Annotated in this window: 45 protein-coding genes (1 of these 45 running past the window's edge); 24 read left to right on the forward strand and 21 right to left on the reverse strand. The window is 75.0% G+C overall.

Going from position 1 to position 57,671, the window contains the following annotated elements; genetic code table 11:
* Positions 1-323: 323 nt before the first annotated feature.
* Positions 324-1,184, reverse strand: coding sequence for a helix-turn-helix domain-containing protein (locus ABD345_RS17935; RefSeq protein ID WP_344553236.1), 861 nt, complete (start codon positions 1,182-1,184; stop codon positions 324-326).
* Between the two features lie 354 nt (positions 1,185-1,538).
* Here ABD345_RS17935 and ABD345_RS17940 point away from each other — a divergent pair, with 354 nt between their 5' ends.
* Both ABD345_RS17940 and ABD345_RS17945 read left to right on the forward strand, forming a co-directional pair.
* A complete protein-coding gene (locus ABD345_RS17940) occupies positions 1,539-2,837 on the forward strand; it encodes a hypothetical protein (RefSeq protein ID WP_344553237.1) in 1,299 nt (432 codons plus the stop codon).
* A 117-nt stretch (positions 2,838-2,954) separates the two neighbouring features.
* Positions 2,955-4,088, forward strand: a complete 1,134-nt coding sequence (locus ABD345_RS17945) for a glycosyltransferase family 4 protein (protein WP_344553238.1) — start codon at positions 2,955-2,957, stop codon at positions 4,086-4,088.
* A 7-nt stretch (positions 4,089-4,095) separates the two neighbouring features.
* Here the strand turns inward: ABD345_RS17945 and ABD345_RS17950 are convergent, their stop codons facing one another.
* Together ABD345_RS17950 and ABD345_RS17955 are read right to left on the reverse strand one after the other, a co-directional pair.
* Positions 4,096-4,767, reverse strand: a complete 672-nt coding sequence (locus ABD345_RS17950; protein WP_344553239.1) for a response regulator — start codon at positions 4,765-4,767, stop codon at positions 4,096-4,098.
* Positions 4,761-6,020, reverse strand: a complete 1,260-nt coding sequence (locus ABD345_RS17955; protein WP_344553240.1) for a sensor histidine kinase — start codon at positions 6,018-6,020, stop codon at positions 4,761-4,763. The genes ABD345_RS17950 and ABD345_RS17955 overlap by 7 nt, the downstream gene beginning before the upstream one ends.
* Before the next feature lie 110 nt (positions 6,021-6,130).
* Between ABD345_RS17955 and ABD345_RS17960 the strand changes: the two genes are divergently transcribed.
* Positions 6,131-7,294: a hypothetical protein gene (locus ABD345_RS17960; protein ID WP_344553242.1), complete on the forward strand. Its 1,164-nt coding sequence runs from the start codon at positions 6,131-6,133 to the stop codon at positions 7,292-7,294.
* Positions 7,295-7,319: 25 nt separating this feature from the next.
* Here ABD345_RS17960 and ABD345_RS17965 read toward each other — a convergent pair whose 3' ends face one another.
* Positions 7,320-8,102, reverse strand: coding sequence for a DeoR/GlpR family DNA-binding transcription regulator (locus ABD345_RS17965; protein WP_344553243.1), 783 nt, complete (start codon positions 8,100-8,102; stop codon positions 7,320-7,322).
* 145 nt (positions 8,103-8,247) lie between these two features.
* On the opposite strand from ABD345_RS17965, the gene galK reads away from it, so the two are divergent.
* Positions 8,248-9,405, forward strand: a complete 1,158-nt coding sequence (galK, locus tag ABD345_RS17970) for a galactokinase (RefSeq protein WP_344553244.1) — start codon at positions 8,248-8,250, stop codon at positions 9,403-9,405.
* A 244-nt stretch (positions 9,406-9,649) separates the two neighbouring features.
* Here galK and galT read toward each other — a convergent pair whose 3' ends face one another.
* The 3 genes from galT to ABD345_RS17985 form a co-directional block, all read right to left on the reverse strand.
* On the reverse strand, positions 9,650-10,732 hold the full coding sequence (galT, locus tag ABD345_RS17975) for a galactose-1-phosphate uridylyltransferase (RefSeq protein ID WP_344553245.1): 1,083 nt from the start codon (positions 10,730-10,732) through the stop codon (positions 9,650-9,652).
* A 138-nt stretch (positions 10,733-10,870) separates the two neighbouring features.
* On the reverse strand, positions 10,871-12,514 hold the full coding sequence (pgm, locus tag ABD345_RS17980) for a phosphoglucomutase (alpha-D-glucose-1,6-bisphosphate-dependent) (RefSeq protein WP_344553246.1): 1,644 nt from the start codon (positions 12,512-12,514) through the stop codon (positions 10,871-10,873).
* Between the two features lie 131 nt (positions 12,515-12,645).
* Positions 12,646-13,440 carry a LysR family substrate-binding domain-containing protein gene (locus ABD345_RS17985; RefSeq protein WP_344553247.1) on the reverse strand — a complete coding sequence of 265 codons (795 nt, stop codon included), beginning with the start codon at positions 13,438-13,440 and terminating at the stop codon, positions 12,646-12,648.
* A gap of 76 nt (positions 13,441-13,516) precedes the next feature.
* Between ABD345_RS17985 and ABD345_RS17990 the strand changes: the two genes are divergently transcribed.
* Together ABD345_RS17990 and ABD345_RS17995 are read left to right on the forward strand one after the other, a co-directional pair.
* A complete protein-coding gene (locus ABD345_RS17990; RefSeq protein ID WP_344553248.1) occupies positions 13,517-13,945 on the forward strand; it encodes a DUF5997 family protein in 429 nt (142 codons plus the stop codon).
* A gap of 125 nt (positions 13,946-14,070) precedes the next feature.
* Positions 14,071-15,636, forward strand: coding sequence for an adenosine deaminase family protein (locus ABD345_RS17995; RefSeq protein WP_344553249.1), 1,566 nt, complete (start codon positions 14,071-14,073; stop codon positions 15,634-15,636).
* 73 nt (positions 15,637-15,709) lie between these two features.
* Here ABD345_RS17995 and ABD345_RS18000 read toward each other — a convergent pair whose 3' ends face one another.
* From ABD345_RS18000 to ABD345_RS18010, 3 genes are all read right to left on the reverse strand, one after another.
* The gene (locus ABD345_RS18000) at positions 15,710-18,658 is read right to left on the reverse strand and encodes a tetratricopeptide repeat protein (RefSeq protein WP_344553250.1); all 2,949 of its coding nucleotides are present in this window, start codon (positions 18,656-18,658) and stop codon (positions 15,710-15,712) included.
* Positions 18,658-20,535, reverse strand: coding sequence for an HSP90 family protein (locus ABD345_RS18005; RefSeq protein ID WP_344553251.1), 1,878 nt, complete (start codon positions 20,533-20,535; stop codon positions 18,658-18,660). The genes ABD345_RS18000 and ABD345_RS18005 overlap by 1 nt, the downstream gene beginning before the upstream one ends.
* A 100-nt stretch (positions 20,536-20,635) precedes the next feature.
* Positions 20,636-21,655, reverse strand: a complete 1,020-nt coding sequence (locus ABD345_RS18010; RefSeq protein WP_344553252.1) for a tetratricopeptide repeat protein — start codon at positions 21,653-21,655, stop codon at positions 20,636-20,638.
* Between the two features lie 188 nt (positions 21,656-21,843).
* Between ABD345_RS18010 and ABD345_RS18015 the strand changes: the two genes are divergently transcribed.
* On the forward strand, positions 21,844-22,785 hold the full coding sequence (locus tag ABD345_RS18015) for a carbohydrate kinase family protein (RefSeq protein WP_344553253.1): 942 nt from the start codon (positions 21,844-21,846) through the stop codon (positions 22,783-22,785).
* Between the two features lie 141 nt (positions 22,786-22,926).
* Complete coding sequence (locus ABD345_RS18020) at positions 22,927-25,101, forward strand: trehalose-6-phosphate synthase (RefSeq protein WP_344553254.1); 2,175 nt, start codon at positions 22,927-22,929, stop codon at positions 25,099-25,101.
* Between the two features lie 112 nt (positions 25,102-25,213).
* On the opposite strand, the gene ABD345_RS18025 is transcribed toward ABD345_RS18020, so the two are convergent.
* Positions 25,214-26,854, reverse strand: a complete 1,641-nt coding sequence (locus ABD345_RS18025) for an amidohydrolase (RefSeq protein ID WP_344553256.1) — start codon at positions 26,852-26,854, stop codon at positions 25,214-25,216.
* 46 nt (positions 26,855-26,900) lie between these two features.
* Positions 26,901-28,442: an APC family permease gene (locus tag ABD345_RS18030; RefSeq protein ID WP_380275189.1), complete on the reverse strand. Its 1,542-nt coding sequence runs from the start codon at positions 28,440-28,442 to the stop codon at positions 26,901-26,903.
* A 141-nt stretch (positions 28,443-28,583) separates the two neighbouring features.
* On the opposite strand from ABD345_RS18030, the gene ABD345_RS18035 reads away from it, so the two are divergent.
* Positions 28,584-29,336 carry a TetR/AcrR family transcriptional regulator gene (locus ABD345_RS18035; RefSeq protein WP_344553257.1) on the forward strand — a complete coding sequence of 251 codons (753 nt, stop codon included), beginning with the start codon at positions 28,584-28,586 and terminating at the stop codon, positions 29,334-29,336.
* 44 nt (positions 29,337-29,380) lie between these two features.
* On the forward strand, positions 29,381-29,827 hold the full coding sequence (locus ABD345_RS18040; protein ID WP_344553258.1) for a hypothetical protein: 447 nt from the start codon (positions 29,381-29,383) through the stop codon (positions 29,825-29,827).
* Positions 29,828-29,834: 7 nt separating this feature from the next.
* Here ABD345_RS18040 and ABD345_RS18045 read toward each other — a convergent pair whose 3' ends face one another.
* A complete protein-coding gene (locus ABD345_RS18045) occupies positions 29,835-30,245 on the reverse strand; it encodes a DUF5958 family protein (protein ID WP_344553259.1) in 411 nt (136 codons plus the stop codon).
* A gap of 177 nt (positions 30,246-30,422) precedes the next feature.
* Between ABD345_RS18045 and ABD345_RS18050 the strand changes: the two genes are divergently transcribed.
* Both ABD345_RS18050 and ABD345_RS18055 read left to right on the forward strand, forming a co-directional pair.
* Positions 30,423-31,103, forward strand: a complete 681-nt coding sequence (locus tag ABD345_RS18050) for a hypothetical protein (protein ID WP_344553260.1) — start codon at positions 30,423-30,425, stop codon at positions 31,101-31,103.
* 222 nt (positions 31,104-31,325) lie between these two features.
* Positions 31,326-31,856: an NUDIX hydrolase gene (locus tag ABD345_RS18055; RefSeq protein WP_344553261.1), complete on the forward strand. Its 531-nt coding sequence runs from the start codon at positions 31,326-31,328 to the stop codon at positions 31,854-31,856.
* A 220-nt stretch (positions 31,857-32,076) separates the two neighbouring features.
* On the opposite strand, the gene ABD345_RS18060 is transcribed toward ABD345_RS18055, so the two are convergent.
* Positions 32,077-35,454, reverse strand: a complete 3,378-nt coding sequence (locus ABD345_RS18060) for an NACHT domain-containing protein (protein WP_344553263.1) — start codon at positions 35,452-35,454, stop codon at positions 32,077-32,079.
* Between the two features lie 205 nt (positions 35,455-35,659).
* Here ABD345_RS18060 and ABD345_RS18065 point away from each other — a divergent pair, with 205 nt between their 5' ends.
* The gene (locus ABD345_RS18065; RefSeq protein ID WP_344553264.1) at positions 35,660-35,815 is read left to right on the forward strand and encodes a hypothetical protein; all 156 of its coding nucleotides are present in this window, start codon (positions 35,660-35,662) and stop codon (positions 35,813-35,815) included.
* 52 nt (positions 35,816-35,867) lie between these two features.
* Here the strand turns inward: ABD345_RS18065 and ABD345_RS18070 are convergent, their stop codons facing one another.
* The 3 genes from ABD345_RS18070 to ABD345_RS18080 all read right to left on the reverse strand — a co-directional run bounded on the left by ABD345_RS18070 (position 35,868) and on the right by ABD345_RS18080 (position 38,288).
* Positions 35,868-36,614, reverse strand: coding sequence for a helix-hairpin-helix domain-containing protein (locus tag ABD345_RS18070; RefSeq protein WP_344553265.1), 747 nt, complete (start codon positions 36,612-36,614; stop codon positions 35,868-35,870).
* Positions 36,615-36,735: 121 nt separating this feature from the next.
* Positions 36,736-38,013, reverse strand: coding sequence for a hypothetical protein (locus ABD345_RS18075; RefSeq protein ID WP_344553266.1), 1,278 nt, complete (start codon positions 38,011-38,013; stop codon positions 36,736-36,738).
* A gap of 59 nt (positions 38,014-38,072) precedes the next feature.
* Positions 38,073-38,288: a hypothetical protein gene (locus ABD345_RS18080; RefSeq protein WP_344553267.1), complete on the reverse strand. Its 216-nt coding sequence runs from the start codon at positions 38,286-38,288 to the stop codon at positions 38,073-38,075.
* A gap of 520 nt (positions 38,289-38,808) precedes the next feature.
* Between ABD345_RS18080 and ABD345_RS18085 the strand changes: the two genes are divergently transcribed.
* From ABD345_RS18085 to ABD345_RS18135, 11 genes are all read left to right on the forward strand, one after another.
* Entirely contained in the window at positions 38,809-40,344 is a 1,536-nt protein-coding gene (locus ABD345_RS18085; protein ID WP_344553268.1) for an amino acid adenylation domain-containing protein, read from the forward strand.
* Positions 40,345-40,501: 157 nt separating this feature from the next.
* Positions 40,502-40,804 (forward strand): acyl carrier protein, encoded by a 303-nt coding sequence (locus ABD345_RS18090; protein ID WP_344553270.1) that lies wholly within the window; start codon positions 40,502-40,504, stop codon positions 40,802-40,804.
* Complete coding sequence (locus ABD345_RS18095; protein ID WP_344553271.1) at positions 40,801-42,186, forward strand: flavin monoamine oxidase family protein; 1,386 nt, start codon at positions 40,801-40,803, stop codon at positions 42,184-42,186. The genes ABD345_RS18090 and ABD345_RS18095 overlap by 4 nt, the downstream gene beginning before the upstream one ends.
* A 105-nt stretch (positions 42,187-42,291) precedes the next feature.
* Positions 42,292-44,001 (forward strand): class I adenylate-forming enzyme family protein, encoded by a 1,710-nt coding sequence (locus ABD345_RS18100; RefSeq protein ID WP_344553272.1) that lies wholly within the window; start codon positions 42,292-42,294, stop codon positions 43,999-44,001.
* Positions 44,001-45,428 (forward strand): KamA family radical SAM protein, encoded by a 1,428-nt coding sequence (locus tag ABD345_RS18105; protein ID WP_344553273.1) that lies wholly within the window; start codon positions 44,001-44,003, stop codon positions 45,426-45,428. Before ABD345_RS18100 ends, ABD345_RS18105 begins: the two co-directional genes overlap by 1 nt.
* Positions 45,425-46,423 (forward strand): ATP-grasp domain-containing protein, encoded by a 999-nt coding sequence (locus ABD345_RS18110; RefSeq protein ID WP_344553274.1) that lies wholly within the window; start codon positions 45,425-45,427, stop codon positions 46,421-46,423. The genes ABD345_RS18105 and ABD345_RS18110 overlap by 4 nt, the downstream gene beginning before the upstream one ends.
* The gene (locus tag ABD345_RS18115) at positions 46,420-47,643 is read left to right on the forward strand and encodes a phenylacetate--CoA ligase family protein (RefSeq protein WP_344553275.1); all 1,224 of its coding nucleotides are present in this window, start codon (positions 46,420-46,422) and stop codon (positions 47,641-47,643) included. The genes ABD345_RS18110 and ABD345_RS18115 overlap by 4 nt, the downstream gene beginning before the upstream one ends.
* Before the next feature lie 11 nt (positions 47,644-47,654).
* Positions 47,655-48,968: an MFS transporter gene (locus tag ABD345_RS18120; RefSeq protein WP_344553276.1), complete on the forward strand. Its 1,314-nt coding sequence runs from the start codon at positions 47,655-47,657 to the stop codon at positions 48,966-48,968.
* Positions 48,965-49,804: an SDR family NAD(P)-dependent oxidoreductase gene (locus ABD345_RS18125; RefSeq protein ID WP_344553277.1), complete on the forward strand. Its 840-nt coding sequence runs from the start codon at positions 48,965-48,967 to the stop codon at positions 49,802-49,804. Before ABD345_RS18120 ends, ABD345_RS18125 begins: the two co-directional genes overlap by 4 nt.
* 12 nt (positions 49,805-49,816) lie before the next feature.
* Positions 49,817-51,079, forward strand: a complete 1,263-nt coding sequence (locus ABD345_RS18130; protein ID WP_344553278.1) for a phenylacetate--CoA ligase family protein — start codon at positions 49,817-49,819, stop codon at positions 51,077-51,079.
* Positions 51,080-51,113: 34 nt separating this feature from the next.
* The gene (locus tag ABD345_RS18135) at positions 51,114-51,605 is read left to right on the forward strand and encodes a DinB family protein (RefSeq protein WP_344553279.1); all 492 of its coding nucleotides are present in this window, start codon (positions 51,114-51,116) and stop codon (positions 51,603-51,605) included.
* A gap of 5 nt (positions 51,606-51,610) precedes the next feature.
* Here ABD345_RS18135 and ABD345_RS18140 read toward each other — a convergent pair whose 3' ends face one another.
* The 4 genes from ABD345_RS18140 to ABD345_RS18155 form a co-directional block, all read right to left on the reverse strand.
* On the reverse strand, positions 51,611-52,348 hold the full coding sequence (locus tag ABD345_RS18140) for a ferritin-like domain-containing protein (protein ID WP_344553280.1): 738 nt from the start codon (positions 52,346-52,348) through the stop codon (positions 51,611-51,613).
* A 148-nt stretch (positions 52,349-52,496) separates the two neighbouring features.
* Entirely contained in the window at positions 52,497-56,588 is a 4,092-nt protein-coding gene (locus tag ABD345_RS18145; RefSeq protein ID WP_344553281.1) for a bifunctional nitrate reductase/sulfite reductase flavoprotein subunit alpha, read from the reverse strand.
* Positions 56,589-56,739: 151 nt separating this feature from the next.
* Positions 56,740-57,126, reverse strand: a complete 387-nt coding sequence (paaI, locus tag ABD345_RS18150; RefSeq protein WP_344553282.1) for a hydroxyphenylacetyl-CoA thioesterase PaaI — start codon at positions 57,124-57,126, stop codon at positions 56,740-56,742.
* Between the two features lie 151 nt (positions 57,127-57,277).
* Positions 57,278-57,671, reverse strand: partial view of an AfsR/SARP family transcriptional regulator gene (locus ABD345_RS18155; protein ID WP_344553283.1) — the 3' portion only. 2,504 nt of this gene lie beyond the right edge of the window; 394 of the gene's 2,898 nt are visible here — the last part of the coding sequence; the start codon falls outside the window, past its right edge; its stop codon occupies positions 57,278-57,280.

A 57,671-nucleotide genomic window follows, 5' to 3' on the forward strand; every position in this document is an offset into this window, starting at 1 on the left:
GGAAAGTTGCACTCGCGTCACGGAACACGGTCTACCGGATCAGGCCGCGCCGCGAGGGCAACTTCCCAGAATGATCACAACAGAATACGAGCCCTAGGGCGGGCCTGATCCCGGCTTGGGACGGGCCTGATCCCGGCTTGGGGCGAGCCCCGGAGCGGACCGCCGATGAACTGCGGCGGAGCCGCCGGACGGGTCGCGGGCGGGGAGCGGGCAGCCTCAAGGCGGCCTATCGGTTTTCGGCGGTCCGGCGGGCGGCCCGGTGAGCCGGTGGGCCGGTGAGCCGGTGAGCCGAACTCGGCCTTCGGAAAACCGCGTTGGGCGGGTCAGCCCGCCTTCTCGCGGAACTCGCCCGGTGTGCGGCCGACTTCGCGACGGAAGAAGCGGCAGAAGTAGGCCGGGTCGGAGAAGCCCGCCGCGGCCGACACCTGACGGATCGTCATGTCGGTGGTGGTGAGCAGGCGTTTGGCCTCCAGGGTCTGCTGCTCGCGGACCAGCCGGGCCGGGGTGCGACCGGTGGCCTCTTTCACCACCTCGTGCAAGTAGCCTGCCGAGACGCCGAGTTCGCGGGCCAGGGTGAGCACCGAGCGGTCGGTGCGGTCGGCGTCGGCGATCAGCCGGGCGAACCGGGTGGCGAGCGGGTGCCCGGCCGTCCGGGGCGCGGTGGAGGCGCCGCAGCCCCGGGCCGCCCGGCGGGCGCGCACCAGCAGGACGTGCAGCAGGGCCTGCAGCACGCCCAGGCCGCCCTCCAGGCCGGCCTCGTGTTCCACCGTCAACTCCCGGATCACGCCGACCATTTCGCGGTGCTCGCGACGGTCCGGGCGGATCGCCGGGCCGGCCGCCAGGGCCCGGACCAGGGCCAGGTCCTCGGGGTGCCGGTGCAGGAAGTCCTCGTTGAACAGCAGTACCCAGCCGTCGAGTTGGCGGGCCCCGCTCCAGCGGTGGACCTGGCCCGGCAGCACCGCGTACAGCGTGGGCGGCTGGATCCGGTGCTCGGCCAGGTCGATGACGTGGGTACCGCTGCCCGCCGCGACGTAGACCAGCTCGTAGAACGAGTGCCGGTGCGGGAAGTCCGCCCTGGAGAGCGGCCCGATGGCGTCGAAGCTGCCCGCCGCGAACGGCAGCAGCCCCGGGTCGGGCACGTCCAGGTCGTGCAGTTCCAGGCCGGTGGCCGGTCGGAGCTTCATCGCGCCAGTGTGCGCAAACGGTTCGCCGGACGTCCAGTGGTCCAGACCAAGTGGCACGTACCGGCAAGTGGGCCGCGGACCGGGAGAGTTGCGGCGCCCACCCGCTTCGGCCGGCCCGGACCGCCCTCAGCCGGCACCCGTCACCCAGCCGGCTCCTCCCCGCTGAGCGCCGCCGGTATCACGCCGACCGCGGGGGCGGACGCCTCGAAGAGGTTCCCCTCGACCTCCAGGTGGCCTTCCGCGCGTCCGGCGGGCAGGGGGGTGGAAGCGGAGAGCGGGGGTAGGGAAAAGTCGACCATCGGGTGTCCACCTGGACGTCATGACCGGGCCCGGCCGCCGTACTGGAATGGACGGGTGACCGACACCCTGCTGCACCCCCCGCTCCGACTCGACCGCCGGGCCCGGCAACGGCGCCCGTGGTGGTGGTGCGCGGGCTGGGCGGGCTGCGCGGGCTGGGCGGGTCTGTTCCCGCTGCTCTCGCCGCTCGGACCGCACCGCGCCTGGGGCGCCCTGGCCGCCGCCGGGTACCTGCTGGCCGCCGCCGTGGCGCTGCTGCCCCGCGGTGGCAGGTGGGCGGGCGGGCCGGGCCGGGCGGCCCGGGTCGCGCTCGGCGGGGCCGTGCTGCTCCCGCTGGCCGTGCTGGTCGTCGCCGGGGCCGGGCAGAGCGAGGTGGCCGTGCTGGTCCGGGCCGGGGACCTGCTGCTGACCCACGGTTCGCCCTACCTGGACGCCCCCGCGGGCCCCGGCGAAGTCACCCCCTACCTGCCCGGGATGGCCCTGTTCGGACTGCCGCACGCCCTGCTGCGCCGGACCCTGCCGGGCGCCGAGCGGGCGCTGGGCGACCCCCGGCTGTGGTGCGCCGCCGCGTTCCTGGCCGCCCTGTGGGGCACCTGGCGCACCCGGTCCGCCCGGCCCCGGGGCCAGGCCCGGGGCCGAGCTCTGCGGACGGGGCGCGGCTGGGGGCGGTGGACGCTACCGGGCCGGCTGTCGGAGCGGACGGGGGCGGAGACGAACGCGGGGACGGGTGCGGTCGCCCTGCTGGCCTCGCCGCCGGTCGCGCTGGCGCTGGCCGCCAGCGGGGTCGACCTGCCGCTGACCGGGCTGCTCTGCCTGGCCCTGGCGCTGGGCGCGGCCCGGCGGCCGACCGGGGCGGGTCTGGCGCTGGCCGCCGCGGGTGCGCTCAAGTGGACGGCCTGGCCCGCCGTCGCGGTGGTGGTGGCGCTGCTCGCGGTGACCGCGGGGCGGCGGGCGGCGCTGCGCTGCGCCGGGTTCGCGGTGGGCGGGACGGCGCTGCTGGTGGGGCCGTGGCTGCTGCGGGCGCCGGGGGTGCCGGCGGGGCAGGTGTTCGCGTTCCCGCTGGGCCGGGGGGCGTGGCCCACTCCGGCGGCGAGTCCGCTGCCGGGGCGGCTGCTGGCGGACCTCGGCCCGGCCGGGTGGGGCGCGGCGGTCGGACTGCTGCTGCTCGGCGGGGCGGCGGTGGCGCTCTCGCTGCTGCTGCGTCCGCCCCGGTGCGCGGTCGCGGCGGCCGACCGGTTGGCGGCCGGCCTGGCGCTGGCCTTCCTGCTCGCTCCCGCCGGACGCTTCGGCTACCTGGCGCTGCCGCTGTTCCTGTCGGTCTTCGTCCGGCTGGCGGCCCGCCACCGCGCGGACTGAACCTCCCCGCGCCTCCGCTCCCCCGCTCCCCTCTCGGCACGCCGCGCCGCCATGCCGCCGTGCCCGCCAACTGCCCCTCCAGCAGCTCCAGTCGACCGATGCGAAGGAAACCGGACCATGGGCTCCACCCTGATCGTCACCAATGACTTCCCGCCCCGGCAGGGCGGCATCGAGACCTTCGTGCACGCGATGGCCGTCCGGCTGGCCGAGGAGGGGGTGGTGGTGCTGACCTCGGCCGAGCCGGGGGCGGCGGAGTTCGACGCGGGGCTGCCGTTCCCGGTGGTGCGCGAACCGGTGCGGACGCTGCTGCCGACGGCGCGGACGGCCCGGCGCGCGGTGGGGTTGCTGGCGGAGCACGGCTGCGACCGGGTGTGGTTCGGGGCGGCCGCGCCGCTCGCGGCGCTGGCTCCGGTGCTGCGCCGGGCGGGGGCGGGGCGGCTGGTGGCGACCACGCACGGGCACGAAGTGTGGTGGGCCCGGGCGCCGTTGGCGCGCCGGCTGCTGCGCCGGGTCGGGGCGCACTGCGACGCCGTCACCCATCTCGGCGAGTTCACCCGGCGCCGGATCGCCCCGGCGCTGGGGCCGGGGGCGGTGACGGCGCGGCTGGTGCCGGGGGTGGATCCGGCGGTGTTCCGGCCGTCGGCGGTGGACCGGCGGGCGGTGCGCGAACGGTACGGGCTGGGGTCGCGTCCGGTGGTGCTGTGCGTGGCCCGGCTGGTGCCGCGCAAGGGGCAGGACGCGCTGCTGCGGGCGGTGCCGCTGATCCGGCGCCGGGTTCCGGACGCGGTGCTGCTGCTGGTGGGTTCGGGGCCGGACGAGCGGCGGCTGCGGCGGCTGGCCCGGCGCTGCCCGCCGGGGTCGGTGGTGTTCGCGGGCGGGCACGGGCACGCGGACACGGCGCGGTTCTACGCGGCGGCGGACGTGTTCGCGATGCCCTGCCGGACCCGGCGGGCGGGGCTGGAGGCGGAAGGGCTGGGCATCGTCTTCCTGGAGGCGGCGGCGAGCGGCCTGCCGGTGGTGGCGGGGCGTTCGGGCGGGGCGCCGGACGCGGTGCTGCCGGGCCGGACCGGGACGGTGGTGGACGGGCGGGAGGTGGTCGAGGTCGCCGAGGCGGTGCTGGAGTTCCTCCGGGAACCGCACCGGGCCCGGGAGTTCGGGCGGGCCGGGCGGGAGTGGGTGGAGCGGGAGTGGTCCTGGGACGCCTCGGCCCGCCGGCTGGCCGGGCTGCTGGCGGGCGGGCCGGTGGATTGACGGTTCGTCAGTTCTCTTGCTGTGCCTGGTTGTTGTGGTAAGCGAGCACGGCCAGCACCCGGCGGTTGCCCTCGACCGGGTCAAGGTCGAGCTTCATGAAGATGTTCCCGGCGTGCTTGACCACGGACGCCTCGGTGACGGTCAGCCGCTGGGCGATGGCCTGGTTGTTCCAGCCCTCGGCCATCAGCCCGAGCACCTCCCGTTCGCGCGGGGTGAGCCGGCCCAGCGGGTCGTCGGCGGTGTGCCGGGAGAGCAGGATGCGCACCACCTCGGGGTCGATGACGGTCCGTCCGGCGGCGACCCGTTCCAGCGCGTCGAGGAAGTCGCCGACCTCCAGCACCCGGTCCTTGAGCAGGTAGCCGAGCCCGCCGCGGTCGGCGGAGCCCGCGCCGAGCAGCCGGGTGGCGTACGCGGTGGCCACGTACTGGGAGAGCACCAGGACCGGCAGGCCGGGGTGGCGGTCGCGCAACTCCAGTGCGGCGAGCAGCCCTTCGTCGCGGTGGGTGGGCGGCATCCGGACGTCGGTGACGACCGCGTCGGGCCGTTCGGCGTCGACGGCGCGGACCAGGGCGGTGGCGTCGCCGACGGCGGCCAGCACCCGGTGGCCGACCCGTTCGAGGAGTTCGACCAGTCCGGCCCGGAGCAGGACGGCGTCCTCGGCGATCACGATCCTCAGCACGGGACCTCCAGGTCGAGGCGGGTGGGGCCGCCGGGCGGGCTGGTCACGGTCAGCCGCCCGCTCAGCACGGCGATCCGGTCGGCGAGGCCCTGCAGGCCGGCGCCGGGGGCGGCGCCGCCGCGGCCGTTGTCGGTGACGGACAGCCGCAGCGTGCCCGCGTCGAGGGTGCCGCGGACGGTGACCTCGTCGGCGCCGCTGTGCTTGGCTGCGTTGGCGAGGGCCTCGGTGACGGTGAAGTACGCGGCGCTCTCCACCGCCCCGGGCAGCCGCGGCAGGGGGAGTTCGACCAGCACCGGGACGGGGTGGCGGGCGGCCAACTCGGATACGGCGGCCGGGAGTCCGTGGTCGGTGAGGACCTGCGGGTGGATGCCGCGGACCAGGGTGCGCAGCTGTTCCAGGGCGAGTTTCGCCTCGCCGCGGGCCCGGGCGACGAGTGCGGCGGCCGGGGCGGTGGCGGGGGTGTCGTGGCCGCGCAGTTCGAGTTCGGCCAGGCCCAGGGTCATGCCGAGGGCGACGAGTTGCTGCTGCGCGCCGTCGTGCAGGTCGCGTTCGATCCGGCGGCGCTCGGCCTCGAAGGCGTCCGCCAACCGGGCCCGGGAACGGGTGAGTTCGAGCACCCGGCCCCCGAGGTCGGCGTCCCGCAGGCCCAACAGCTGCTGGGCGAGCCGCACTTGGGCACCGGCCAGCAGGGCGCCGCTGTACGCGAGGACGACCAGGCCGAGCAGGCCGGTGGCGCTCGCCGCGAAGCCGTCCAGCGGCCCGGCGACCGGCCGTCCGGGCCACAGCATCACGGTGTCCGGGCTGACCGCGAGGATGAACACCGGGGCGGAGAGCAGCAGCAGGCACAGCGCCAGCGCGGCGGCGAACAGCAGCCCGGCGGCGGTGAACACGGTGGACTGGACGGCCGCGTAGGCGAGTTCGCGCCGGCTCGCCGGCTCCCGCAGCCGGCCGCGCAGGCCGCGCGCCGCGCTGCGGTGCGGGTCGGGCAGCCGCTCCGGTTCGACCAGCCGCAGCCGCCACCGCTCCAGCGCGCCGACCGGCACCCCGAGCAGCGCCGTCCAGCCGAGCACCAGCACCCCGACGCCGAGCACCGACAGCCCGACTCCCACCAGCAGCCCGACCACCAGCACGACCAGCACCAGCACCCCCTGCACCGCCCCCGTCACCAGCAGCGCCCAGGCCCGCCACGGCCACCACGACACCAGGAACCGCCCCGGCCGCCGCCGCACCGCCGCCCACACCGCGACACCCATCCGCCCGCTCCCCTCCGCGTCCCCGACCCTATAACCGGTGGAAGGGATGGGCTTCATCCCCTACGGTGCGTCCGCGATCGAATCACGAACGGCCTGGAGGTCGGATGCGGGTGGCGGACTTCGCTTCCTGGGAGCGGGAGTTCCCGCTGCGGTACGTGCTGGTGCGGGACGTCGGCGACGAACAGGACTGGGAGGCCGTCGAGTTGCTGGCGCGCTGCGCCGACGCCGAGGGCTTGTACCTGCCGCGCGAGCACCTGGACCGGACGGTGCTGGTGCTGGAGGGCTGCCCGGCCGACAGCCCGCTGGCGGTCATGGCCGCCGGGCCGGGCGGGCGGCGGCTGGGCGATCTGATGCTGGAGGTGCTGGGCCGGAACAACGACTGGCCGCCGCACGTGTTCGAGCTGCTCGACGTCTCGGCGGTCGCCGTGCGACCGACGGCGGGCGCGCCCGGCCTGGTCGATCTGGTCCTGGGCACCGGTCTGCGCGACGACCGGGAGTACGGCCGCCCCCGTCCGCCCGCGCAGCCGCACTTCGAGGTCCGGGCGGCGGACCAGCGGATCACCGCCCCGCTCACCCACTGCGCGAGCGTCGGCGGCCTGTACGGCCGGTACCCCCGCCCCCGGCCCGTGCGGCTGATCGGCTGCGAGCCGTCCCCCGCGCTGCTCGACGGCCTGGCGCCGTCCGGCGGGCGGAGCGACGGCTGGGGGCAACTGGTCGGCCTCGACCGCTTCGGCGGCGTCCTGCGGACCGAGAACTTCCCGCTGCTGGTCACCGAGGCCCGCCCCTCCGTCCTCGGCGGTGCGCTGCTGGACCTCACCTTCGCGGACGGCGGCCCCGACCGCCCCGCCCCGGACTGCCGGAGGGTGCGCGACCTCTGGTTCGAGGGGCCGCCGAGCGAGCCCGGCGGGTGGACCGGGTTCGACACCTCGGGCCGCGACGAGTGGCAGACGCTGTGCCGCCGCACCCTCCTGTCCGATTCCCCGCGCGGCGGCGGCGAGCACCACCTCGACGGCCGGCACGTCACCGATGCTCCCGGCCTGCACCTGGCCCTCGGCGAGGCGCTGCTCGGTCCGGGGCTGCTCCTGGGCCACGACCTGTACTGGCTGCGCGAACGCCTCGACGGGGGCGCCCGCCGCCCCCTGGTCTGGCACGACGCGGAGACCGCCCGGCGCTCGCTCGCCTGGCGGGTGGTCGGGACCGACCCGGTGCGCAGCTACTTCGACGCGGTGCTGGAGATCCTGGCGGAGCGCGGCGTGACGGTCGTCCTGGACTGAGCCGTCCACCGAGGGGCCCGCCCGCTCAGACGAGCAGCAGTTCGCCGCAGGACTCGGCGAGGACGGCGCGGGCCTCGGCGGGCAGGGCGCGGTCGGTGACGAAGCAGTCGAGGTCGGTGAGGGCGGCGAAGCTGCTGAGGCCGACGACGCCCCACTTGGTGTGGTCGGCGACGGCGACGGTGCGGTGGGCGGAGGCGATCAGGGCGCGGTTGGTCTGGGCCTCGGCGAGGTTGGGGGTGGTGAGGCCGGCGCGTTCGCTGACGCCGTGGGCGCCGATCAGCAGCAGGTCGACGTGCAGGGAGCGGATCGCCTGGTCGGCGAGCGGGCCGACCAGCGCGGCGGAGCGGGTGGGGGCACCGCCGGTGAGCAGCAGGGCGGGGGCGTTCTCGCCGCGGGAGCGGAGGAGTTCGGCGACCGGCAGCGAGTTGGTGACCACGGTGAGGCCGGGGACGTCGAGCAGCCGGGTGGCGACGGCGTACGCGGTGGTGCCGGCGGAGAGGGCGACCACGCTGCCGGGCTGGACCTGGGCGGCGGCGGCTTCGGCGAGGGCGGCCTTGGTCTCGGCCGCCAGGGTGGACTTGGCCTCGAAGGCGGGTTCCTCCGCGCTGGTGGTGCGGGCGACCGCGCCGCCGTAGACCTTGCGGACGGCGCCGGTGCGGGCGAGCGCGTCCAGGTCGCGGCGGACGGTCATGTCGGACACCCCGAGCTGGTCGACCAGTTCGGCGACCTTGACGGCTCCGTCGCGGCGGACCAGGTCGAGGATCAGGGCCCGGCGCTGGTCGGCGAGCAGTCCGCCGTCGGTCGTCACGGTGTCCTCCGGAGGAATCGGGGTGCGGAGGCGATCAGCATAGTCCGCGGGGCGGCGCCGCCACCCTGTTCGAGTCTGGTGCAGTGTGTTTGAATGTGTTGGATATACCGTCTGATCGTCCGTGAACGTCCGCTGGAGCGCCCCGATGACCACCGATGCCGCCACCGATGCCGCAGCCTCCTTCGCCTCCGCCTTCGGCGGCTCCCCCGAGGGTGTCTGGGCCGCTCCCGGCCGGATCAACCTGATCGGCGAGCACACCGACTACAACGAGGGCTACGTGCTGCCCGCCGCGCTCCCGCACACCACCCGGGTCGCGGCCCGCCGCCGGGACGACGGCCGGGTGCGGCTGTTCAGCGCGCAGGGCGACGGCTCGGTGGCCGAGTTCGCGCTCGCCGACCTGGCCCCGGGCTCGGTGCCGGGCTGGGCCGCGTACCCGGCGGGCGTGTTCTGGGCGCTGGCCGAGGCCGGGCACCCGGTGGGCGGCGCCGACCTGGCGTTCGCCTCGGACGTGCCGACCGGGGCGGGCCTGTCCTCGTCCGCCGCGCTGGAGTGCGCCACCGCGATCGCCCTGGACGAGCTGTACGGCCTCGGCCTGGACGCCCCCGGCCGGGCGCTGCTCGCCCAGCGCGCCGAGAACGCCTACGTCGGGGTGCCGTGCGGCGCGCTCGACCAGATGGCGTCCAGCTGCTGCGTCGCGGGCCACGCCTACTTCCTCGACACCCGCACCCTCGCCGGCCGGCAGGTCCCGCTGGACCTGCCCGCGGTCGGCCTCTCCCTGCTGGTGATCGACACCCGGGTCAAGCACGACCTGGGCGACGGCGCGTACGCGGGCCTGCGGGCGGGCTGCGAGCGGGCCGCCGAACTGCTCGGGGTGCGGGCGCTGCGCGACATCGGCCCCGCCGAACTGGCCATGGCGGAAGGGAAGTTGCCCGCCGAGCTGCGCCCGCTGCTGCGGCACGTGGTGACCGAGGACCAGCGCGTGCTGGACGTGATCGCCCTGCTCGACGCGGGCGACCCGCGGGCGCTGGGCCCGGTGCTGACCGCCGGGCACGCCTCGCTGCGCGACGACTACCGGGTCTCCTGCCCGGAGACCGACCTGGCGGTGGCCGCCGCGAACGCGGCGGGCGCGCTGGGCGCCCGGATGATGGGCGGCGGCTTCGGCGGCTCGGTGCTCGCCCTGGTCGACACCGACCGGCTGGCGGAGGTCGAGCGGGCGGTGCACGAGGCGTTCGCGGCGGCGGGCTTCGGCGCCCCGCAGGCGTTCCCGGCGGTGCCCGCACAGGGGGCGCACCGGGTGTCCTGAGGCCGGACGCGACATCAGGGGCTCGGGGAACGGCGAGGCCCAGTCTGCGCGTGGTTCACTGCCGGAGCGCGCATCGGCTTCAGGTTCCGTTACTACACGCAGCAGCACGGACCTTCGATGGGCTCCGGCCACCAGCAGCACGGACCCGCCGTTCCCCGGGCCCCTGGCGCATCCCCCTTCACCTGCCGGAAAGTGAGGGCCCGGACCGCTCGGGCGGTCCGGGCCCCTTCGGCGCGGGCGGGGCCTACAGCTCGCGCAGGGTGCGGGCGGCGGCCTCGGGGCGGACGTCGTTCATGAAGGCGCCCATGCCGGACTCGGTGCCGGCCAGGTACTTGAGCTTGTCGGCGGTCCGGCGGAGGGTGAACAGCTCCAGGTGCAGGGCGAGTTCGGCGCTGGCGGGCCGGGGGGCCTGGTGCCAGGCGGCGATGTACGGGGCGGGCCCGGGGAACAGCCGGTCGAAGCGGCGCAGCAGGTCGAGGTAGATCCGCGGGAACTCGTCCCGGGCGGCCCCGTCCAGGCCGGTCAGGTCGGCGACCCGGCGGTTGGGGTAGAGGTGCACCTCGTACGGCCAGCGGGCGGCGAACGGGACGAAGGCCGTCCAGTGCTCGCCCGCCAGCACCACCCGGGAGTCCGGCTTGCCGGTGGTGGCGCGTTCGGCGGCCAGCACGTCGTCGTACAGGTTGCGGCCGGTCGCGGCGAGGTGGGCGGCGGCGCGCTCCAGGGCGAGCGCGGTGCGCGGGGTGGTGAACGGGAAGGCGTAGACCTGGCCGTGCGGGTGGCCCAGGGTGACGCCGATCTCGGCGCCGCGGTTCTCGAAGCAGTAGACCTGCCGGACGCCGGGGCGGGCGTACAGCTCGGCGGTGCGGTCGGTCCAGGCGTCCAGGACGAGGCGGGCGCGCGGCTCGTCGAGGTCGGCGAAGGAGGCGGCGTGGTCGGAGGTGAAGCAGACCACCTCGCAGCGGCCGGTGCCGGGGGTGAGCGCGTACGGGCCGTCCGCCCAGGGGGCGACGTGCTCGGCGGAGGAGTCGGCGAGCGACGGGAAGCGGTTCTCGAACACCGCGACCTGGTAGTCCGCCGCCGGGATCTCGCTGAGCCGCCCCTCCCGGGACGGGCAGAGCGGGCACTCGTCGGCCGGCGGGTGGTAGGTGCGGCTCTGGCGGTGCGCGGCGATGGTGACCGCGTCCCCGCTGAACGGGTCGACCCGGACCTCGGAGACGCTCGCGGCGGGCTCCAGCGGGCGCCGGTCGACGGCGTCCCGCGCGGTGGGTTCGGCGTCGTAGTAGACCAGTTCGCGGCCGTCGGCCAGCTTGGTCACCGTCTTGTGCACGGCGGCACTCCTCGTGGTTCGTGGCGCGGCTCGGCGCAGGAGGGGCGAGCCGTACATCAAACATCTTCGAACAGAGTGCATCACAATGCAACACCCCTCCGGTTGGTGGACCGGAGGGGTGCGGCGGAACGGGCGGGGTCATGCCTTGGCGAGCACCTCGGTGACCAGCTCGCGGGCCTCGGACTGGACCTCGGCCAGGTGGTCGGCGCCGTGGAAGCTCTCGGCGTAGATCTTGTAGACGTCCTCGGTGCCGGAGGGGCGGGCCGCGAACCAGGCGTTCTCGGTGGTGACCTTGAGGCCGCCGATCGCGGCGCCGTTGCCGGGGGCGTGGGTGAGCACGGCGGTGATCCGCTCGCCCGCCAGGGTGTCGGCGGTGACCCGGTCGGCGTCGAGCGCGGCCAGGGCCGCCTTCTGGGCCCGGTCGGCGGGGGCGTCGACCCGGGCGTAGACGGGGTCGCCGTGCCGGGCGACCAGCTCGCGGTACAGCGCCGAGGGGGTGCTGCCGGTGACGGCGGTGATCTCGGAGGCGAGCAGGGCCAGCAGGACGCCGTCCTTGTCGGTGGTCCACGGCGAGCCGTCGCGGCGCAGGAACGACGCGCCCGCGGACTCCTCGCCGCCGAAGGCGACGGTGCCGTTCAGCAGGCCGTCGACGAACCACTTGAAGCCGACCGGCACTTCGAGCAGTTCGCGGCCCAGTCCGGCCACCACCCGGTCGATCATCGAGGAGGACACCAGGGTCTTGCCGACCGCGGCCGCCGCGGGCCAGCCCTCGCGGTGCCGGTAGAGGTAGTCGATCGCGACGGCCAGGTAGTGGTTGGGGTTCATCAGGCCGCCGTCGGGGGTGACGATGCCGTGCCGGTCGGCGTCCGCGTCGTTGCCGGTGGCCAGCGCGTACGCGTCCCGCTTGTCGATCAGCGAGGCCATCGCGTACGGGGAGGAGCAGTCCATCCGGATCTTCCCGTCCCAGTCCAGCGTCATGAACCGCCAGGTCGGGTCGGTGAGCGGGTTGACCACGGTCAGGTCGAGCCGGTGGGTCTCGGCGATCCGGCCCCAGTAGGCCACCGAGGCGCCGCCGAGCGGGTCGGCGCCGATCCGCAGGCCCGCGTCCCGGACGGCGTCCAGGTTCAGCACGGCGGGCAGGTCGTCGACGTAGGCGCCGAGGAAGTCGTACCGGCCGGTGGTGTCGGCGGCCAGCGCCCGGGCGTACGGGACCCGGCGGACGCCCTCCAGGCCCGCGGCGAGCAGCGCGTTGGCCCGGCGCTCGATCCAGCCGGTGGCGGTGGAGTCGGCGGGGCCGCCGTGCGGCGGGTTGTACTTGAAGCCGCCGTCGGCGGGCGGGTTGTGCGAGGGCGTCACCACGATGCCGTCGGCGAGCGCGGCCGGGCCGGTGCGGTTGTGGGTGAGGATCGCGTGCGAGACCGCCGGGGTCGGCGTGTAGCCGTCGGCGGTGTCCAGCAGAACCGTGACGCCGTTGGCGGCCAGCACCTCCAGCGTGGTGGCCCGGGCGGGCTCGGACAGCGCGTGGGTGTCGATGCCGAGGAACAGCGGCCCGGTGGTGCCCTGTTCGGCCCGGTAGTCGCAGATCGCCTGCGCGGTGGCCGCGATGTGGTCCTCGTTGAAGGCGGTGCGCAGCGCCGAACCCCGGTGCCCCGAGGTGCCGAACGCGACCCGCTGTCCGACGTCCTCCGGATCCGGGTGCAGCGCGTAGTAGTCCGTCACCAGGCGGGCGACGTCGATCAGGTCCTGCGGCTGCGCCGGCTGGCCGGCCCGTGCGTGCACCATCGTGGCTACTCTCCTCGGTCGGTACGGCAAGGATGCCCGTCGACCATCATGCGGGCCACAGCGCGTCAACTGCGGGAACGCCGTGGGAAACCCGGCCGACGGGACGCCGGCCGGTCCCCGCCCCTCCCCCGCTACTTCTTGCGGCCGCCGCCGCTGCCGCCGCGCTTGGGCTGGCCGGTGCGGGCGCCGCCGGTGCGCTGGCCGGGCTTGGGCCTGGGCTTGCCGCCGGCCTGGGGGGTGCGCTGCTGGGGCTGGGGCTTGGACTTCTTGGTGCTGGAGGGGCGGCGCTGCTCCTCGGCGGCGGCGGTGCGGCCGCGGGAGCTGTTGGCGGTGCGGCCGCGGACGATGCCGATGAACTCCTCGACCAGGTCGGTGGTGGCCTCCTCCGGCCAGGCCAGGGCCACCTGCGACTGCGGGACGTCGGCCAGGGTGCGGTAGGTGAGGTCGCGGCGGTGGTGCAGCCGGGCCAGCGACTGCGGGACGGCGAGGACGCCGACGTTGGCGGCGACCAGTTCGATCGCGTCGGCGGTGGTGGCGGGCCGCTCGAAGGCGGGGCGGCCGGGGAGCTCGGGCCAGTCGAGGGTGTCGTCCTGCGGGTGGAAGACGATCTCCTCGGCGAGGTCGGCGGCGGTGACCTCCTCGGCGGCGGCCAGCCAGTGGTCCTTGGGGAACACCACGACGGTGGTCTCGGTGTACAGCGGGATCGCGCTGAGCACCGTCCGGTCCACCGGCAGCCGGACCAGTCCGGCGTCCGCGCCGCCGGACAGCAGCAGGGCGTGGCCCTCGGCGGGCGCCGACTGCAGCAGCTCGACCGGGACGTCCGGCAGCCGTTCCTCCCACACCCGCAGCCACTTGGTGGGCGTCACCCCCGGCACGTACACCAGGCGGAAGGAGGCGGGGGACGGCTGGTTCTCGGTCTCGGTCACGGGCTCCAGGCTAGCGGGCGCGGGCGGCGGGACGGCCGTGAGCTGGGCAGGGGCGCGTTCCCTATACCCTTGTCGCATGACTACGCCCAAGCCCAAGACCTCCCAGACCATGAAGCCCGCGACCGCGGCCAAGAAGCTGGGGATCTACCTGGCGGCGACCCCCGCCGAGTTCCAGGCGGGCGTCGTCTCCCGCGACGAGCTCAACGCGATGCAGGCCGAGCCGCCGCAGTGGCTCGCCGACCTGCGCCGCAACGGTCCGCACCCGCGCCAGGTGGTGGCTTCGCGGCTCGGCATCTCGGTGACCGGTCTGAACCGCGCCGGGATCACCGAGGCGCTGACCACCGAGCAGATCGACGCGCTGCGCGAGGAGGACCCGGAGTGGCTGCGCCGCGAGCGCGCCCTGCAGGCCGACGTGCGCAAGGAGGCGCAGCGGGTGCAGGCGGCGGCGGAGAAGGCCGCGAAGGTGAAGGCCGAGCGGGCGGCCGGGAAGGCCAAGCGCAAGTAGCGCCGTCCTCGGGCGGCGGGATTCGAACGTCCGTCGGGAGTGTCGCCGGTCGGCGGCACTCTTTCGGATGATGTGCGCACGCCATGAACGGCTTTGCGGGGTACGGCGGCTGACGGTCCGTCAGCATGGCGATCATGATGTCGCTACGCCGTACCTCCTCGGCAGCTCTCGTCGCCTGCGCGGCCCTGCTGCTGCCGCTCGCTCCCACTGCCCACGCCGCCGACCGGGCCGGCTCCCGTCCCACCGAGGCGGCCGTCAACGGCCTGCTGGACGGGATCCGGCGGGACCCGGCGCGGTTGGACGCCTTCCTGCGGGCGATGCCCAAGGGCGGCGACCTGCACAACCACCTCTCCGGCGCGGTCACCACCGAGCTGCTGATCCAGCTGGCCGCGCAGGACGACCTGTGCATCGACTCGGTGACCCTCAACTCCGCCACCGGCCCGTGCCAGGGCACCCTGCGGCCCGCGGCGGACGCGCTGCCGGAGGGCGAGTTCCGCACCCAGGTGATCCGGGCCTGGTCGATGCAGGACTTCACGCCGGGCGCGGAGTCCGGCCACGACCACTTCTTCGCCACCTTCGGCAAGTTCGGCGAGGCCAGCTGGCGCCACCCGGGCACGATGCTCGCCGAGGTCACCGACACCATGGCGGCCCAGCACCAGAGCTACCTGGAGACCATGCTGACGCCGTCCTCCGGCGGGGTCGCGGCGCTGGCCGCCAAGGTCGGCTTCGACCCCGACTTCGCGGCGCTGCGGCAGAAGCTGCTGGCCGGCGGCCAGATGCAGGGCCTGGTGGACTCGGCCCGCGCCGACCTGGACCGGGCGATGGCCGAGTACCAGGCCACCGAGCGGTGCGGCACCGAGCAGGCCCGGCCGGGCTGTTCGGTGACGGTGCGGATCCAGTCCCAGGCGTCCCGGGCGTCCACCCCGGCGCGGGTGTTCGCCCAGCTGCTGATCGGCCTGGAACTCGCCTCCCAGGACGACCGGTTCGTCGCGGTGAACCTGGTCCAGCCGGAGGACTACCAGGCGTCGCTGGAGAACTACCAGCTCCAGATGCAGATGCTCCAGTACCTGCGTCCGCTCTACCCGAAGGCCCACGTCAGCCTGCACGCGGGTGAGTTGGTGCCCGGGCTGGTCAAGCCGGAGGACCTGACCTTCCACATCCGGCAGGCCGTGCTGACCGGCCAGGCCGAGCGGATCGGGCACGGCGTGGACGTCACCCACGAGGACGACTCGGCGGACCTGCTGCGCACCCTGGCCGAGCGCAAGGTGCTGGTCGAGGTGCCGCTGACCTCGAACGCGCAGATCCTCCAGGTCGAGGGCGCGCAGCACCCGTTCCCGCTGTACCGGAAGTACGGGGTGCCGACCGCGCTGGCCACCGACGACCCGGGCGTGGAGCGGATCGACATCACCCACGAGTACGTGCGGGCGGCGCGGACGTACGACCTGAGCTACACCGACCTGAAGGACCTGGCGCGCAACTCGCTGGAGTACGGCTTCGTGGCGGGCCGCAGCCTGTGGCGGGACCGCGACGGGTTCAAGCCGGTGCCGGAGTGCCAGGGCCGGCCGATCGGGGCGGAGAACCCGACGCCGAAGTGCGCGGCGCTGCTGGCGGCCAGCCCGAAGGCGGCGCTGGAGTGGAAGCAGGAGGGCGCGTTCCGCAGCTTCGAGGCTTCGGTGCTGGGCCTGAGGTAGCCCGAGGGGGAGACGGGTCGACGGCCCACCGGGGTGCTCTCCCGGTGGGCCGTCGGCGTACCCGCCGGCGGGTTCAGTGGCGGGCGAGGTGGGTGCGGAGTTCGACCAGCGGTTCGGCGGCGTCGGGGGCGCCGGCGGCGGTGAGTTCCGCGATGGCGGCGTCGACCCGGGCCCGGGCGGCGTCGGGGCGGTCGAGGCGGCCGGCCTCCAGGACGGCGGCGACCCGGATCGACTCGGCCCGCCCGTGGTACGCGTCGGCGCCCCGGGCGGCGAACGCGGCGATGGCGAGTTCCATCTCGGCGAGCGCCTCCTCGTCCCGGCCCAGGGTGCTCAGGGTGCGGGAGCGGGTGTCGTGCAGGGTGCCCTCGGGGCAGCCGTAGCCGAACTCCTGGCCCTCGCGTTCGGCGGTGTCCGCGACCTCGGCGGCCTCCGCCAGCCGGGCCAGCGCCTGTTCGGCGGCCTCGGGGTGCGCCTCGTCGTGCAGCTCGGCGAGGTGGCGGCCCTGGCGCAGCAGCATGTCGAAGACCGCGTCGGGGTGCGGGCCGGCCCGGTGCGCCTCCAGGGCGCGCTGCCGGGCGAGGTCGGCGGCGGGCCACTGTTCGGCGACGGCGAGGGCGACGGCGGCCTCGGCGGCGACCATGGTGAGGATGTGCTTCTCCTCGAAGCCGGCGACCCGGTCGGCGAGCAGCAGGTACTCCTCGGCGGCGGCCCGGGGTTCGCCGGCCCCGCGCAGGCCGCGCGCCAGGCTGAGCCGGGCCTGGGCCTGTTCGCGGACGTCGAGTTCGGCGAACGCGGGCTCCAGCAGCACGGATTCGAGGACGGCCACGCCGTCGTCGGGGCGTCCGGCGTTGCACAGCGCCTGGCCGAGCATGATGCGGGCGGACGCGGCCTCGCCGGCCGCGCCGAGGCGGTCGTAGCGGGCGGCGGCCTCGGTGAGCGCCCCGGCGGCCTCGGCGTGGCGGTCCAGGCAGAGGTGGGCGCGGGCCAGGCCCTCGTGGGCCCGGGCGGCGGTGCCGGAGCGGTCGCCGTACCGGGCGGAGACCGCGGTGGACCGCTGGAAGTGCTCCACCGCCGCTTCCAGGTCGCCCCGGCCGAGGGCGAGTTCGCCGCGCTGGCCGTGGACGTAGGCGAGCCGCCAGGGGGCGCCGGCCTGTTCGATCAGCCGCTCGGCCTCGGCGACCAGCCGCTCGGACTCGGCGAAGTCGGCGTCCTCCTGCTGGCGTTCGACCAGGAAGCGGATCCGGGCGCCGAACAGGCGGGCGTTGGCCTGGCGGTGCGGGAGGCCGTACCGGGCCGCCTCGGTGTGGAGCAGTTCGAGGGTGGCCTCGGCCTCGGCGAGCGCCTGCGGGTCCGGGTCCGGCCGGGGGTGGTCGGGGCCGCCCTGCTCGGGGGCGCTCTGGAAGACGGCGCGCAGTTCGGCGCTGGCCTGGACCTGGAGCACGGCGACCAGTTCGCGACCGCCGAACGGGTCCCCGGCTTCCGCCAACTCCTCCAGTCGGGACCGCACTTCGCGGATCAGCCGGAGGTCGCCGGGGCGGTCCTGCCGGGGGACGGCCTGCCGGGCCCGGCAGGCGAGGGCGCGGGCGGTCAGCCCGGCCTGCTCGAACAGTTCGGCGGCCGAGGCGTACAGCGCGTCGGCCTGCTCGTCCGGGAGGTGCTCCTCGAAGGCGCGTTCCAGGGCGAGTTCGGCCTTCAGCTGGACGAGCGATCCGAGGCCGGACTGCTCGGCGTCCTCGGGGTGCCGGTGGTCGGGGGCCTCGATCAGGGCGGCGATCCGGTTCCAGTGCAGGATCGACTCGGGGTGGTTGGTGAGGCTCAACTCGCGTGCCTTGGCCACGAGTTCGTCCAGGTCGGTGGGCCGGTCCGGGGCGGCGGCGGGGGTAGCGGCGGGGGCAGCCGTGGGGGCTGCGGCGGGGGTGGCGGCGCGCAGGCCGAGCGGCAGCGGTTCGGCGACCAGCGGAGTGCGGGCCAGCCGGTCCCGGCGGGCCCCGCCGACCGCGCCGGTGCCGTTGCGGGCGTCGAAGCGGGCGGCCAACTCATCGCCCTCGGTGCGCAGTTCGGCGTACAGGGCGGCGGCGGTGCGGTGCGCGCCGGGCGGGCCGGCCACCGGGATCCCGCCGTGGCCGTCCTCGACCAGCCGGCCCAGCAGGAGCTGGGCGCCGGTGAGGAAGTGCAGCCGGGCCAGCGGGTCGCCGTGCCGGTCGAACAGGTCCCGGTTCTCGGCGAGGATCTCCAGGCCGCGCGGCTCGTTGCGGGTGAGCGCGCAGAACTCCAGGTGCAGGCCGACCGGTTCGGCGGCGGCGGAGCGGCCGCGGGCCCAGCGGTAGCCGGTCAGGTGCGCGGAGCGGGCCTCCTCGACCCGGCCGGTGCGCAGCAGCGGCAGCAGCGCCAGGGCCCGGCTGACGTGCGGTTCCTCGGAGCAGGAGCGCTCGCCCGAGAACACCGGCCGCCAGACCTCCAGGGCCCGCTCGTCGTCACCGAGCCGGACGAAGTGCAGGGCCTGCTCGCGCAGTTCGCAGGCGTGGCAGTCGCTGTAGCGGGAGCGCCAGCGGGTGGCCCACCGCTCGAACGCGTCCTGGACGCCCTCGCCGGTGTGCACGGCCAGCTGGTACTGCCGGGCGTGGTAGGGCTGCAGGTCGTGGCCCTGGGCGAGGTAGTGCGAGCGCAGTTCGCCGTGCCAGCGGCGGACCGCCTCCAGCGGCACCTCGGGGACGCTCAGCAGCGCGGCCGCGACCCACTTGTAGCGCCAGTCGGTGGCGTGGTTCTCCCAGTCGCCGAAGCCGTCGGGGTGCTCCTCGCGGAGCTTGGCGATCCGGGCGAAGGCCACCGGCAGCTTGCGCTGCTCGGCGTCGTACTCGTACGCCTCGGTCAGCTCCAGCAGGGCGACGGCGAGCAGCTCGGGGTCGTCGAACTGCTCGGCGGCGTCGACGAGTTCCTCGGCGGTGACGGTGCGCGGGCGGCCGTACGGGAGTTCGTCGTTGGCGCGCAGGGCGGCCCGGACGGCGTCGATGGTGTCGAGCATCAGGGCTCCTGGTGCGGCGTGGCGGGCGGGTTCTGCGCGCCGGGCTCGTGGCCGAGCATGGCGTGGTCGAGCAGGGCGAGGAAGGAGCGGTTCAGCAGGGCGGACTCGCTGGCCTTCAGCGGGCGACGGGCCAGCAGCAGGGCCTGGCCGTAGAGCGCCTCGACGGTGGTGGTGGCGAGTTCGGGGTGCCGGATCGCGGCGGCCCGGCGCACCAGCGGGTTGAGGTGGTTGAGCACCAGCTGGGCGCGCGGCGCGGAGCTGCCCAGCGAGCCGAGGATGTCGGCCCACAACCCGTCGGCCTGGTCGGCGAGCCGGGTGCGGGTGCGCTCGTGCCGGGCCTCGCGGTCGTCGAGCAGCAGGGCGGGGGCGCTGCTGGGGTGGAAGGTGCGCAGCGCGACGTCGCAGTCGAAGCGGCCGAGGACCTGGCGGGCGGTGGCGAGGAACGCGGCGGCGGCCAGTTCGGTGGCCGGGTCGACGTTGTCCAGGTGCGCGGTGACGGTGGCCGGGTCGAGGTCGGCGACGGTGGTGCCGGTGCGGATCTCGGGCAGCCGGTGGACGAGGTCCCGGTCGTAGGTGTAGCCGCCGTTGATGACGCCCAGGCCGGCCGCGCCGGCGATCGGGGCGACCTGGCGGAACTCCTCGACGGTGCGGGTGACCAGCACCACCGGGTGGGCCCGGGCGAACTCGTCGAGCGTGACGTTGCCGTCGGTGGTCTCGAACGGCAGCCAGGGCAGCAGCATCCGCAGCAGCTCGTCGTCGTGCCGGGCCAGCGCCTTGACGGCCAGGTGGTGCACCGACAGGAAGCGGTGCAGCAGGCCGGGATCGCTGGCGGACAGGTCGGTCAGCCAGTCGCGGATCCGCAGGCCGAGCGCGTCCCGGACGGCGGCGAGCGTCTCGTCGGCGTACAGCGCCTCGCGGGAGGCGGTGGGGCGCAGCCGTTCGGCGTCGACCACGCAGCGCACGAAGAACGCCCACTCGGGGAGCAGTTCGTCGGCCTGGTCGGACAGCAGCATGCCCTTGAGGTGGACCCGGTGCCCGGCCCGGCGGGACGGCGGGACGGCCTCGGGCAGCACGTAGGCGACGCCGCTGAGGCCGACCAGCGGCAGGTCGAGGTCGATGGTGTCGAGCGGGGTGAAGTCGAAGGTGTCGCGGCAGTGCGCGGTGAGCGCCTCGCGCCGGGCGGCGGGGGTGTCGTGGCGGCGGGCCCAGGGCGCGGGGGTCTGGTTGATCCGCGTGCCGCGCCCGGCGCCGTCGACCACGGTGACCCGGTGGCGCAGCAGGCTGCCGTAGTGCCGGGCGAGTTCGAGGACCCGGCGCGGGGCGGTCCACTCCTCGGCGTCGGCGCGCGGGGTGAGGGTGACGGTGGTGCCGGGCTCGGGGCGGGCGTCGGTGGGCAGGGTGGTGATGGTGTAGCGGCCGTCGGAGCGGCCGCGCCACTCGACCACCGGCGCGTCGGGGGTGCGGGCGGAGCGGGTGGTGACGGTGATCTCGTCGGCGACCACGAAGCAGGCGAGCAGGCCGATGCCGAACTGGCCGATGAACTCGGCGCGGGCGTCCGCGAGTTGACCAGCGTCCAGGTCCCCGCCGGGGGTCCGCTTGGAGCTGCGGCCGATGGTGGCCAGGAAGGTGTGCACGTCGGCCTCGGTGAGGCCGACGCCGGTGTCGGAGACCGAGAAGGCGTCGCCGGTGGTGACGGTGATCTCCGCGGGCGCGGCCTGGTCGAGGGCCTGCCGGGCGGTGATCGCGTCGACCGCGTTCTGCAGCAGTTCGCGCAGGTAGACGCGGGGGCTGGAGTACAGGTGGTGGGAGAGCAGGTCGACCAGGCCGCGCAGGTCCACCTGGAAGGTGTGCTGCGCGCTGGGCTCGTTCGGGGTCACCGGGGCTGGTCCTTCGGCTGGTGCGGGTGGAGGTCGGGGGCTGGGGCGCGGGGAGCCCGGTGGGCGTGGCCGGCGGGGGACGGACGGGGACGGGCGGGGGTCAGCCCTTGGCGCAGCGCAGGCGGGTGCGCTCGTACACCTCGGCCGCGTCGCCCCAGTAGCCCCACGGCAGTTCGGTGGCGCGGTCGCCGAGCTCGGCGAAGAACAGGTGGGCGGCGGCGGGCTGCCCGGAGAGCGCGAACGCCATCGCGAACACGTTGTGGGCGATCGGCCAGTCCCGGCCGCGGCGGTAGTCGGGGTGCCGCACCGAGCGGTCGGCGGCCTCGTGCAACTGCCCGCGGACGTGCTCCTGGGCCATGTACGCGGCGTCCTCCTCGGGCGGCAGCGAGAGCCAGTGCTCGATGTGGGCGCGGGCGACCAGTTCGCCGAGCGGGCTGCCCTCCGGGGCGGCGAGCATCGCGCCGCGGGCGAAGGCGTGCATCTGCTCGTGCGAGCCCTGCCACTTCTCGCACAGCTGCTGGAGGCGCTGGCGGTGCGAGGCGAGGTGGCCGGGGCGGCGGCGCAGCGCGGCCTCGAAGCGGTGGCGGGCGGCCTCCCGGTCGATCGAGGCGCCGCGGCCGCTGATCTGCAGGAAGTACCAGGGCCCGAGCAGCTCCGGGTCGAGTTCGGCGGCCCGGTAGAGGTGCTCCTCGGCGCTCTCCAGCCGTTCGTGGAAGAGCTTCCACTGCTCCTCGCTGACGTTCCGGGCGCTGGCCCTGGTCCGGGCCTCCCAGGCCCAGCTGACGTGCCGGGCGCCCTGGGCGAGTTGCAGCAGCGCGTCGTCGGGGTCCGCGGCGAGCGCCCGGCCGATCAGGGTCTCGGCGCCCTTGACGTCCGCGACGGCCTCGACCATCAGCGTCAGCTCGTCCTGGTCGGCGGCGGCGTCCAGGACCGCCCGGGCGCCGGGCCAGGAGCCGACGCCGACGAAGGCCCGCAGCCTGGCCAGTTCGGCGTCGCCGAACGCCGGGTCGATGACGGGGCGCCCCTGCGGCGGCGCGGCCGCGGCCGTCGACGCGGCGGTGGCCGCCGGGTGGTCCTCGCCGGTGTCGCGGCGGCCGAGCAGCCGTGCGAACAGTCCCATTCCCGGGTCCCCTCCGAAGTGCTTTGCGTTCCCGCGGGGGCCGCGCGTGGCGGTCCCCGGATCGAGATTCCTATCACGTCCGTGCGACAGGTGTGCGAAGGGTTTTCCGGGCGGCGCCGAGGGGGGCGGCCGGGCGCCTTCCGGCACGCCCCGTACCGGCCGCGGCCCGGCCGCCGTATGCTCGCCGGATGGTGACCGGGACGACGGTGGAACGGTGTGAAGTGCTGGTCACCGGCGCGTACTTCGCGGACCTGGTGTTCCACGGCCTGCCGCGGCCGGTGCGGCCGGGCACCGAGGTGTTCGCCGGCGGCTTCGGACTGGTGCCGGGCGGCGCGTACACGCTGGCGATGGCGCTGCACCGGCTCGGGCGGCGGGTGGTGTGGAGCGCGGACTTCGGCACGGACCCCTTCAGCGCCCACGTGCTGTCCTGCGCGGGGCGGGAGGGGCTGGACGGCTCCGCGTTCCGCCACCACCCCTTCCCGGTCCGGAGCCTGACCGTCGCCCTGGCGTCCGGCGAGGACCGCGCGATGGTCAGCTTCCAGGACCCGGTCGGCCCCGAACCGCTCGTCCCGCTGCTGCGGCGGGTGCGCCCGCGGGTGCTGATGTTCCCCCAACTCCGCTGGGACGAGGACGCGGTGGCGGCGGTGCTGACCGCCCGGGAGCTCGGCGCGCTGGTGGTGATGGACTGCCACGACACCCCCGCGTCGCTCGACGACCCGGCGGTCCGCCGGGTGCTGTCCCTGGTCGACGTCTTCACCCCGAACGAGGGGGAGGCCCTGGGCCTGACCGGCGCCGCCCGCCTGGACGAGGCCGTCGCCCTGCTCTCCGGCCTGGTGCCCACCCTGGTGGTCACCCGCGGCCCGCTGGGCGCCACCGCCACTCGGCGCGGCGAGCGGTACGACGCCCCGGCCGTCCCGACCGCCGCCGTCGACGCGACGGCGGCGGGCGACTGCTTCAACGCGGGCCTGGTGCACGGGCTGCTCGACGGCCGGAGCCTGACCGACTGCCTCGCCGCGGCGGCGTTCTGCGGGGCGGCGGCGACCACCGGGCCCGGGTCCGGCTCGGCCTTGCGCGCCCCGGACCTCGACCGGCTGCTCGGCCGACCGCCCGGCCGACCTCCCGGACGGTGACCGCCGGACGGTCCCGCCCGGACCGCTTGCCCGGACCGTCCCGCCCGTACCACCCGGACCGTCCGCACCGCCCGTACCGTCCGTCCACTCACGCTTCACGCACACTTCACCACGGAACGTGATCGTGTTAGCGTCCGACGAATGTCGATGGTTCTGGTCACGGATCTGGACGGCACCTTGCTCGGCGGCACCCCGGACGACCGGAAGCGGTTGCGGGACGCCCTCGCCCACCACCCCGATGTGATCCCCGTCTTCGCCACCGGCCGGGGAGCGTCCTCCGTCCGCGAACTCCTGCACGACCCGCTCGTGCCGCGCCCCCGGTGGGTCATCGGTGACGTCGGCGCCACCGTCCTCGACGGCACCGGCTTCACCCCCGTCGGCCCGGTGCAGGAGGCCCTGCGGGCCGGCTGGCCCGGCGCGGGCCCGGTCCGCGCCGCGCTGCGCCGCTTCCCCGGCCTGGTCTACCAGCACGGGGTCGCCCAGGACGGCCGCTGCTCCTACCACCTCGCCCCCGACCGGCTCACCGACGCGCTCACCTCCGCGGTGGAGGCGCTCGGTTGCGCCTGGGTGTACTCCGGCGACCGCTACTTCGACGTCCTGCCGCCGACCGCCTCCAAGGGCAACGCCCTGCGCGCCCTCGCCGCCGAACTGGGCTGGCGGCCGTCGGAGATCCTGGTCGCGGGCGACTCCCTCAACGACCTGTCCCTGTTCCGGCTCGGCGCGCACGGAGTGGTCGTCCCGGGCGCGGAACCCGCCCTGCTCGCCGCCCTCGCCGACACGCCCCTGGTCCACCGCCCCGAGGAGGCGGGCGCCGCCGGGATCCACGCGGCGCTCCGGCGCCTCGGCTGGCTCCCCGCCGGGCAGGGGCTCCCCGCCGGGCCCGGACGCAGCGCCGCAGGCCCCGGGCGCACCGCCGCCGGGCGTCCAACCGCCCCCGGACGCACCGCCGTTGGAAGGCGGCACTCCCTCGTGGTGGCCTACCACCGCCCCCCGCTGCACTGGGACGGCGACGACTGGCGGCAGCCCAGCAGCCCCAACGGCATCCTGCCCACCCTGACCAGTGCCTTCGCCGACGGCCTGCCCGGCATCTGGGTCACCGCGTCGGTCGGCGGCGCCGCGCAGGCCGACCGGCCGCACCCCACCGGGCTGCCGCTGTCGGCCGTCCCGGTCGATGCCGCCACCTGGACCGGGTACTTCCACCGGGCCTGCAAGGAGACCCTTTGGCCGGTCCTGATGTCCGAACCGGAGCGGCTGGTCCTCGACGAACGGGCCTGGGCCGACTACCGCACGGTCAACGCCCGCTTCGCCCGGCACATCGACGCGCGGGCCGCTCCCGGTGCGACCGTCTGGCTCCACGACTACAACCTCTGGCTGGTGCCCGGACTGCTGCGCCGGCTCCGGCCCGACCTCAGGACCGGGCTGTTCCACCACACCCCCTTCCCCGCCCCGGAGACCTTCGCGGCCCTCCCGGTCGCCGCCGAACTGCGCCGTTCGCTGGCCTGCCTCGACTGGGCCGGTTTCCACACCCCGGAGTTCGCCGACCGCTTCCGCCGGACCCTGGCCGGTCTGCCCGGTCCGCCGCGCACCGCCGTCCACCCGCTCGGCGTCGACCGTTCGGCCGTCGAGGCACTCGTCCGCCGCCGGGTCCGGGCGCCGGGCCCGGCCGCCGTCCGCGTCGTGCTCTCGGTGGAACGGCTCGACTACGCGAAGGCCCCGGTCCAGAAGGTGGACGCCTTCGAGCGCCTGCTCGCCCGGCGGCCGGAGCTGCGCGGCCGGACCGTCTTCCGGCTGGTGTGCCCGCCGCCGGAGCCGGGCATCACCGCGTACGACCTCACCCGGCAGCACCTGGAACAGCGGGTCGCCGAGGTCAACGACAGCTGGCGACAGGGGAGTTGGCAGCCGGTGGACTACCTCCCGCACCGCCTGTCGCCCGCCCGCGTGATCGACGAGTACCTGGCCGCCGACGTGCTGTGGGTGACCTCCTTCCAGGACGGGATGAACCTCACCGCCAAGGAGTTCGTCGCCGCCCGCTCCCCCCTCTTCCGCCGGTCCGCCGAGCCGGGCGTCCTGGTGCTCTCCCGCCACACCGGCGCGGCGGCCGAACTCGGCGGGCCCGCCCTGCTCACCGACCCGCACTCGCCCGAGGACCTCAGCACCGTCCTGGGCCGGGCCCTCGACCTCTCCCCCGCCGACCGCCGGGCCCGGATGGAGCGGCTCTCCGAACTGCTGGGCCGGGAGCAGCCCGCCGAGTGGGCCGCCCGGATCGTCCGCGCGATCCGGGCCTGCCCCGACCCGGCGCCGCCGCCCGCGCGCTGACCCGCCCGCGCCGGCCCGCCCGCGTGGCGCCCCGCCCTTGGGGTGCCCTCGCCCGTGTGGTGCCCTCGCCCGGCCGGGGCGTCCCCTCCTCCTCCCGGCCGGGCGTCCGGGCTCACTCGGCGGCGTGGACGGCGCGGCCGCCGACGTAGGTGCGCAGGACGCGGGTCTCGGCGATCTGCTCGGCGGGGGCGGCGAACGGGTCGCGGTCGAGGAGGACCAGGTCGGCGAGGTTGCCGGGGCGCAGCACGCCGGTGTCGTCGAGGCGGTTGAGGTGGGCGGTGCCGCTGGTGTAGGCGGCCAGGGCGGTGGCGAGGTCGAGGCGCTGTTCGGGCAGGAAGACCGGGACGTCGGGGCCGGCGCCGGGTTCGCGGCGGTTGACGGCGACGTGGATGCCGTCGATCGGGACGGCGCTGGAGACCGGCCAGTCGGAGCCGGCGGCGAGGGTGGCGCCGGTGCGCAGCAGGCTGCCGAACGGGTACTGCCAGCCGGCGCGTTCGGGGCCGAGGAAGGGGATGGTGAGTTCGTCCATCTGCGGTTCGTGGGCGGCCCAGAGCGGCTGGATGTTGGCGAGGGCGCCGAGCGCGGCGAACCGGGCGAGGTCGTCGGGGTGGACGACCTGGAGGTGGGCGAGGTGGTGGCGGTTGCCGCGGCGGCCGTTGGCGGCGACGGCGGCCTCGACCGCGTCCAGGGCCTCGCGGACGGCGCGGTCGCCGAGGGCGTGGAAGTGCACCTGGAAGTCGAGCGCGTCGAGGGCGGTGACGTGCTCACGCAGCGCGGCCGGGTCGACGAAGCTGAGGCCGCTGTTGCCGGTGGCGCAGCCGCAGCCGTCCAGGTAGGGGGCGGTGAGGGCGGCGGTGAAGTTCTCGGCGATGCCGTCCTGCATGATCTTGACCGAGCTCGCCCGGAACCGGCCGTGGCCGTACTGCTCCCGGCGGGCGACGAGTTCGGGGATCTGGTCGGCGCCGCGTTCGCGGTCCCACCACAGGGCGCCGACGACGCGGGCGGTGAGGGTGCCGTCCCGGGCGGCGGTGAGGTAGGCGTCGGAGGGGTCGGGGTTGCCGCCGAACTCGCCGAGCAGGGCGTCCTGCCAGGCGGTGATGCCGAGCGAGTGCAGCATCGCCTGGGCGCTGTGCAGGGCGGCGAGGCGGTCGGCGGCGGTGGGGGCGGGGGCGTGCCGGCCGACCAGGCCGACGGCGCCCTCCTGGAGCATGCCGCTGGGGGTGCCGTCGGCCTCGCGCTCGATCCGGCCGTCGGCCGGGTCGGGGGTGTCGCGGGTGAGTCCGGCGAGTTCCAGGGCGCGGGTGTTGGCCCAGGCGCCGTGGTGGTCGCGGTTGGCGAGGAGCACCGGGCGGTCGGGGACGACCGAGTCGAGGAGTCGGCGGGTGGGCAGGCCGCCGTCGAAGCTCTCCATCGACCAGCCGCCGCCGGTGATCCACTCCTTCTCGGGGTGGGCGGCGGCGTACTCGGCGATCCGGGCCAGGTAGTCGGTGACGGTGACGGTACCGGTGAGGTCGCAGGCGGCCATCTCCAGGCCGCCGTAGACGGCGTGCACGTGGGCGTCCTGGAAGCCGGCGACCAGCAACTTGCCGTGCAGGTCGATGACTTCGGTGCCGGGGCCGATCAACTCCCGTACCTCGTCGTGGCCCACCGCGGTGATCCGCTCGCCGGTGACGGCCAGCGCGCTCGCCCGGGTGCGGGCGGCGTCGCCGGTGTGGATCGGCCCGCCGGTGAAGACCAGGTCGGCACGGTTCATGGGTGGTGCTCCGTTTTCTGCGTGGGGTACGGGAGTCGGGCCGGGGTCAGGCGGCGGTGGCGGGTTCGGTCTCGGCGGGGCCGGCAGGGCCGGCGGCGGCCCGGTCGGTGGCGCCGGCGAAGTACGCCGAGCGGCGGACCCAGCGCGACCAGGCGGCGGCGACCAGGCCGGAGGCGATCATCAGGACCGGCACGGTCAGCTCGAACCAGCCGTTGTGGGCGGCGAGTTCGAAGTGGTCGGTGGAGTCGTAGAAGGTCCAGGCGAGGTAGCCGCCGACCAGCAGCAGCACGACCGCGCCGAGCAGCGGGGCGACCACCGCCTTGAGGCCCTCGGCGAGGTCCTCGCGCAGCAGGTGCCGGAAGCGCACCGCGGAGGCGATGGCGACCAGCGCGTAGTAGAGGGCGACGACGATGCCGATGGCGTTGACGGTGGCGGTGATCAGTTCGGTGACGGTCGGGATGGCCAGCGACAGTCCGGCCAGCGCCAGCGAGATGCCGGTGATCAGCCAGGTGCCGGCGGCGGGGGTGCGATGGCGCGGGTGCAGCCGCGTCCAGACCCTGCCGAGGGTGCCGTCCCGGCCCATCGCGTAGGTGCCGCGGGCGGTGGGGATGACCGCGGCCTGCAGCGAGGCGGCGGCGGAGAAGGTGAGGGCGACCAGGGGCAGCGCGGCCAGCGGCTGGTCGGCGAGCTTCTCGGCGAAGTACGCCAGGCCGGTGGCGCCGTTGTCGGCCAACTCGTCGATCGGCAGCACCCGTTGGAAGGCGGTGCCGGCGAACAGGAACAGCCCGAGCATCAGCAGCAGCGACAGGAAGCCGCCGCGGGTGGCGTCCTTCGGGTCGTGCACCTCCTCACCGACGCTGAACACCGACTCGAACCCCCAGTAGCAGAACACCGCGAGCACCATGCCCTGGGCGAGCGCCGCCGTCGACGGGATCTCGAACGGGTCGTACCAGGACAGGCTGAACGGCTGGTCGCCCGCGAACAGGCCGTAGCCGCAGAACGCGATCAGCACCGCGTACTCGAAGACCAGCAGGTACTTCTGCAGCTTGGCGGCCAGGTCGAGGCCGCGGACGGCGACCACCGTCGCGGTGAGCAGCACCAGCATGCCGATCAGCGTGCACTGGAGGCTGGAGTCGGGGTCCAGTGCCACGCCGGGCAGCGCGTGCAGGCCCGCCTTGCCGACCAGTTGGATGATCGCCGAGCCGGTGACGGTGGTGGTGTACGCCATGAAGACCACGGTGGTGACGATGTTCACCCAGCCGGTGAGGAAGCCCAGCCACGGGTTGAGCGTCTTGCCGACCCAGCGGTAGGAGCTGCCCGCGTCCGGTTCGACCCGGTTGAGCCGCCCGTAGCCGCTGGCGATGCCGAGCACCGGCAGGAAGGCCAGCAGCATGATGGCCGGCAGGTGCAGGCCGACCACGCCCGCCATCAGGCCCAGGCCGATGCCGATCGAGGTGGTGGCCGCCGTGCTGGACGCGGCGATCACCACCACCGCGCCGACCCCGACCGACTTGCGCATCGCGTCCGGGCCCGCGGAGGGGCCGCCGCCGTCGGGGACGGGGCCCCGGTCCTTGACCGTCGTTGCCAAAGGATCACCGCCGAATGGGTGTCGTGGGGAGTCGTGGGGGACCGCCGGCGGGGAAGCCCCGGCGGGAACGCCATGAAACCCCCGCCCCCGTCGAACGTCAATGCTGTTGTCGTAAGGGCGGATGCCCTAGGCTCACCGGCCATGACCGACCGCACCGACCGCGCTGGACGCCCCGACAGCGTCGACCGCACCGAACGCACCGAACGGGTCGTCCCCGAGACCGAGCGCCGCCGGCGGCGTCCCACCAAGCAGGGCACCGTCCTCTCCGAACAGGTCATCGTCGACACCGCGCTGCGCCTGGTCGGCCAGCACGGCGCCCAGGCGTTCACCGTCCGCCGCCTGGGCCTCGCGCTCGGCGCCGACCCCAGCGCGATCTACCGCTACTTCCGCAGCACCGACGACCTGCTGCTGGCGGTCGCCGACGAACTGATCGGCCTCGGCCTGAACGGCTGGCGGCCCACCGGCGACTGGCGCGCCGACCTGCGCGAGGTCGGGCTGCGCATCCACGCCCACTCGCTGGCCCACCCGCAGGCCGCCGTGCTCGCCGCGTACCGCACCACCGGCCGGGCCAACGAGATCCGGGCCATCGAGACCATGCTCGGGATACTGCGCGGGGCCGGGTTCCCCGACCCGGACGCGGTCAGCCTCTACCACGCCTTCATCGACCAGGCGCTCGGCTTCGCCGTCCTCGACTCCGCCGCGATCGCCCTGCCCGCCACCGCCCAGCACGCCGACAGCGGCGTCTGGGACACCGCCTACCGCGACCTCTCCCCCGACACCCACCCGCACATCACCGCCACCGCCGACCTGCTCGCCGCCGACATGCGGCGCAGCGCCTACCCGCTGGCCCTCGACCTGCTGCTGGACGCGCTCGCCGCCCGGCTCCCGTCCTGACCCCGCGCCCCGGCCGCGCGGGGCGCCGTGGCAGCATCGGGTCCATGGCCGTCCCGCACCCCGCCGGTGAGTTCCGGATCACCACGCTGTACTCCGTCCCCGACGACGCGTGGTACCTGGAGCTCGACCACCTCCCCAGCGGGGGCACCACCCTGATGCTGGCGATCGTCCCCGACGAGGACCCGGCCCGGGAGCCCTCGGTGTGCGTCTGCACCCCGACCGGGTCCGGCGCCGAGCACATCGACATCCCCGTCCCGGTGCTGCGCTGGTACCTGGAGCAGGTCGAGCGGGAGGTCGAGAACTGCCGGGCCTGGATGCGGCTGCGCCCCGAAGTCGTCTCCCTGATCAAGGAGTTGCGCGACGAGTACGGTGGCGGCATCGGCGACGAGCACTACCCCCCGGTCCTGGCCCGGCTGCGCGCCGAACTCGCCCAGGACGACCTCGCCGACGTCCTGCCGCACGCCTTCGGGCGGACGCCGGAGGCTTTCTGACGATCCGTCAACTCTTCTGATCTGCGGGCAGGTTGTGCCAGTGGTGCGAGCATCCGCCGGCGCAGTGGCCGGCCCGGCGGCGTTCGTCGGCGATCGCGAAGAGCGCGCTCAGCAGGCGGAAGGACGTGATCTGCTCGTCGGCGGGCAGGAAGGCGATCCGCCCCGCGTTCCGGACGCCCCGGGCCAGCATGACGGCCGGGGTGTGGGTCGGCCGGATGCCCGCGCGGCGGATCGCCTCGGGCACGTCGGCATCCTCGGCCCGGGCCTGGTCGGAGCAGAACCACAGGGCGTACAGCACCACTTGGCGCCGTTCCCCGTCCAGGCCGGCGAACCACTCCAGGCCCTGCTCCGGGGTGCGCGCACCCTGCGCGAGCCGGTTGATCATCAACAGGTCGCCGTCGCCCTTCGGCTGCCGCACGCCGTCCGCCTCTCCCCGTGCCGTCCGTGTCGCGCCATCCAAGCAGTCGGCCGCCCCGGCGCGCCGCCGGTTTTCACGGTGGGCGCCCCGACCGCGGGCCCCCCTCCCGCCGGCTGCGGCGTACCCGCTGGTGGACGCGGCGTTCGAGCGCGGGGGGCCGTCCGGTACGGTCGGGGCGTGATCGAGGACATAGCAGGTCGAGGTTCGGTGTGGTGGACGGTCGCCAAGGAGCGGGTGGTCGCCTGCTGGTGGCAGCTGCTCGTGGTGGAGCTGCTGCACCTGGTCGCGCTGTCCGTGCTGAGCAGCATCGTGGCCGGGGCCGGGGCGGCCGAGTCGGCCGAGACGGTGCTGATGTTCGTGATCGGCGCGGTGCTCGGGGCCTGGCGCTGGTCGGCCCGGCTGCGACTGCTGGACGGCGAGGGCGACCTGGTGCGGGCGCTGCGGACGGCGGGCTCCCCCGTGCTGCGGCTGGCCCTGCTCAGCTCCGCGGTGAACCTGTACGGGCTGACCTGGGTGGCGTCGACGCTGTTCTGGGGCGACGACTCGCTGGTGCGCTCGCTGAGCCTGCCGCTGTTCCCGGTCAGCCTGTTCCTGGCCGCGGCGTTCGCACTGCTGCCGATGGCCGTCCTGCTGGAGGGCCGCGGCTTCGGCCGCGCCTGGCACCTGCTGCGCGACGACCGGCGCTCCGCGCTGCGGATCGTGCTGGTGATCCTGGGCCAGGCGGTGCTGTCCGTGGTGCTGCCGAACTCGATGCTGTCCCTGCTGATCGACCCGGCCGCCGCGGTGCTGCTGTTCGCGTCCTACCGACTCTCCCTGGACGAGGAGAAGTCCCCTTCCAGCCCCGGGAAGGCTTCCTGACGACCCGTCATGTTTTCTGCAGGATCCGTGCGGCGACGGCCAGCGCGTCGGGCACCGCACTGCGGGCCGGGCGCCGAGCAGGGGCAGTGCGGGCCCGTCGGGGGTTGGGAGCCCACCGACCGACCCGCCCGGTTGGCGGGAACGGGTCGCCGGTCGGATCGTTCCCGCCAACCACCCTGATATGAAAGGGAGTTCGCCGGACGGAGGGCTATGGTCGGAGCCATGACCCCTCACCCGCACGGTACTTCACGCATCCTGCGCAGCACCTCGCGCGTCCTGCTGCTCGACCACCGGGACCGGCTGCTGCTGCTCTGCTCCCGTGACCCGCGGCCGGCCGGCGGCCGCTGGTGGTTCACCGTCGGTGGGGGCACCGAGGAGGGCGAGGACCAGCTGGCCTCCGCCGTAAGGGAGTTGCGCGAGGAGACCGGGCTCGAACTGCCCGGCGAGCGCCTCGGGCCGCCGGTGTGGACCCGCACCGCCGACTTCACCTTCGACGGCCGCTCCTTCCGGCAGTGGGAGGAGTACCGCCTGCTGCGCCTGACCGCCGCCGAGGCCGCCGCCGTCCGGGTCGACCCGGGCGAGGCCAGGTTCGGCCACCACTGGTGGAGCGTCGAGGAGTTGGCCGGCACCGACCAGACCGTCCGCCCCCGCGACCTGGCCGTCCTGCTGCCCGGCCTGCTCCGCGACGGCCCCGGCCCGGTCCCGCTCGACCTCGGCCTGGTCGACGATGACGACGACCAGGTCCACCACTGACGTCCCGGCACGGGCGACCCCGGCACGGCTGCGCGCCGCCCGCAGGACATCGGTCCGTCGGCGGAGGCGAGGACACCGACGATCAGTTCCAGCGGTTCAGGCTCGTCGCCGGTGACCCGGCACCCCGGCGCCCCGCCGCCCCTCGGCGGTCCCACCCTGCGAGCGGCCTCCTCCGGCCCCCTCGTACGGCGAACGTTTCGCCGTACGGGAGGTGCTCGCGTCAACTCCGGGAGGAGAGAAGGGCCATGCCGGTGGCGAGGCGGCGCAGCAGTGCGAGGCGGGTCACCGGGCGGGGCGGGCCCAGCAGGGTGAGGGTCCGCCGCATCCGGGACCGGACGCTCTCGTCGGGTTCCACCGCCAGCAGGTCGCCGAGTTCCTCGGTCGTCGCGCCGGTGGCGGCGAGGCCCTGGAAGCGGACCCAGCGGTCGTCCGGGGTGTCGTCCACGGTGCCGTCGGCGGCCCAGGGCGCGCGGAACAGCGCCGCGCAGCGGGGGTCCTCGAACCACCACTGGCCGAGCGCCCGCCGCGCGTAGCGCCGCACCTCCGGCGCGGGGTCGTCGGCGGCCCGCTCCAGCAGCAGCTCGGGCAGGTCGGTCCCGTCCGGCCGGCGCCGGATGAACCAGGCCAGGGCCGTCCGCCGGCTTGCGGGCCCCGGGTCGTGCCTGAGCGCCCTGTGGATGAGGGCTACCACCCGGGCATCGCCGGGCCGGTCACCGAGGACGTCGAGCACCTCGTGGCGGAGTTCGTCGTCGGGCTCCGCCACGGCACGATCGAGCAGGAGGTCGAGGAGGTCCGGCTCGGTCGGGTCCGTGCCGAGACGAACGAGGGAGAAGGCCAACGACCGGTCCTCGACCGACGCGGCCGACCCGAACGCGTCCACGACCATGGCGCGGTCCTCCGGGTGCCGGTCCAGTCGGTTACGCACATGGTGCTGCAGCCACGGCGGCATCCGAGTAATGACCCGGCTGTCGAGCAGCGGTTCCATACCGTCGCGCAACGGCCGCCGGTCGCCACCTCGCCAGGCCCGGACGGCCGCCTCCAACGCTGCCTCGCCCGGAGCCGAATCCACTGATCGATCCGTCACAACCCGGGCTTCCCGCGGCTCCGAGCCGACCGCCCGGCCCTCCTTGAGCAACTTGGCGGCCACCTCACGAACAGACGATTCCGGATCGTGGGCGGTCCGGTTCCGGAGGAGCGCCTGCACGGTGGCCGTACCGCGGTCGTCGAGTTCCCTCCTGACGAGCATCACGAGCAGGACGTAGCGTGTCACGTATTCCGGGTGGTGCATCAATTGATCGACCACCACGTCGAGAACACCGGGGGCGGCGCTCCACAGATGCAGCACCCTGAGCACCACGTGGCCGGTCCACGTCGGCGACGACGCATCGACCAGACCGAGGACGGCATCGGGATCGCCCAGGAGCGTGCTCGCCAGATCGGCGCCGGTGCTGTCGTCTCCCTTCTCGTGCCCCCAGAGGGCGTACCACCGGAGGTAGCGTCGCCGCCCGGTCCACTGCGGGCCGAATCCCGCGAGGGCAGTGGGCGAGATTCCGTAGCCCCAGTCGTCCTGGTCGAGGTACTGGGTGACCGTGTCGATGGCCTGGTTGCTCAGGTCCGCCAGAGCGGCGATCTTCTTCACCTCGGCGAGCACGCGTAGCGCGAGCTCCAACTTTCCTGCCCCACGCCGCTCCTGCCGGGCCCGGTGCAACCGGAGCAGGCCGTCGACCAGTGTCCCGGTGTCGCGTTCGCGGAGCTGGCCGGCGACCAGCAGGAGGACCTCGTGCCAACTCGGGTCCCCGGCACGCGGGATGAGCACCTCGCTGACCAACTCCCCTGGGGTCCACTCGCGTTCGTGCTCGTAGCGGTGGACGAGGTCGTCGGCGGCCAGGTACTCCAGGAAGGTGCGGTGCACGAAGCCGTACACGCCGCCGCCGTAGCGGGCCAGGATGAAGTTGCGTTCGCGGAGCTGGCCGATCATGGCGCGGGCGGCGGGGCGGGCCCGGTCGGGGGCGACGTCGCACAACTGGAGGTAGTCGCGGAAGAGTTCCTCGACGGCGCGTTCGTGGACGTGGTTGCCGGAGATGCCGTCGCGGCCCTCCTGCATGTGGCGGGCGAGCAGGCGGAGCAGTTCGAGGCGCTCTTCCTGGCCGAGGACTTCGAGGGTCTCGGCGACGGCGGGCGGGAGGTGGGCGGTGAGGTGTTTGGCGTCGCGGTCCCAGCGGGCGACGAGGACGGTGACGGCGTGCCGGTAGACGCCGTGGCGGTCGCGCGGGAGCGTCTGGCGGCGGCCGAGGATGGCGAGGATGGTGAGCAGCAGCGGGTTGCCGGCGAGTTCGCGGACCGGGCGCGACCGGGTGAGGGCGTCGCCGAGCCGGGTGACCAGGGTGGCGGCGTCGGCGGGGCGGCCGGGGCAGGAGGCGGCGTACCAGCGGCGGGCGAAGGCGGTGATCTGCCCGTCGTCGAGGTCCTGGAGCATGTGGTGGGTGAACCCGGCGGCGTCGAGCACCGCGCGGTGGTAGCCGACGGTGCGGGAGGTGACCAGGATCCGGCAGTGCGGGTAGCGGGCGGCGAAGGCGGCGATCCGGCGGGCGGTGGCGGTCCGGACCTCGGGGTCGAAGAGCTCGTCGAGGCCGTCGAAGACCACCAGCGCGCGGCCGTCGGCGAGCAGGGGCCGCAGGATCTCCGGGGGCGGGGCCAGGCCCTCGGTGCGGGCCAGGTGGGCGAGGAAGTCCTCGAAGGTCGACTGGCGCCACTGCTCCTGGGCGTACGTCCGCAGTTCGACGACCAGCGGAACGTGGCCGACGAGCGGGGCGAGCGGTTCCGCGCCGTCGAGTTCGGCGCCGGTGAGGGCGAGGGCGAGGAAGTGCGCGAGGGTCGACTTTCCGGCGCCCGGGTCGCCGAGCAGGACGGCCCGGCGGGCGTCGTCGCGGGCCAGGACGGCCAGGACGGGTTCGCTGGGCCGCTGCCGGTAGGCGTCCCGGATCTCCGCCAGCCGGTCCGGGTCGATGCCGGGCGGCAACTGCTCGGCCGACAGTTCGCCGCCCTCCAGCAGCCGCTGCCGCAGCTCCTGGGACAGCTCCACCTGCGGCGGGTCGCCCCGGACCGAGGGCGGGACGAAGACCTCGCGCAGTTCGACGACGGGCTGCTCGCCCTGGTCGTGGTCGGGCGTGAGGATCTCCAGGTCGAGGCGGCCGTACGTCTCGGCCACCCGGCGGGCGTACGCCTGGAGGGCGGCAGCTGCCAGCGGTACCGGAACGGGCTGCGGCACCGGGACGGACTGCGGCGCCGGGACGGACTGCGGCGCCGCGTCGAGCGCGGTCTCCAGTGCGATGTGGCGGCGGTTCCACAGCTTCGGTTCGAGCAGCGCGGGCGGCACCGGGCGGGAGGCGGGGGCGCAGTCGCGGCAGGCGTCCAGCAGGGCCCGGACGGTGTTCCAGTCCGGCGTCCGCTGGAAGTCGCCGTTCAGCAGGCGGTGCGCGGTGCTCTTGCTGATCGCTCCGGCGCTCGCCTTGGCCAGTTGCTCGTAGCTCGGCCTGTCGGCCGCGCGGTGGACCTCGTTCAGCGCGTCGACGTACCGCTGCCGTGCCTGTTCCGCCACCATGCCCCCGTACCGCCCCGGTCGCCGCCCGCCGTTCCGGAACGTTCCGGGACGTTCCGCGTCGGCGGGCCCATCGTACGGCGGCCACGGGGGAGTTCGGGTGCTCGTCCCGGTTTCTCCCGGTCCGCCCCGCGGTCGGCGGCGGGGGCGGAGGGTGCTCCTCGTCGGCAGTCCGTCCGACTACGAGTGCGAGGGAGTCACGTCCGTGACCGTCGAGTTGATGCTCTTCCTGTTGGCCCTGCTGGTGTTCGCCGGGGTGGTACTGCCGGCCGTCTGGTCGCGGCACGGCTACCGGCGCACCGCCGCGCGGCGGACGCTCGTGCTGTTGCTGCGGGCGGTGCGAGGGCGGTTCACGCCCTGATCCCCGCGCCCGCCCGGCCCGTCGCCGTTGCCGCCACCGCCGCTGCCACTTGTCACTTCGGCAGGAAGACCGCGTACTCCTTGACCCGGGCGGTCTCGCCCTCGGCGAGCTGGGCGTACACCGCCACCTCGTCGACCGTCCGGAACTGGCCGAGCTCCTCGCGGGCCCGGACCACCCGGGCCGCCGTCTCGGGCGGGAGCGAGCAGTGGGCGGAGATCGCCTCGACCGGGGCGGAGTTGAGGTCGACCAGGCCACCGTCGTCGTAGGGGCCGGTCAGGTCGGGGCGGCCGATCCGCAGTTCGTGCGCCATCACGGCGTCCCGCGCGACCAGGGCCCGGGCCTCCTCGCGCCGGGCCCGGGCGGCGAGGCGGGCCGCCACGACGGGGTCGGCGGAGCCGGGGCCGGTCGGCGGCGGGACGGCCGGGGCGGCCAGGCCGTACACCTCGCGGCGGACCGGGCCGATCTGCACGCAGGCGAACCCGACGGTGCCGATCATGCCGAGCACGAACAGCCCCTCCAGCGCGTCGCCCACCCCGCGGGGGACGTGCCCCTGCGCGTCGTGCGGGACGAAGGAGCTGAGCGTGAACAGCAGGACGACGAGCGCGGCGTAGACCGCCGCGCGGATCCGCAGGCTGCGGCGGTTCAGCCGGGAAGCCGCGTGCAGGAAGGGCAGCGGCGTCAACAGGCCGAACGAGCAGATCATCGCGACGAAGTACCAGGTCCCCTTCGGGCGTCGCGCCGACGGCGGCGACGGGAAGGGCGGCTGCCCGCCGGGGTGCGGCGGGTGGGGTGCGGTCATGGTGGCGGCTCTCGTCCGGGGCCGGGCCACGCGGGCGGGCGGACCGCGCCGCGTGCCGGGGTGGTACGGCAAGTGACGCCCCATGATAGGACGTTCGGGACACTTGGGACCGACTCTTCGTTCAGTCGACGGCGGGGGCGTCGGCCTTGGCGGCGGTGGTTCCGGCCTTGGCTGCGGTGGCGCGCCGCCGACGGCGGTCGGTGAGGGCGAGCAGGAGCGCGGCGGTGGCGGGGAGCGCGGTCATGGCGCGGAGCAGGCCGCTCTCCGGGTAGGTGTCCTGGCGCAGGTGCAGGGCGAGGTACCCGGCGGCGAGGCCGACGGTGCCGGCGAGGGCGAGCGGGCGGGCGGCGGCGCGGATCCGGCGGTCGGCGAGGGCGGCGAGCCCCACCGCCAACGCCCCGGCGGCGGCGAGTCGGGGGTGGGCGAAGCCGAGGCCGTAGCGGACCGCGAGGGCCGGCACCAGGAACAGCACCAGCACCCGGCGCAGCAGGACGGCGAGCGCGGTGGTCCCGGGGCCGGGAGCGGCGGCCGGGGTCGAGGCCGGGGCCGGGGTCGAGGCCGGGGCCGGGGTCGAGGCCGGGGGCGAGGCCGGGGCCGGGGCCGGAGCCGGGCGGCGGCCGTAGCCGGTGGCGGCGAGGACCGCCAGGGCGATCACCATTTCGGGCCAACGCCCTTGCAGGTGGCGGAGGTTGTAGAGCAGCGCGGTGTCGTAGACCACCATCACCAGGGTGCCGACGGCCCACAGTTCGGCGGTGAAGCGCAGCAACCCGAGGGTGTCCAGGGGCCGTTCCACTCCCGGTGCGCGGCGGGCGGCGCGGAGCAGCAGCGGTGCGGTGCAGAGTGCCGACAGCGTCCGGATCGCCACGTCCTGGACGGTCCACGGGTTGCGCAGCGCGTACTCGACGACGCCGAACACCAGGGTGTACGAGGCGGCGGTCGTCCACACCGGCGCGGGCGAGCCGAGGACGCGGCGCAGCAGCGCGGGGCTGAGGCGGTGCAGCACGGTCGCGTAGGCCAGCAGCACGAACGGGAGCTCCAGGAACGCCTGCACCCGCAGCACCGTCGGCGCGAACAGTCCGGGCGCCGGCAGGTGCGCGGCCAGTGCCCGGACCACCGGGTGCCCGGTCGGCTCGGCGAACCACCCGGGCGGCAGGTAGCGGGCGACGTACCCGGCGTCGCCGCCGTGCACCCGCACCAGGCAGGCGCAGCACAGCAGTTGGTTCAGGTAGACCAGTGCGACCACCCCCGCCAGCAGCACCTCCGGCCGGACGGTGGCGGGCGGGCCGCCGACCGGACGGGCCGTGGCGGCGGGCGGGCGCAGGGCGCGGGGGCCGAGCAGCAGGGCGGTGCCGGTGGAGCCGAGGACGGCGGCGTCGACCAGCAGCACGGTGGTGGTCATCCGCGGGATGCTACTGCCGGGCACAGGGCCAGGTCACCGCCGGGCGGCACAGGGCCCGGTCAGCGTCGGGGCGGGCCGAGGCAGGAGAGGGCCGCGCCGAGGAGCCGGTCGGTGCGCAGGCGGCCGCGGGCGCGGGAGTCGGTGCCCGCCCGGTCCGGCCTCAGCAGGCCGCGGGCCGCGAACCCGCCAGGGCGGCCGGGGGCGGCCCGGGCGACTGGGGTGGACCGAACGGCCGGGGGCGGGCCGGGGCGGCCGTGTTCCGGGCGGGTGTTCACGCCCCGTCACCGCCCGGGGTGGCGGAGGGGCGGTGGGCTGCGGTGGGCGGCGCCGGGCGGGAGTGGAGCGGCGGGCTCCGGGGGTGGGGGGTTTCCGGCGGGCCGGATTGTTTCGGGGGGCCGGTTCCGGTCCGGGGAATGCGGCGGTCGGGATTCGGCCGGGAAAAGTCGGTTCGTCCACCAAGCGTGCGTGATCGGCGGGGTCGGTTATCGTCCGGGTCCGCTTCCGGCCTCCTTTCCCTCCCGTTTTAGCGGAGTGCGGTCGATTCGCTGACGCACCGTCAGTCGGATGGCGCGGCGGCGGCCGTGGCGGCATCGGGGTCGGGCGGTCCGGGCGGTGGTGGCCACTTCCGCCCGATGACTGAACGTGATCAAGTCACGGCCCGAAGGGGTTCGCGGGGCGATCCCGGGCGGCCCGGATATTCCGTCCGGCAGCCATTGTGGGGCCGGATCGCTGGAGGTAGAGTCCCGGTTCGCCGAAGCACGGACGGGCACCTCTGGGCATTTTCTTGGAGCGGGCATGTCAAAGAACGGCGGCGTCAACGGACCGGGTTCCGACCTGTTCGACGCGTTCGCACGAACCGCTCTCCGGTGGCCCGGACGGGTCGCGGTCGATTCTCCCGGGGACACTCTCGACTACCGTCAACTCTCTTTCTCCGTCAGCAGGTTGGCGGCTGCGCTGGGTGACCGGCCGGGCCCGGTCGCGGTGTCCGCGGAGCACGCTCCGCGGACCGTGGTCGCCCTGCTCGGGATCCTCGCGGCGGGCGGCACGTACGTCCCGGTGGATCCGGCCTTCCCGGTGGAGCGGCAGCGCCGGATGGTGGCCGCCGCGGGCTGCACCGCCCTGGTCGGCGCGGCCGGGCAGGCCGCGCTGCTCGGCCTGCCGCACGTCGAACCGGCAGCTGGGGAAGGGGAGTTGCGGCCGAGCGTGGCCGCCGACCCGGAGGATCCGGCGTACCTGCTGTTCACCTCCGGCTCGACCGGGCAGCCCAAGCCGGTGCTGACCCCGCGCCGGGCGGTGTCGGCGGTGACGGGCTCGCTGCGCGGGCTGTTCGGGGTGACGCCCGAGGACCGGGTGCTCCAGTTCGCCTCGCTGAACTGGGACACCTGTTTCGAGGAGATCCTGCCCGCGCTGACCGCCGGGGCCCGGCTGGTGTTCGACCCGGAGGCGCACTCGGCCTCCTTCCCCCGGCTGCTGCGGGCGGTGGAACGGCGCGGCGTCACCGTGCTGGACCTGCCCACCGCGTTCTGGCACGAACTGGTGCTGCACCTCGCCGAGGACGGCCCGGACGCCGAACTGCCGCCCTGCCTGCGGCTGGTGGTGATCGGCGGCGAGGCCGCCGACCCGGCCCGGCTGGCGGACTGGAGCCGGCTGGCGGACAGCGGCCGGATCCGGCTGCTGAACACCTACGGCTGCACCGAGACCACCCTGATCACCCACGCGGTGGACCTGCTCGGCCCCGACACCCCGGAGCCGGGCCGCCGCTGGGGGCGGGAGGAGCGCGCGCCGATCGGCCGCGCCCTGCCGCACGTCGAGGAACTGCTCACCGAGGACGGCGAGTTGCTGATCGGCGGCCCCGCCCTGGCGACCGGCTACCCCGGCCTGCCGGAGGCCACCGCCGCCCGCTTCGCCGAACGGTCCGGCCGGCGCTGGTTCCGCACCGGCGACCGGGTCTCCCGGGGCCCGGACGGGGTGCTGACCCACCGCGGCCGGATCGACCACGAGGTGAAGGTCCGCGGCATCCGGGTCGACCCGGCCGAGGTGGAGACCGCGCTCGGCAGCCACCCCCGGGTGGGCCTGTCGGCGGTCACCGCCACCACCCTGGCGGGCCGCACCGCGCTGGTCGCGTACGTCGTCCCGCGCCCCCGCGGCGACGGGGAGGCGCCCCCGAGCGCCGAGGAACTCCTGCGCCACCTGCGGGAGTCACTGCCCGACCACCTCGTCCCGAGCCGGCTGACCGTCGTCCCGGACCTGGCCCGCACCCCCGGCGGCAAGATCGACCGCGCCGCCTCGCACCGCCTGCACGGCAGCACCGAACGCGCACAGCTGTCCTGATCCCCCCTTTCCCCCACCGGAATCGATGACCAGTCCGCTCCGGTGACCGCACCACCCGCGCACCACCTCGCGCACCCCCGTACCTCCGCACGGCGCACCACGCACCCGCTGGCACCACCGGACCACGCGCACCCCGCACCGGTCGAAGGAGACCCCGATGAGCCTCGACACGCCCGCCGTCACCCCCACCCCCCTGAACACCGATCCACCGCTGAACGCCGATCCGCTGCTCGACTCGCTGACCGCGCTGTTCCGCCGCGTCCTGGAGCTGCCGGAGGTGCCCGGGGACGGGAACTTCTTCCTGCTGGGCGGGGACTCCCTGGTCGCCACCCGGGTGCTGAGCGCGGTGGCGCGCACCCACGGCGTCGAGCTGACCTTCGAGGAGTTCCTCGCCGACCCGACCCCGGCGGGCCTCGCCGCCCGCGTCGGCTCCGCCACGGCCGTCCCGGCGACCCGGTGAGCGCGGCGGCACTCCCCGCGGGCTCTCCCTCCCCCGCCGGTGCGCCGCGCTCGGTGGTGGTGGTCGGCGCGGGCCTGGCCGGGCTGACCGCCGCCGTGGAGCTGGCGGAGCGCGGTGTGCGGGTGACGGTGCTGGAGGCCCGGGAGCGGGTCGGCGGGCGGGCCCGGGGCGTCGAGGTCGCGCCGGGGCGGTGGATCGACGCGGGCGCCGCCTACCTGGGCGACCGGCACACCGCACTGCACGCCCTGCTGGCCACCTGCGACCTGAAGACCGCGCCGACGGAGATGGCGGGCGCCAGCCGGTTCGCGCTGGGCGCGGACGGCGCCCCGGAGGCCACCGTCGAGGGCCGCTTCCCGCCGCTGAACGCGGTGGCCCTGGGCGACCTGTTCGAGCGGCTGGAGGAGCTGGCGGCGGCCGTCCGCCCGGACGCGCCCTGGCTGACGCCGGACGCCGAGCGGCTGGACGCGCTGACCGCCGCCGACTGGGCGGAGCGCGAACTGTCGCACCCGGACGCCCGGTTGTTCTTCCCGCTGTTCCTGGGCGAGATGATGGCGGCCGACCCGGCGAAGGTGTCCGTCCTGCACATGGCGTTCTACCTGCGCTCGGGCGGCGGCCTGCGCTACCTGAACGCCTTCGCGGGCGGCGCCCAGCAGGACCGGGTGGCGGGCGGCGCGCACCGGCTGTGCGAGCGGCTGGCCCGGCGGCTGCTGGCGGCGGACGGGGTGCTGCGCACCGCCGAGCCGGTGCTGTCGGTGGAGGAGTCCGGCGGGGCGGTCACCGTCCGTACGCCGGACGGGAGTTACCGGGCCGAGGCGGCCGTGGTGGCGGTGCCGCCGCTGCTGGCGGACGCGATCGGGTACCGGCCCGAGCTGCCGGCGCGGCGGGCCGGGGCGCGGACCGGGCGGGGCTGCGCGGTGAAGGTGAGCCTGGTGTTCCCGGAGCCGGTGTGGCGGGCGTACGGCCTGTCCGGCTGGTCGGTGAACGCGGCCGGCCCGCTGCTGTCCACGGTGGACGACACGCCGCCGGAGGGCTCGCCCGGCGTGCTGACCGGTTTCGTCACCGGCGCGGAGGCGCACCGCTACGCCGCCCTGCCGGCCGCCGAGCAGCGGGAGGCGGCGTTCGCGCAGGCCCGGCGGCTGTTCCCGATGCTGCCCGAGCCGGTCGGCTTCCACCTGACCGACTGGGTCAACGAGCCGTGGAGCAGGGGCTGTTACGCGGCCCTGTTCGGCCCGGGCGACTGGTCGGCGCTCGGCCCGGCGCTGACCGCCCCGCACGGCCGGGTGCGCTTCGCGGGCACCGAGACCAGCACCGAGTTCTTCGGCCTGCTGGAGGGCGCCGTCCGCTCCGGCCACCGGGCGGCCGCCGAACTCCTGAACAGCTGACGCAGCGTCAATTAACTATCTGATCAAGCTAGTTCGGACCTTTCCCCTGACCGGCGCGCGCCCCGCGAGGGCGGCCCCGGCGACGAGTCCTGCTTGGAGAGCGCCATGAGCGACCAGACCCCCCTCGCCCCGCTGCCCGTCCGGGAGCGGTTCGCGAGCGATCCGACCCTCGGTGCGGGCAACTTCCTCGACCGGGCGGCCGGGGCGAACCCGAACCGGGCGGTGCCGTACGCCTTCTCCCACCGGCTGGACCACCGCGGGCAGGTGGTGCTGGTCGGCCACAGCCTGCTGGACCTGGTGGCGCTGCGCGACCGGTACGCGGCCTGGTACCACGCGATGGGCGTGCGGCCGGGCGAGCCGGTGGGCGTGGTGGTGGCGGAGGGCCTGGAACCGCTGCTGCACTTCTTCGCGCTGACCGCGCTGGGCGCCGTCCCGGCGCTGGTCAACGACGCGATGCGGCCGGACGTCATGGTGCGCTACCTGAACCACGTCGGCGTGGTCGGGGTGGTCGCGGACGACACCACCCGGCTGGCCGCGGCGTACCGGCAGGACCCGCAGCGCCGGCCCCGGTTCCTGGCGCTGACCGCCGAGGTGCAGGCGTCCGACCCGGCCGCGGCGGCGCTGCCGGAGCGGTACCCGTACCAGCACGCGGCCGAGGACGTGGTGGCGCTGATCCACTCCTCCGGGACGACCGGCACCCCGAAGTCGACGGTCCTGGCGCACCGGCAGTTCTGGGAGGGCAAGCAGCCGCGGATGACCCGCTTCCCGGCCGAGCCGTCGGACCGGTTGATGTCGCTGATGCCGCACACCCACGCGGGCGGCCTGAGCTACTTCCTGACCGCCACGCTGCTGGGCCTGCCGACGGTGGTGATGGCGGGCTGGCGGCGCGCGGTGGTGGAGCCGGTGATGGAGGCGTTCCAGCCGACCATGGTGGCCTCCTTCCCGCGCACCTTCGTCGAGTTGGCGACCGGCGAGCTGCCGGTGGCGGGCGCGGCCCGGGTGCACTCCTGGTTCAACACCGGCGACAGCGCGCACTACGGGCACGTCCGGCGGCTGGTGCGACTGGGTGAGCGCCCGGCCGGGTTGATCAGGCCGTGGCTGCTGCCGCAGGAGAAGGCCGAACAACCGGCGCTCCCCGGCTCGCAGTTCGTGGACGGGCTGGGCTCCTCCGAGATGGGCATGGCGCTGTTCGGGCAGGTCACCTCGCCGGAGACGGAGCGCGCGGACCGCTGCGTGGGCAAGCCGTCCGAGGTGGTGGAGGATGCCGTCGTACTGGACCAGGACGGCGTCGAAGTCCCGGACGGGACGGTGGGGTTGCTGGCGGTGCGGGCGCCCTCGATCACCCCCGGGTACTGGAACGACGAGCGGCTGACGGCGAGCTTCCGGCTGTCCGGGTACTGGCTGACCGGCGACGTGGCCTACCGGGACGCCGAGGGCCGGTTCTTCCACCTGGACCGGACGGTGGACGTGATCGACACCCTGGACGGGCCGGTGTACAGCCTGCCGCTGGAGGAGGTGCTGCTCGCCGACTGCGCCGAACTGGTGCGCGACTGCTCGGTGGTGGGCGTGCCGCACCCGGACGGCGGACAGCGGCCGGTCGCCGTCGTCCAGCTCCAGGAGAGCGCCGAAGTCCTGGACGAGGACGGACTGTTGAAGGCCGCCAACGCCGAACTCGCCCGGGCCGGGCTGGCCGAGCTGGCCGCGCTGCGGGTGGCCCGCACCGACGGGGACTTCCCGCTCGGCCCGACCGGCAAGGTGCTCAAGCGGGAACTGCGCACCCGGCACGCCCGGTTGCTCACCGCTTCGGCCTCCTGATGGACGGCGGAGCACAGCCCTACCAGTACCTGCGGCGGCCACTGGTGGAACCGGACTGGCGGCGGCTGCCGGGCTGGCGGCAGGTGACGGCCGCGCAGTGGCGCGACGCCCAGTGGCAGCGGGCGCACTGCGTGCAGGGCGAGCGGCAGCTGCGGCAGGTGTTCGGGCCGCTGCTGACCGACCGGTTCTACGACGAACTTGCGGCCGACCAGCGGGAGTTCGCGACCATGTCGGTGCTGGTCCCGCCGCACATGCTGAACACCATGGCGGTCGGCGCCGCGCTGGAGCCGGCCGCGTTCACCGAGGCGTTCCTGGCCGATCCGGTACGGCGCTACATGCTGCCGGTGCGCACCGACCGGCACCCGTCCTGGCCCAGTCACCCGCTGGCGGCCCGGGACTCGCTGCACGAGGCGCAGATGTGGGTGGTGGAGGGGCTGACCCACCGCTACCCGACCAAGGTGCTGGCCGAACTGCTGGCCACCTGCCCGCAGTACTGCGGGCACTGCACCCGGATGGACCTGGTCGGCCGCTCCACCCCGCAGGTCGCCAAGACCCGGCTGGTGCTGCGCCCGGCGGACCGCGAGGAGCAGATGCTCGACTACCTCAAGCGCACCCCGTCGGTGCGGGACGTGGTGGTCTCCGGCGGCGACCTGGCGAACGTGCCGTGGCCCCGGCTGGAGTCCTTCCTGCTGCGGCTGCTGGAACTGGGCTCGGTGCGGGACGTCCGGCTGGCCAGCAAGTCGGTGGTCGGGCTGCCGCAGCACTGGCTGCAGCCGGAGGTGCTGGCCGGGGTGGAGCGGGTGGCCCGGCTGGCCGCCCGGCGCTCGGTCAACCTGGCGGTGCACACCCACGCCAACCACGCGGCGTCCGTCACCCCGCTGGTCGCCGAGGCGGCCCGGGCCCTGCTGGACGCGGGCGTGCGGGACGTGCGCAACCAGGGCGTGCTGATGCGCGGCGTGAACGACAGTCCCCAGGCGCTGCTCGACCTGTGCTTCGCGCTGCAGGGCGAGGCCAACGTCCTGCCGTACTACTTCTACCTGTGCGACGTCGTCCCGAACGCCGAGCACTGGCGGCTGCCGCTGGCCGCCGCGCAGCGCCTCCAGGAGGCGATCCTCGGCTACCTGCCGGGCTACGCCACGCCCCGGCTGGTCGCCGACGTGCCGCACGTCGGCAAGCGCTGGGTGCACCAGGCGGTCGGCTACGACCGGGTCCGCGGCGTCTCGTGGTGGACCAAGAACTACCGCACCGGGCTCGAACTGCGCGGCGGCGCCGGGTCGTTCGGCCCGGACGGGCTGGGCCGCCGGCACCCGTACGTGGACCCGGTGGACACCCTGCCGCCGGAGGGGCGGGCCTGGTGGGCCGAACGCGTCGAACGGGCTTCCCGGGGCGGGGAGTTCGACATGAGCGAGCTGGAGGAGGGCGAATGAGCGAGCAGCGGGCGCCGCTGCGCCGGATGTGCTGGATCTTCCCGGACCGGGAGTCCAGCCGGTCGGGCGCGATGTGGAAGCACTACTTCTGGGACATGTACGCGGAGATCGCCGCCGAACTGGGCCTGTCCTGGACGATGCACGCCCCGGAGGCGGTGACGGTGGACGGCACCGACCCGGCCCGGCCGCGGGTGTACGTGGACGGCGAGCGGGTGACGCCGCGGGACACCCTGTTCATCACGGCGCTGTACTCGCTGCCGTACCAGTCGATGGACGTGTTCAACCAGCTGACCCTGTGCACCGTGCTGGAGCAGGCCGGGTTCTACCTGCCGTTCCCGGCGCAGGTGTCGCTGCTGGGCAACGACAAGCTGGCGACGGTGCTGTTCCTGGCCGACTCGCCGGTGCCGCCCGTCCCGTCGGTGCGGATCGGCTCCGGGCGGGACGTCTCCAAGCACCAGTACGAGGCGGCGCTGGACGGGCTGACCTTCCCGGCGATCGTGAAGCCGTCCGGCTGGTGCGGCGGCGGCGGGATCTGCCTGGCCCGCTCCCGGGAGGACGTGCGCGGCCTGGCCAGCCTGGCGCAGGGCGGCGACACCGTGCTGGTGGCGCAGCCGTACCTGGGGGACGGCACGGTCGACTACCGGGTGTACGTGATCGACGGGCAGCCGTACGCGGCGCTGCGGCGCACCCCGGAGGCGGGCTCGCCGGTGGCCAACGCGAGCCGCGGCGGGTCGATGGAGTTCTGTCCCGTACCGGACGAACTCGTGGACGCCACGGCCTACTTCGCGAAGAAGCTGCCGATCCCGTTCTTCTGCGTGGACTTCCTGCACGACGGCGAGCGGTTCTGGTTCTCCGAGCTGGAGCCGGACGGGGTGATCGCCCCGGACCTGGAGGACCCCGGCCGCCCGGTGCAACGCGCGGTCACCCGGGCCCGGTTCGCCGCCTACCGGGACGCGCACGCGGCCTTCCTGGCGGACGGGGGCGTGCGGCGATGACCACTCGCACGACCTTCTCGCTCACCGAGGCGGCGGCCGCCGAGGGCCTGGCGGTGGCCCGCCGGACGCTGGAACTGCTGCGCGGCGTACCGGAGTTCGGCGACCGGTACGCGGCCGCCGCGCCGCCCGGCACGCTGGCGGAGCTGGCCGCGCTGCCGCCGCTGGCCAAGGACGACCTGAACACCGCGCTGGCGCACCTGGAGCCGGCCGCCGAGCACGGCGCGACCTGGCTGTTCCAGAGCGGCGGTTCGACGGGGGCGCCGAAGGTCGGCTACGCGCCGACCGGGTTCTACATGGCGAAGGTGTTCGAGCACTGGCAGCCGCTGGAGCGGGACGACGTGTTCGTCAACGCCTGGGGCGCGGGCCGGATGTGGGGCGCGCACTTCCTGGCGGCGGGCCTGGCCGACCTGTCCGGCTGCCGGGTGATCGCGCTCGGCTCGGTGACCGCCGAGGAGTACCCGCAGTGGCTGGGCTTCCTGGCCGACCGGAAGGTCACCGCGATCGGCGGCACCCCGAGCGTGCTGCGGCTGTGGTTCGCGCACGCCCGCGCCGCCGGGATCGAACTCCCGTCGCTGCGCAAGGTGTTGTGGCTGGGCGAGGCGTGGCAGCCGCAGCTGGAGGAGGACCTGGCGGCGGTCGCGCCGAAGGCCCGCCGGCACGGCATGTTCGGCTCCACCGAGACCTGGGTGGTGGGCGCCAACTCCCCCGACTGCCCGGCCGACACCTTCCACCCGTTCCCGCACCAGCTGGTGCACGTCGGTGACGGCGGGCTGCTGGACTTCACCTCGCTCGACCCGGCCATGCTCAACCCGGTGCTGCGCTACCGCACCGGCGACGCGGGCGAGTTGGTGCCCTGCCCGTGCGGGCGGCCGGGCCCGGCGATGCGGGTGCTGGGCCGCCGGGACAACGTGGTGCAGGTGCGCGGCCTGGGCCTGCACGTGGACGAGCTGCTGGCCCGGGTCGAACGCGAGCCGGGCGTCACCCGGGCCCAGGTGCTGGTCACCGAGCGGGGCGGCCGGGCGGAGTCGGTGGACGTCCTGGTGCTCGGCGCGCTGCCCGACCCGGACTCGCTGCGCCGCGCGCTGCTGGCCGAGACCTTCACCCTGAGCACCGCCTTCGTCCACGACCCGGAGCACGTGCGGGTCCGGGTGGTGGACGCGCTGATCAGCAACGACCGGACCGGGAAGACCGCCGGGTTCGCCGTCCGGGAGGAACTGTGAGCCGAGGGCCCGTGAAACCGCGCAGGCCCGAGCAACTGGGCCGGGGCTTCAACCTGTTCTGGTTCGGCAAGTCGGTCTCGAACGTCGGCGACCGGGTGACGGTGTTCGTCGTCCCGACCCTGATGATCTTCGTGCTGCACGCCTCGGCGCTGCAGGTCGGCGTCGTCGCGATGGCCCAGTACCTGGGCATCCCGCTGCTCGGCCCGGTGGCGGGCGTCCTGGTCGACCGCTGGGACAAGCGGCGCACCCTGATCGCCTGCGACCTGGTGCGGCTGGTGGCGGTCGCGGTGATCCCGGCCGCGTACTGGCTGGACCTGCTCTCCACGCCGCTGCTGTTCTGCTGCGTCGCGGCGGTCTCCGGGGCGACCATCTTCTTCAACGTCGGCTACCTGGTGGCCGTCCCGGCCGTGGTCGAGCAGCCGCACCTGGTGCGCGCCTACTCCCGGCTGGAGGGCAGCGGCTCGGTCGCCGAGGTCTCCGGGCCGTCGATCGCCGCCGCCCTGTACGGGGCGCTCGGCGCGGCCTCGCTGCTGGTGGACGCGGCCAGCTACCTGGTCTCGGCGGCCTGCTTCCGCTGGATGCGGCCCTGGGGGCGGCCCACCGTCGCCCAGGGGTCGGTGTGGCAGCGGCTCACCCTCGGCTTCCGGCTCAACTGGCAGGACCCGGTGCTGCGCCGGGTGGTGCTGGCGGCCGTCACCCTCAACTCCGGCGGCCCGGTGTTCGTCACCGTGATGCCGGTGCTCGCCTACCGGGGCCTGGGCGTCAGCGTCGGCGTGTACGGCGCCGCGATGTCCGCGGGCGCGGTCGGCGCGCTGCTGGGCGCGCTGGTCGCCCCGCGGATCGGCGAACGCCTGGGCATCGGCCGGACCATGGCCTGGGCGCTGCTGCTGCACTGCCTGGTGGGCCTGGGCGTCCTGGCCGCGCCGACGCTGCCCGCCGGTCCGGTCATCGCCGTCACCATGGGCGCCTACGGCTTCTTCATGTCCTGCATCAACGTGTGCTCGGCGCCCGCCCGGCAGTCCCGGATGTCCGCGCGGCACCAGGGCGTCATGCACGCCGCGTTCCGCACCGCCACCTGGGGCGTGATCCCGCTCGCCGCGCTGGCCGGCGGCCTCGCCGTCTCACTGCTCACCGGCCCGCTCGGCGTCCTGGACGCGGCCCGCTGGACCATGGTCGGCGGCACCCTGCTGGCCGCCTGCTCCTTCCTGCCCGCGCTCGGCGTGCAGCCCCGGATGGACGCCGACCTGCCGAAGGCCGTGGACCTCTTCCCCGAGCCGACCGCGCCCGCCGACGGCGCCACCGAACCCGCGGAGGCCAGGAAATGACGGATCGTCAGCGGCTACTGGTCACCGGCTGCTCCTCCGGCATCGGGCTGGCCACCGCGGCCGCCGCGAGCCGGGCCGGCTGGGAGGTGCTCGCCACCGTCCGCGACCCGGGGCGGGCCGACGCGCTGCGGGCGGCCGCGCCGGCGGCCGAGGTGCGGCGGCTGGACGTCACCGACGAGGACTCGGTGGCGGCCTGCTTCGCCGGGATCGACCGGCTCGACGCGCTGGTCAACAACGCCGGGATCTCCAACTCCGACCCGACCCTGGAGATGTCCACCGCGAAGGCGCTGCGCGCCAACCTGGAGGTCAACTTCTTCGGCACGGTCGCCGTCTCGCGCGCCGCGATGCCGCTGCTGCGGGCCTCCGGCGGGCGGCTGCTGACCATCGGCAGCGTGCACGGCGTGGTCGGCCAGCCCTTCAACGAGGCGTACTGCGCGGCGAAGTTCGCCGTCGAGGGCTTCATGGAGTCGCTCGCCCCGGTCGCCGCCGCGCACGGCGTGCGGGTCTCGGTGCTGGTGCCCGGCTACGTCCCGGACACCCGGTTCGGGATCTTCCCGGACGTGAACCGCCGTACCGTGCAGGCCGCTTCGGGCCCGTACGCGGAGACCTTCGCCGCCTACGGGGAACGGATCGGCGCGCACTGGGCGGGGGCCGGGCAGCCCGCGGCGGAGGTCGCCGCCGCGGTGCTGCGCGCGCTCGCCGAGGAGCGGCCGCCGTTCCGGATCCCCACCGGTCCGTGGGCCGCGGCCTACCTGGACGCCAAGCTCGCCGACCGCGACGGCGGCGCCGTGCAGCGGCTCGCCCGCGACTGGATCGGCCTGAACCCCCTGCCCTGAGGAGCAACCACCGTGCCCGCACTGCCGCTTCACGCGCTCGTCGACCACGCCCGGCGCAACTCGCCGTTCTACGCCGAGCTGTACCGCGACGTCCCCGCCGTCGTCACCTCGCTCACCCAGCTGCCCCTCATCGACCACGTCGCGTTCTGGTCGGCCAACCGCTGGCCGGACAACCGGCTGCTGACCGGCCCGCTGACCGACGCCGCCGTCTACAAGTCCGGCGGCACCACCGGCGCGCCCAAGTTCTCGCCGTGGACCCGCTCCGAACACTTCGACTCGGTCAGCGCGTTCGGCGCCGGGCTGGTCGACGCCGGGCTCCGGCCCGGGCAGAAGGTCGCCAACCTGTTCCGGGCCGGCGAGTTCTACAGCGGCTTCCTGTTCATCGAGGGCGCGCTGCACCACGCGCCGATCGACAACGTACGGCTGCCGGTGGCCACCGCGCCCGACGAGTACGTGGCCGACCTGGTGCACTCCTTCGGGGTGGACGTGCTGGCGGGCGAGCCGATGAAGCTGTCGGCCGTCGCCGAGACGCTGCTCAAGCAGGAACGGCCGGCCCCGCAGGTCGAGTTGATCCTGTTCGGCGGCGACATCCTGTTCAACGACCTGCGCCCGCTGCTGCGTTCGGCCTTCCCGAACGCCGCGCTCTCCTCGATCGGCTACGCCTCGGTGGACGCCGGACTGGTCGCCGGACCGGTGCCCGCCGGGGACGACCTGCGGGTCCACCGGGCCTTCCCCAACCGGACGGTGGTCGAACTCGTCGACGACGCCACCGGCGAGCCGATCACCGAACCCGGCGTCCCCGGGCGGGTGGTGGTCACCAACCTGTTCCGCACCCTGGTGCCGATCCTGCGCTACCCGGCGGGCGACCGGGCCGAGTGGACGGACTCCGACCGCCGCACCTTCCGGCTGCTCGGCCGCTCCACCGAGGGCGCCCGGGTCGGCATCGTCTCGATGCCCACCGAGGACGTCCGCGACGTGCTGCTCGCCCACGACCCCGGGCACCACATCACCGGCATGCAACTCGTCCAGCGCCGCTGTGAGAACCGCGACGGCCTGATCATCCGCCTCGGCCACACCACCCAGTCCCCGCCGCCCGCCGAACTCACCGAGACCCTGCGCCGCGCCGTCCTCGACGCCCGGCCCGCGTACGTCTCCGAGGCCGCGATCGGCGCGATCCACCCGCTGCGGGTCGAGTGGGTGCCGCGCGCCGAGCTCGTCACCAACCCCCGGACCGGAAAGCTCCGCCAGGTCATCGACGAACGCCCCGCGCACTGACCCGTCCGGCCGCCCGGGTTGGCATGATGGTCCGATGAGCGACCTCCAGCGCACCGAGCCCTCCCGGGTGGCCGACGACCGGGCCTCCCTGACCGAGTTCCTCCAGTACCAGCGCGAGACGCTGGCGATGAAGTGCGCCGGCCTGACGGCCGAACAGCTGCGGCTGCGGGCCGTACCGCCCTCCGAGCTCTCCCTGCTCGGCCTGGTCCGGCACCTCGCCGAGGTCGAGCGCAGCTGGTTCCGCAACGTCGTCAACGGCGACGACGCCCCCGCGCACTGGCCCGGTGACGCCGCCTTCGAGGTGGACGCCGCCGACCCCGACGAGGCGTTCCGCACCTGGCACGAGGAGTCCGCCCGCTCCCGCGCCACCGTCAACGACGCCGCCTCGCTCGACACCCCGATCCACCGGCACGAGGAGGTCTTCACCCTCCGCTACGTCGTCACCCACCTGATCGAGGAGTACGCCCGCCACAACGGCCACGCCGACCTGCTGCGCGAACGCCTCGACGGCGCCACCGGCGAGTAGCCGCCCTACCCCGCCTGCGGGTCCGCCACCGCCCGACCCTCCCGGGCCGCCATCCGGGCACCGACCACCCGGGCGTGGCGGGCCACCGCGCCCAGGAAGCGGCCCCGGGAGGCCCGGACGGCGTGCAGCGCCGGGCCGTGGTCGACGGCGACGAACAGGGCGCCCGCGAGGGCCAGCAGCAGCCAGGCCAGCTGCGCGAACGGGCGGGCGGACGGAGCGATTTCACCGAAGGACTGCCGCAACCGCTGGACGTGGAACGGGATGTGGCGCCGCTCGTCGCGCAGGATCCGGCCGGTGACCTCGCGGGCCAGCGGGTCCGCGAGGCCGTCCCGCAGGCTGCGGTAGTACTCGACGGCGACCAGCTCGGCGACCATCAGCACCATCAACTCGGTCCGCAACCCCAGCAGTCGGCGCACCCGGACGAAGATCCGGTCGCTCCAGTGCCCGTCCAGCAGCGGCGCCCCGGCCGCTCCCAGCAGCTCGGCGAGCAGCCGCGCGTGGTTGCGCTCCTCGTCGACGAACAGCCGCACCGCCGCCGAGTACGCCGCGTCCCCCGCCAGATCCGCCTTGGCCCGCAGGTTGGCCCCGTCCCCGTCCTCCCCGACCTGGAACTTCTGCAGGCTCCGCACCACCACCGCGGGCAGCTCGACCCCGTGCCCCCACTCCGGGTCCGCGATCCACTCCCGGCGCGCCTTCTCCGCCTCGAACGCCGCCACCCACTCGTCGAATCCGCTCCCGGGCATGGCTCCGCCCCCGTTCTCGTACATGGTGCTGCGCCCACCGCACCGACGGCATGCGGGCGTACCAGGATGAACGCCACGGTCCGGCGGCGCACGACCAGTACGCTACCGCAACCCTGAACGCGTTCAAATAGGTGTGGCCGGTGGCGGCTCAGTAGACGTCGCGGACGTAGCGCTTCTCGGCGGCGAGGGACTTGACGTAGGCGGTGGCGTCCTCCGGGGTGAGGTTGCCGTGGGTGGTGGCGATGTCGTGGAGGGCGCGGTCGACGTCCTTGGCCATCCGGGAGGCGTCGCCGCAGACGTAGAAGTGGGCGCCGTCCTGGAGCCAGGACCAGAGGTGGTGGCCGTGTTCGCGCATCCGGTCCTGGACGTAGACCTTGGCGCGCTGGTCGCGGGAGAAGGCGGTGTCGAGGCGGCTGAGGGTGCCGTCGGCGAGGTGGGCGGCGAGTTCCTCCTGGTAGTAGAAGTCGGTGGCCCGGTGCTGTTCGCCGAAGAACAGCCAGTTGGGGGCGCGGTGGCCGCGGGCGCGGCGGTCCTCCAGGAAGCCGAGGAAGGGGGCGACGCCGGTGCCGGGGCCGACCATGATCATGGGGGTGGCGGGGTCGGCGGGCGGGCGGAAGTGCGGGGAGCGCTGGAGGTGGACGGGGACGGTGGCGCCTGGTTCGGCGTCGGCGAGGTGGGTGGAGCAGACGCCGCCGCGCGGCTGGCCCTTGAGGCTGTCCCAGCGGACCACCGAGACGGTGAGCGAGACCAGTCGGGGGTCGGTGAGCGGGCTGGAGCAGATCGAGTACTGGCGGGGCTGGAGCTTGCCGAACACCTCGGCCCACTCCTGGGCGGTGGCGCGGACGCCGAACTCTGCGGCCACGTCGACGGCTTGGCGTCCCCAGGTCCAGCGGGCCAGCGCGTCGGTGTTGTCGGCGCGCAGCAGGGCGCGCAACTCGCGGTCGTCGCGGGTGCGTTCGGCGGTGAAGCGGAGCAGCTTGGGGCTGACCCTGGTGATGTCGAGGTGCCGGGTGAGGGCCTCGCGCAGCGGCAGTTCGCCGGGGCCGGGGAGGGTGACGGCGCTGTCGCCGGGCAGGCCGGTGACGGCGAGCCATTCGTCCACCAGGACGGGCGAGTTGACGGGGTGGACGGCGAGCGCGTCGCCGGCGGCGTAGTCGAGCGGGAGGCCGAGGTCGCCGGTGTCGAAGGTGAAGCGGCGCACCTCCTTGCCCGAACCGGGGCCGGAGAGCAGCCGGTTGCCGACCAGCCGGGCGGGGGTGGTGCTGCGGCGCGGGGCGGTGGCGGTGGCGGGCCCGGCGGCCGGGGCCGGCGGCGGGGACGCGGCCTGCCGGCCGAGGGCGGCCAGGACGCCCTCCAGCCAGCTGTCGGCGGTGTTCTCGTAGTCGGGTTCGCAGTCGGCGCGCGGGGCGAGGCGGTGGGCGCCGAGTTCGGCGAGGCGGGTGTCGAGGCGGCGGCCGTGGCCGCAGAAGTCCTGGTAGTTGGAGTCGCCGAAGGCGAGGACGGCGTAGCGGCGGCCGTCGAGGCGGGTGGTGCCGTCGGCGCTGAGCGCGTCCCAGAAGCCGGCGCCGTTGTCGGGGGCGTCGCCGTCGCCGTAGGTGGAGGTGATCAGCAGCAGGTCGGCGTCGCCGGGCAGCGCGGCCGGGTCGGTGTCGGCCATCGCGTGCAGGGCGGCGGGGTGGCCGCCGGCGGTGAGGCGGGCGGCGGCGGCGGTGGCGTACTCCTCGGCGGTGCCGGTCTGCGAGGCCCACAGGACGAGGAGCTGGCGGGTGGCGGCGGGGCCGGCGGCGGCCGGGGCGGGGGCGGCGGTGCGCGAGTAGAGGCCGGCCAGTGCGCCGTTGACCCACTGGGCGTGCCCGGGGTCGAAGGGGGCGTCGGCGGGGAGCACGGGCACCCCGGGCAGTCCGGTCGGCAGGGCGGCCAGGAACCCGGCCAGGTAGCGGCGTTCGACCTCGGAGAGGACCGGCGGGGGCGCGGGGTCCAGTCCGAACACCGAGGCGGAGGAGGCCGCGGAGGCGGCAGCGGTCGCGGCGGAGGGGACGACGGCGGTGACGGGGACCGGGGACGGCGTCGGGACCTTGGCCAACGAGACCGCGCAGTACTTGAGTTCGGGCTGGAAGGAGAGCGGGTCGACGGCGTCGGAGGTGACCGCGTTGACCGACAGGTACTCGCCGAACAGGTCGTTCCAGTGGAACGGCGCGAAGCAACTCCCGCGCTGCACCCGGTCGGTGACCTTGGCGGGCAGCACGGCCCGGCCGCGCCGGGAGGAGACCTCGACGCCGTCGCCCTCGCCGATGCCGAGCGCGGCCGCGTCCTCGGGGTGGATCTCGACGAACGGCGACGGGTCGAGCTTGCTGAGCTTGGCGACCTTGGCGGTCTTGGTGAGGGTGTGCCACTGGTGCGGGAGCCGACCGGTGTTCAGGACGAACGGGTAGTCGTCGTCCGGGAGTTCGGCCGGGTCGAGGTGCGGGCGGGGGTGGAAGGCGGCCCGGCCGCTGGGGGTGGGGAAGTGCGGGGTGCCGTCGGGCAGCAGGTAGCGGATCGGGTTGCGGTCGGGCCCGTCCGGCTCGGCGGCGGGCCACTGCACGGGGGTGTCGCGCAGCCGGGGGTAGGAGGCGCCGCGCAGGTCCCAGCCGGTGACGGGGTTGTACGCCTGCTTGAGCTCCTCGAAGACCTGCTCGGCGTCGGTGAAGTCGAAGCCCTCCGAGTAGCCCATGGCGCGGGCGACTTCGGCGATGATCCGCCAGTCGGGGAGGGCCTCGCCGGGGGCGTCGGCGGCGGGGCGGGCCAGCGTGAGGTTGCGTTCGCTGTTGATCAGCACGCCCTCGGTCTCGGTCCACAGCGCGGCGGGCAGCACCACGTCCGCGTACGCGTTGGTCTCGGTGTCGGCGAACACGTCCTGGGTGATGACGAGTTCGGCCTGCTCCAGGCCTGCTATCACGGTGCGCCGGTTGCCGACCGAGGCGACCGGGTTGGTGCAGATGATCCAGCACGCCTTGATCTCGCCGTCGGCCAGTTTCTCGAACATCTCGACGGTGCCCTTGCCGACGCCGTCGGCGCGCAGCGTGCCGGGCGGCAGGTTCCACAGCCGCTCGGTGAACTCGCGGTCGGCGGGGGCGAGGACGGAGCGCTGGCCGGGCAGCCCGGGGCCCATGTAGCCCATCTCGCGGCCGCCCATCGCGTTGGGCTGGCCGGTCAGCGAGAACGGGCCGCTGCCGGGGCGGCAGATGGTGCCGGTGGCCAGGTGCAGGTTGACCAGGGCGTTGGTGTTCCAGGTGCCGTGGGTGGACTGGTTCAGCCCCATCGTCCACAGGCTGGTGAACTCCCCCGCCTCGCCGATGAGTTCGGCGGCCCGGCGGATGTCGGCCTCGGCCAGGCCGGTGAGCTCGGCGACCCGGTCCGGCGGGTAGTCGGCGAGGAGGTCGGGCATCGCCTCCCAGCCCTCGGTGTGCCGCTCGATGAACGCCGGGTCGGTGTGCCCGTTCGCGTGCAGCAGGTGCAGCAGGCCGTTCAGCAGGGCCAGGTCGGTGCCGGGGCGGATCTGCAGGAACAGGTCGGCCTTGGCGGCGGTGGCGGTGCGCCGGGGGTCGACGACGATCAGCTTGGCGCCCGCCTTGACCCGGTCCATCATCCGCAGGAACAGGATCGGGTGGCAGTCGGCGGCGTTCGAGCCGATCACCAGGAACACGTCGGCCAGGTCGAGGTCCCGGTAGGAGCCGGGCGGGCCGTCCGCGCCCAGCGACAGCTTGTAGCCCGTCCCGGCGCTGGCCATGCACAGCCGGGAGTTCGACTCGATCTGGTTGGTCCGGACGTACCCCTTGGCGAGCTTGTTCGCCAGGTACTGGGCCTCCAGGCTCATCTGCCCCGACACGTACAGCGCGAAGGCGTCCGGCCCGTGCTCGTCCACGATCGCCCGCAGCCGGCGGCCGGTGGCGGCGATCGCCTCGGCGACCGGCGTCGGCACCGGGTCCTCGCCCCGGGCGGGGCGGACCAGGGCGGTGCCGAGCCGGCCGGGCGCGGCCAGCATGTCGGCGGTGGTCGCGCCCTTGGTGCACAGCCGGCCGCGGTTGGCCGGGTGCTCCGGGTCGCCGGAGACCTTCCGCACGGTGCGGCGGCCGTCCGGGCCGGTTCCGACGTCCAGGAGCAGGCCGCAGCCCACCCCGCAGTAGGAGCAGACCGACCTGACCTGTTCGGTCCCCGGTCGCTGCGGCTTCGCTGCGTCCTGCGCCACCTGTCCGGCCACGGGAGCCCTTCCGTTCGACCTGCACCTGCCTGTGGCGACTGTAGGAAGGGCGCATTTCACGACTGTCTCCACGGCGGACGGTCGGCGGTTACGCCGACCGCACAGCCCGGGGCCGCCCCCGGTGAGGGGCGTCCCCGCCCCTCCCCCGGCCTCAGCCGCTGTGCGGCACCCCCGCGACCAGCACGCTCTGGCCCCGGAACTCGGCGACCACCGCGCCCGCCGCCGTCCGCACCGTGACGTCGTAGACGCCCTGCCGTCCCGCCATGGTCCGCTCCACGGCCTCCGCGACCAGCTCGTCGCCGAGCTGCGCCGGGGCCAGGAAGGTGATCTGCGCGCCCTGGGCCAGCGCGACCGGCCCGTAGCTGTTGCAGGCGTACGAGAAGGCGGCGTCGGCCAGCAGGAACACGTACCCGCCGTGCCCGATCCCGTGCGCGTTGGCCATCTCCCCGGTGACCTTCATCCGCGCCACCGCGCGGCCTCCGGACACCTCGTCGAGCACGATGCCCGCGCCGTTGGCGGCCCGGTCGCGTTCGAACATTTCTTCGATCCTGGAACGTCCCACTACAGGCTCCCCCGGTGAGCTGCGCGTTCGGCGAAGCAGCATTAGACCGAGGCTGCTGACAGCCTGTCAATGCGGCCTCGGCGGGGGCGGCGACCGGGCCGGGCGGCGGCGGGGGCGGCGGCGGGGTTCAGACCGGGGAGAGCAGGTCGGCCCGGCGGCGGTGCGCGGCGGCGGTCCGGGCCTCTCCGGCGGCGTCCTCGGCCCGGGCCAGCGCGCGCAGCACGTCGGCGGTGGCCTCGTCGTGGCCGATCCGCTCGGCCTCGGTGAGGGCGGCGCCGAGCCGGGTCCTGGCCTCGGCGTGCCGGCCGAGGCCGGAGAGCGCCTCGCCGGCCGCGCCGTGCAGCAGGACGCGGCGCGGGTCGGGGCGCTCGCCGGTGCACAGCGCGAGGCCGTGCAGGGCGTGGTCGAGGGCCTGCCGGGGGCGGCCGACCACCAGCTGGTGGCGGGCCAGGTGCTGGCGGGCCAGCGCCACGGTGTGCGGGTGGTCGGCGGCCAGCGCGATCTCCAGGGCCCGGTCCAGC

The sequence above is a fragment of the Kitasatospora saccharophila genome (assembly GCF_039529925.1).
In the GTDB taxonomy this organism is placed as follows: domain Bacteria; phylum Actinomycetota; class Actinomycetes; order Streptomycetales; family Streptomycetaceae; genus Kitasatospora; species Kitasatospora saccharophila.

What these genes read in the sequence shown, in the direction of transcription:
- ABD345_RS17935 (WP_344553236.1), bottom strand. Translation starts at nt 1,184, where the DNA reads ATGAAGCTCCGACCGGCCACCGGCCTGGAACTGCACGACCTGGACGTG.
- ABD345_RS17945 (WP_344553238.1), top strand. Translation starts at nt 2,955, where the DNA reads ATGGGCTCCACCCTGATCGTCACCAATGACTTCCCGCCCCGGCAGGGC.
- ABD345_RS17955 (WP_344553240.1), bottom strand. Translation starts at nt 6,020, where the DNA reads ATGGGTGTCGCGGTGTGGGCGGCGGTGCGGCGGCGGCCGGGGCGGTTC.
- galK (WP_344553244.1), top strand. Translation starts at nt 8,248, where the DNA reads ATGACCACCGATGCCGCCACCGATGCCGCAGCCTCCTTCGCCTCCGCC.
- pgm (WP_344553246.1), bottom strand. Translation starts at nt 12,514, where the DNA reads ATGGTGCACGCACGGGCCGGCCAGCCGGCGCAGCCGCAGGACCTGATC.
- ABD345_RS17990 (WP_344553248.1), top strand. Translation starts at nt 13,517, where the DNA reads ATGACTACGCCCAAGCCCAAGACCTCCCAGACCATGAAGCCCGCGACC.
- ABD345_RS17995 (WP_344553249.1), top strand. Translation starts at nt 14,071, where the DNA reads ATGGCGATCATGATGTCGCTACGCCGTACCTCCTCGGCAGCTCTCGTC.
- ABD345_RS18000 (WP_344553250.1), bottom strand. Translation starts at nt 18,658, where the DNA reads ATGCTCGACACCATCGACGCCGTCCGGGCCGCCCTGCGCGCCAACGAC.
- ABD345_RS18010 (WP_344553252.1), bottom strand. Translation starts at nt 21,655, where the DNA reads ATGGGACTGTTCGCACGGCTGCTCGGCCGCCGCGACACCGGCGAGGAC.
- ABD345_RS18015 (WP_344553253.1), top strand. Translation starts at nt 21,844, where the DNA reads ATGGTGACCGGGACGACGGTGGAACGGTGTGAAGTGCTGGTCACCGGC.
- ABD345_RS18020 (WP_344553254.1), top strand. Translation starts at nt 22,927, where the DNA reads ATGTCGATGGTTCTGGTCACGGATCTGGACGGCACCTTGCTCGGCGGC.
- ABD345_RS18025 (WP_344553256.1), bottom strand. Translation starts at nt 26,854, where the DNA reads ATGAACCGTGCCGACCTGGTCTTCACCGGCGGGCCGATCCACACCGGC.
- ABD345_RS18035 (WP_344553257.1), top strand. Translation starts at nt 28,584, where the DNA reads ATGACCGACCGCACCGACCGCGCTGGACGCCCCGACAGCGTCGACCGC.
- ABD345_RS18040 (WP_344553258.1), top strand. Translation starts at nt 29,381, where the DNA reads ATGGCCGTCCCGCACCCCGCCGGTGAGTTCCGGATCACCACGCTGTAC.
- ABD345_RS18055 (WP_344553261.1), top strand. Translation starts at nt 31,326, where the DNA reads ATGACCCCTCACCCGCACGGTACTTCACGCATCCTGCGCAGCACCTCG.
- ABD345_RS18070 (WP_344553265.1), bottom strand. Translation starts at nt 36,614, where the DNA reads ATGACCGCACCCCACCCGCCGCACCCCGGCGGGCAGCCGCCCTTCCCG.
- ABD345_RS18075 (WP_344553266.1), bottom strand. Translation starts at nt 38,013, where the DNA reads ATGACCACCACCGTGCTGCTGGTCGACGCCGCCGTCCTCGGCTCCACC.
- ABD345_RS18085 (WP_344553268.1), top strand. Translation starts at nt 38,809, where the DNA reads ATGTCAAAGAACGGCGGCGTCAACGGACCGGGTTCCGACCTGTTCGAC.
- ABD345_RS18090 (WP_344553270.1), top strand. Translation starts at nt 40,502, where the DNA reads ATGAGCCTCGACACGCCCGCCGTCACCCCCACCCCCCTGAACACCGAT.
- ABD345_RS18100 (WP_344553272.1), top strand. Translation starts at nt 42,292, where the DNA reads ATGAGCGACCAGACCCCCCTCGCCCCGCTGCCCGTCCGGGAGCGGTTC.
- ABD345_RS18105 (WP_344553273.1), top strand. Translation starts at nt 44,001, where the DNA reads ATGGACGGCGGAGCACAGCCCTACCAGTACCTGCGGCGGCCACTGGTG.
- ABD345_RS18110 (WP_344553274.1), top strand. Translation starts at nt 45,425, where the DNA reads ATGAGCGAGCAGCGGGCGCCGCTGCGCCGGATGTGCTGGATCTTCCCG.
- ABD345_RS18115 (WP_344553275.1), top strand. Translation starts at nt 46,420, where the DNA reads ATGACCACTCGCACGACCTTCTCGCTCACCGAGGCGGCGGCCGCCGAG.
- ABD345_RS18125 (WP_344553277.1), top strand. Translation starts at nt 48,965, where the DNA reads ATGACGGATCGTCAGCGGCTACTGGTCACCGGCTGCTCCTCCGGCATC.
- ABD345_RS18135 (WP_344553279.1), top strand. Translation starts at nt 51,114, where the DNA reads ATGAGCGACCTCCAGCGCACCGAGCCCTCCCGGGTGGCCGACGACCGG.
- ABD345_RS18140 (WP_344553280.1), bottom strand. Translation starts at nt 52,348, where the DNA reads ATGCCCGGGAGCGGATTCGACGAGTGGGTGGCGGCGTTCGAGGCGGAG.
- paaI (WP_344553282.1), bottom strand. Translation starts at nt 57,126, where the DNA reads ATGTTCGAACGCGACCGGGCCGCCAACGGCGCGGGCATCGTGCTCGAC.